41 protein-coding genes, 1 other RNA gene and 2 pseudogenes (1 of these 44 running past the window's edge) are annotated in these 51,408 nt (G+C 33.8%); 20 read left to right on the top strand and 24 right to left on the bottom strand.

Features of this window, described 5'->3' with window-relative positions:
- Window positions 1-158: 158 nt before the first annotated feature.
- Window positions 159-857: a helix-turn-helix domain-containing protein gene (locus tag B6C84_RS02030; RefSeq protein WP_086353804.1), complete on the bottom strand. Its 699-nt coding sequence runs from the start codon at window positions 855-857 to the stop codon at window positions 159-161.
- Window positions 858-1,240: 383 nt separating this feature from the next.
- Window positions 1,241-1,711, bottom strand: coding sequence for a pyridoxamine 5'-phosphate oxidase family protein (locus B6C84_RS02025; RefSeq protein ID WP_086353805.1), 471 nt, complete (start codon window positions 1,709-1,711; stop codon window positions 1,241-1,243).
- Window positions 1,712-2,589: 878 nt separating this feature from the next.
- Here B6C84_RS02025 and B6C84_RS02020 point away from each other — a divergent pair.
- Window positions 2,590-3,567, top strand: coding sequence for a glycosyltransferase family 2 protein (locus B6C84_RS02020; protein ID WP_165754930.1), 978 nt, complete (start codon window positions 2,590-2,592; stop codon window positions 3,565-3,567).
- Window positions 3,568-3,570: 3 nt separating this feature from the next.
- On the opposite strand, the gene B6C84_RS11785 is transcribed toward B6C84_RS02020, so the two are convergent.
- Complete coding sequence (locus B6C84_RS11785; RefSeq protein WP_086353806.1) at window positions 3,571-3,711, bottom strand: tail fiber assembly protein; 141 nt, start codon at window positions 3,709-3,711, stop codon at window positions 3,571-3,573.
- A gap of 775 nt (window positions 3,712-4,486) precedes the next feature.
- On the opposite strand from B6C84_RS11785, the pseudogene B6C84_RS11780 reads away from it, so the two are divergent.
- Window positions 4,487-5,620 (top strand): annotated as a pseudogene (locus tag B6C84_RS11780) (tyrosine-type recombinase/integrase).
- A 121-nt stretch (window positions 5,621-5,741) separates the two neighbouring features.
- On the opposite strand, the gene ssrA reads toward B6C84_RS11780, so the two are convergent.
- Both ssrA and B6C84_RS01995 read right to left on the bottom strand, forming a co-directional pair.
- Window positions 5,742-6,106, bottom strand: a transfer-messenger RNA (tmRNA) gene (gene ssrA / locus B6C84_RS02000).
- Between the two features lie 65 nt (window positions 6,107-6,171).
- Window positions 6,172-7,152, bottom strand: a complete 981-nt coding sequence (locus tag B6C84_RS01995; protein WP_086353807.1) for a 2-hydroxyacid dehydrogenase — start codon at window positions 7,150-7,152, stop codon at window positions 6,172-6,174.
- A 570-nt stretch (window positions 7,153-7,722) separates the two neighbouring features.
- Between B6C84_RS01995 and B6C84_RS01990 the strand changes: the two genes are divergently transcribed.
- Complete coding sequence (locus B6C84_RS01990; protein ID WP_086353808.1) at window positions 7,723-8,619, top strand: DMT family transporter; 897 nt, start codon at window positions 7,723-7,725, stop codon at window positions 8,617-8,619.
- 59 nt (window positions 8,620-8,678) lie between these two features.
- On the opposite strand, the gene B6C84_RS01985 is transcribed toward B6C84_RS01990, so the two are convergent.
- Both B6C84_RS01985 and mprF read right to left on the bottom strand, forming a co-directional pair.
- Complete coding sequence (locus B6C84_RS01985; protein WP_086353809.1) at window positions 8,679-9,962, bottom strand: virulence factor family protein; 1,284 nt, start codon at window positions 9,960-9,962, stop codon at window positions 8,679-8,681.
- A 4-nt stretch (window positions 9,963-9,966) separates the two neighbouring features.
- Complete coding sequence (gene mprF / locus B6C84_RS01980) at window positions 9,967-12,570, bottom strand: bifunctional lysylphosphatidylglycerol flippase/synthetase MprF (RefSeq protein WP_217332097.1); 2,604 nt, start codon at window positions 12,568-12,570, stop codon at window positions 9,967-9,969.
- Window positions 12,571-12,913: 343 nt separating this feature from the next.
- Between mprF and B6C84_RS01975 the strand changes: the two genes are divergently transcribed.
- Window positions 12,914-13,582 (top strand): HD domain-containing protein, encoded by a 669-nt coding sequence (locus tag B6C84_RS01975; protein ID WP_086353810.1) that lies wholly within the window; start codon window positions 12,914-12,916, stop codon window positions 13,580-13,582.
- Between the two features lie 79 nt (window positions 13,583-13,661).
- Here the strand turns inward: B6C84_RS01975 and B6C84_RS01970 are convergent, their stop codons facing one another.
- Together B6C84_RS01970 and glnD are read right to left on the bottom strand one after the other, a co-directional pair.
- Window positions 13,662-14,585: an AEC family transporter gene (locus B6C84_RS01970; RefSeq protein WP_086353811.1), complete on the bottom strand. Its 924-nt coding sequence runs from the start codon at window positions 14,583-14,585 to the stop codon at window positions 13,662-13,664.
- A 26-nt stretch (window positions 14,586-14,611) separates the two neighbouring features.
- Window positions 14,612-17,266 carry a bifunctional uridylyltransferase/uridylyl-removing protein GlnD gene (gene glnD / locus B6C84_RS01965; protein ID WP_165755133.1) on the bottom strand — a complete coding sequence of 885 codons (2,655 nt, stop codon included), beginning with the start codon at window positions 17,264-17,266 and terminating at the stop codon, window positions 14,612-14,614.
- 534 nt (window positions 17,267-17,800) lie between these two features.
- Between glnD and B6C84_RS01960 the strand changes: the two genes are divergently transcribed.
- The gene (locus tag B6C84_RS01960; RefSeq protein WP_086365776.1) at window positions 17,801-18,664 is read left to right on the top strand and encodes a pepsin/retropepsin-like aspartic protease family protein; all 864 of its coding nucleotides are present in this window, start codon (window positions 17,801-17,803) and stop codon (window positions 18,662-18,664) included.
- Window positions 18,665-18,753: 89 nt separating this feature from the next.
- Here the strand turns inward: B6C84_RS01960 and B6C84_RS11775 are convergent.
- From B6C84_RS11775 to B6C84_RS01925, 7 genes and pseudogenes are all read right to left on the bottom strand, one after another.
- Window positions 18,754-18,958 (bottom strand): annotated as a pseudogene (locus tag B6C84_RS11775) (4Fe-4S cluster-binding domain-containing protein); the annotation flags it as partial.
- A 310-nt stretch (window positions 18,959-19,268) separates the two neighbouring features.
- Window positions 19,269-19,970 (bottom strand): hypothetical protein, encoded by a 702-nt coding sequence (locus tag B6C84_RS01950; RefSeq protein ID WP_065651504.1) that lies wholly within the window; start codon window positions 19,968-19,970, stop codon window positions 19,269-19,271.
- Window positions 19,971-20,159: 189 nt separating this feature from the next.
- On the bottom strand, window positions 20,160-21,290 hold the full coding sequence (gene nrdB, locus B6C84_RS01945; protein ID WP_086353875.1) for a class Ia ribonucleoside-diphosphate reductase subunit beta: 1,131 nt from the start codon (window positions 21,288-21,290) through the stop codon (window positions 20,160-20,162).
- A gap of 126 nt (window positions 21,291-21,416) precedes the next feature.
- A complete protein-coding gene (gene nrdA / locus B6C84_RS01940; RefSeq protein WP_086353814.1) occupies window positions 21,417-23,702 on the bottom strand; it encodes a class 1a ribonucleoside-diphosphate reductase subunit alpha in 2,286 nt (761 codons plus the stop codon).
- Between the two features lie 288 nt (window positions 23,703-23,990).
- Window positions 23,991-25,370 (bottom strand): hypothetical protein, encoded by a 1,380-nt coding sequence (locus tag B6C84_RS01935; protein ID WP_086353815.1) that lies wholly within the window; start codon window positions 25,368-25,370, stop codon window positions 23,991-23,993.
- 406 nt (window positions 25,371-25,776) lie between these two features.
- Window positions 25,777-27,165: a hypothetical protein gene (locus tag B6C84_RS01930; protein WP_086353816.1), complete on the bottom strand. Its 1,389-nt coding sequence runs from the start codon at window positions 27,163-27,165 to the stop codon at window positions 25,777-25,779.
- Between the two features lie 331 nt (window positions 27,166-27,496).
- Window positions 27,497-28,831: a replication-associated recombination protein A gene (locus tag B6C84_RS01925; RefSeq protein ID WP_086353817.1), complete on the bottom strand. Its 1,335-nt coding sequence runs from the start codon at window positions 28,829-28,831 to the stop codon at window positions 27,497-27,499.
- Between the two features lie 185 nt (window positions 28,832-29,016).
- Here B6C84_RS01925 and lolA point away from each other — a divergent pair, with 185 nt between their 5' ends.
- Entirely contained in the window at window positions 29,017-29,610 is a 594-nt protein-coding gene (gene lolA, locus B6C84_RS01920; RefSeq protein WP_086353818.1) for an outer membrane lipoprotein periplasmic chaperone LolA, read from the top strand.
- Window positions 29,611-29,740: 130 nt separating this feature from the next.
- On the opposite strand, the gene exuR is transcribed toward lolA, so the two are convergent.
- The gene (gene exuR / locus B6C84_RS01915) at window positions 29,741-30,517 is read right to left on the bottom strand and encodes a transcriptional regulator ExuR (RefSeq protein ID WP_065577597.1); all 777 of its coding nucleotides are present in this window, start codon (window positions 30,515-30,517) and stop codon (window positions 29,741-29,743) included.
- A gap of 263 nt (window positions 30,518-30,780) precedes the next feature.
- Here exuR and uxaC point away from each other — a divergent pair, with 263 nt between their 5' ends.
- From uxaC to B6C84_RS01875, 8 genes are all read left to right on the top strand, one after another.
- Complete coding sequence (gene uxaC / locus B6C84_RS01910; RefSeq protein WP_086353819.1) at window positions 30,781-32,193, top strand: glucuronate isomerase; 1,413 nt, start codon at window positions 30,781-30,783, stop codon at window positions 32,191-32,193.
- A 47-nt stretch (window positions 32,194-32,240) separates the two neighbouring features.
- The gene (locus B6C84_RS01905; RefSeq protein WP_086353820.1) at window positions 32,241-33,710 is read left to right on the top strand and encodes a tagaturonate reductase; all 1,470 of its coding nucleotides are present in this window, start codon (window positions 32,241-32,243) and stop codon (window positions 33,708-33,710) included.
- An 8-nt stretch (window positions 33,711-33,718) separates the two neighbouring features.
- A complete protein-coding gene (locus B6C84_RS01900; protein WP_086353876.1) occupies window positions 33,719-35,218 on the top strand; it encodes a UxaA family hydrolase in 1,500 nt (499 codons plus the stop codon).
- A 90-nt stretch (window positions 35,219-35,308) separates the two neighbouring features.
- Complete coding sequence (locus B6C84_RS01895; RefSeq protein ID WP_065613894.1) at window positions 35,309-36,823, top strand: MFS transporter; 1,515 nt, start codon at window positions 35,309-35,311, stop codon at window positions 36,821-36,823.
- A gap of 107 nt (window positions 36,824-36,930) precedes the next feature.
- Window positions 36,931-38,253 (top strand): glycoside hydrolase family 28 protein, encoded by a 1,323-nt coding sequence (locus tag B6C84_RS01890; protein ID WP_086353821.1) that lies wholly within the window; start codon window positions 36,931-36,933, stop codon window positions 38,251-38,253.
- A 318-nt stretch (window positions 38,254-38,571) separates the two neighbouring features.
- On the top strand, window positions 38,572-39,825 hold the full coding sequence (locus B6C84_RS01885; RefSeq protein WP_217332098.1) for an oligosaccharide MFS transporter: 1,254 nt from the start codon (window positions 38,572-38,574) through the stop codon (window positions 39,823-39,825).
- Between the two features lie 56 nt (window positions 39,826-39,881).
- The gene (locus tag B6C84_RS01880; RefSeq protein ID WP_086353823.1) at window positions 39,882-41,000 is read left to right on the top strand and encodes a glycoside hydrolase family 172 protein; all 1,119 of its coding nucleotides are present in this window, start codon (window positions 39,882-39,884) and stop codon (window positions 40,998-41,000) included.
- 18 nt (window positions 41,001-41,018) lie between these two features.
- Window positions 41,019-42,017, top strand: a complete 999-nt coding sequence (locus tag B6C84_RS01875) for a substrate-binding domain-containing protein (protein ID WP_086353824.1) — start codon at window positions 41,019-41,021, stop codon at window positions 42,015-42,017.
- Window positions 42,018-42,046: 29 nt separating this feature from the next.
- Here B6C84_RS01875 and smpB read toward each other — a convergent pair whose 3' ends face one another.
- Window positions 42,047-42,529 carry an SsrA-binding protein SmpB gene (gene smpB / locus B6C84_RS01870; RefSeq protein ID WP_065577589.1) on the bottom strand — a complete coding sequence of 161 codons (483 nt, stop codon included), beginning with the start codon at window positions 42,527-42,529 and terminating at the stop codon, window positions 42,047-42,049.
- A 33-nt stretch (window positions 42,530-42,562) separates the two neighbouring features.
- Here smpB and B6C84_RS01865 point away from each other — a divergent pair, with 33 nt between their 5' ends.
- Genes B6C84_RS01865 through B6C84_RS01845 form a run of 5 tightly spaced genes read left to right on the top strand, consistent with a single transcriptional unit; the run spans window position 42,563 to window position 44,485 of the window.
- On the top strand, window positions 42,563-43,024 hold the full coding sequence (locus B6C84_RS01865) for a type II toxin-antitoxin system RatA family toxin (RefSeq protein ID WP_081298773.1): 462 nt from the start codon (window positions 42,563-42,565) through the stop codon (window positions 43,022-43,024).
- 1 nt (window position 43,025) lies between these two features.
- A complete protein-coding gene (locus B6C84_RS01860) occupies window positions 43,026-43,301 on the top strand; it encodes an RnfH family protein (protein WP_086353825.1) in 276 nt (91 codons plus the stop codon).
- A 19-nt stretch (window positions 43,302-43,320) separates the two neighbouring features.
- Window positions 43,321-43,755 carry a zinc uptake transcriptional repressor Zur gene (gene zur, locus B6C84_RS01855; RefSeq protein ID WP_065577587.1) on the top strand — a complete coding sequence of 145 codons (435 nt, stop codon included), beginning with the start codon at window positions 43,321-43,323 and terminating at the stop codon, window positions 43,753-43,755.
- A complete protein-coding gene (locus B6C84_RS01850; protein ID WP_086353826.1) occupies window positions 43,743-44,096 on the top strand; it encodes an EamA family transporter in 354 nt (117 codons plus the stop codon). The genes zur and B6C84_RS01850 overlap by 13 nt, the downstream gene beginning before the upstream one ends.
- Window positions 44,096-44,485: a DMT family transporter gene (locus B6C84_RS01845; protein WP_065651495.1), complete on the top strand. Its 390-nt coding sequence runs from the start codon at window positions 44,096-44,098 to the stop codon at window positions 44,483-44,485. Before B6C84_RS01850 ends, B6C84_RS01845 begins: the two co-directional genes overlap by 1 nt.
- Before the next feature lie 95 nt (window positions 44,486-44,580).
- On the opposite strand, the gene B6C84_RS01840 is transcribed toward B6C84_RS01845, so the two are convergent.
- The 6 genes from B6C84_RS01840 to B6C84_RS01815 all read right to left on the bottom strand — a co-directional run bounded on the left by B6C84_RS01840 (window position 44,581) and on the right by B6C84_RS01815 (window position 50,892).
- The gene (locus B6C84_RS01840) at window positions 44,581-44,796 is read right to left on the bottom strand and encodes a DUF4177 domain-containing protein (RefSeq protein ID WP_065651494.1); all 216 of its coding nucleotides are present in this window, start codon (window positions 44,794-44,796) and stop codon (window positions 44,581-44,583) included.
- A gap of 236 nt (window positions 44,797-45,032) precedes the next feature.
- Window positions 45,033-45,437, bottom strand: coding sequence for an 8-oxo-dGTP diphosphatase MutT (mutT, locus tag B6C84_RS01835; protein WP_065651493.1), 405 nt, complete (start codon window positions 45,435-45,437; stop codon window positions 45,033-45,035).
- Between the two features lie 117 nt (window positions 45,438-45,554).
- Entirely contained in the window at window positions 45,555-48,284 is a 2,730-nt protein-coding gene (gene secA, locus B6C84_RS01830; protein WP_086353827.1) for a preprotein translocase subunit SecA, read from the bottom strand.
- Between the two features lie 87 nt (window positions 48,285-48,371).
- A complete protein-coding gene (locus B6C84_RS01825) occupies window positions 48,372-48,710 on the bottom strand; it encodes a hypothetical protein (protein WP_065651491.1) in 339 nt (112 codons plus the stop codon).
- 138 nt (window positions 48,711-48,848) lie between these two features.
- Window positions 48,849-50,393 carry a multicopper oxidase family protein gene (locus tag B6C84_RS01820; protein WP_086353828.1) on the bottom strand — a complete coding sequence of 515 codons (1,545 nt, stop codon included), beginning with the start codon at window positions 50,391-50,393 and terminating at the stop codon, window positions 48,849-48,851.
- A gap of 130 nt (window positions 50,394-50,523) precedes the next feature.
- Window positions 50,524-50,892 carry a hypothetical protein gene (locus B6C84_RS01815; protein WP_065613913.1) on the bottom strand — a complete coding sequence of 123 codons (369 nt, stop codon included), beginning with the start codon at window positions 50,890-50,892 and terminating at the stop codon, window positions 50,524-50,526.
- Window positions 50,893-51,146: 254 nt separating this feature from the next.
- On the opposite strand from B6C84_RS01815, the gene B6C84_RS01810 reads away from it, so the two are divergent.
- Window positions 51,147-51,408, top strand: the beginning of a protein-coding gene (locus B6C84_RS01810) for an MJ1255/VC2487 family glycosyltransferase (RefSeq protein ID WP_165754924.1). It continues 803 nt past the right edge of the window; 262 of the gene's 1,065 nt are visible here — the first part of the coding sequence; it begins with the start codon at window positions 51,147-51,149; its stop codon lies beyond the right edge, outside the window.

Raw genomic sequence — 51,408 nt, 5'->3', positions numbered from 1 at the left:
ATAATATCCTTTTTTATACAAATAGAGTGGAGCATCAATTAACCCAATACTATTTATTGGAACAAGATGTATTTCTTGATTGATATCTAAAAATTTTATAAATTTACTTGATGTAAATTCAATGTCTATAAGGGAGTTAATTAATGCTTCAGCACTTTCTATTGTAATTGTTTCAATTGTATTATCATGAAAATAAATATAAATGTCATTGGTGAATTCATAAACGTTATTTTCATTAATTTTTTTTCATGAATTAACTCACTAACTCTTGTTTGTAATTTTTCAGAAGTATTTTGACAGAAATGTTCATAATCAGAAAAATATTCTTCTATAAGATTATAATATTCTTCTGATCCCAAACCTTGATATCCATCCCATGGTAATTCCCAATCTCTTGGGGCATCTGAAGCATCGGAAAGAAGAGAAATTTTTTTGATGATATTTTTATTTATGGTAAGTGATCTATTATTAAGTGTGTCGAGTGATAATATATTATTTTGTTCATTAAACTCACTATTTTCTAACGCCGATTCTATTCTCTCAGCAGTTGATTCAGTAATGGGAAACCATTTGAGAAAATTAGAGTTGTATAAAAGAATACCTATATGTCCCAAAAAAGGATCAATTGTTTTATCTGTATTCCATGGAGTATATCTTGATATTGTTATTGGTTCATCATTTGAAAGATCATAAATACTTGTACCAAAAAATATCGCAAGATCATGTAACACTTTTAGTTTAGGTACAGATTTTGTTGACTCCCATTCTTCTATAATTTGAGTTGTTACCCCTAACATATCAGATATATCTTTTTGTGTATAATTATACAACTTTCTTAGATTTTTAAGTTTATGCATATATTGTAGTGATTTTAATTCAATTATGTAAACCAAATAATATCTGAGCTGAAATAATAAATCATTAAAATTTAGGGAAATAAAGTAGTTAATATGGGAGAATGCAAAAGTTAATTTCACCCTTATCACAATAAATTCAAAAAACAGCCCATTATAAATGCTTACTTACAAATTTTAAGCGGTTGGGCGCTGAATGTTTTATTATCATTTGCTCACGGTTATACAATGAATGTATACCCTAAATAAAACACCTGCTTTTAACCTATTTTGTGTTATTTTCTTATTACTAATAACTGATAACTAGATGATTAAAAATTAGTTTATAAGTATCGTTATTCTAAGTTTTTTTATCATTTCTATCAAAATGATATAGCTATCATAATTCAATGTTTTTTAGCTGTATAAGCTTGTACTTCAATTTTTATGACGCTAATTGGTCTAACATCGCTTTCGGTAAAAGAGAATATTTTATTAGGAGCAAATTTATTCATCATTATTTGTAACGCTGCTATTTTTGCGGTGGGTTCTTCAATAAAGGTTGCATATCCATTGCCGATAACACTGGCATAATCGAAGGAATATTTGCAGGCTTTTTCATTAGTAATTAACTGGTGCCCTGTATCAAGCTCAAAGCTAAGTAAAGGATTTTGTCTAAGTAGTTCAACTTTAGTACCAACTTTTGCGCCATGAATATAAAAAATAAGTTGATTATTTGTTGTTAGTTCATAACAAAAATTGACTGGAACAATATAGGGATAATCACCATTATTCATGGCTAAACGAATAACATCAGTATGCTCTAAAATATCGATCACTTCATCAAGATTAGTTATTTCTCTATCTTTGCGTCTCATAAATATCCTTTTTTATATTATAGATAACTTAGATTTAAGTAATAATAGATTGATATGTTTTTATTATTAATACCAAACTGATATTAAACCTAAATTGGAATTTCTGCAAAATTTGCAACAGCCTTAAAACTTAAGTTAGATGGAAAGTAATATTATAGATGCAATTTATTTTGTACTTGGAAATATATATTTTCAAATACAGACTAGTGTTATTTTTGGTTTGATATGTTTTAAAGGATTTAAAAGGAAGTTATTAAATAGTAAATTATTAGTTTAAAATTCTACGTTTTAGTTCGAATGAAAATAACGGATGTATAATTTATGTGCATTTCTGGGTGCTAATATAGTTCGTGTGTAGTCAATTTATATATAGAAACTGCGCATTAACTTTTAATTATTTGATTTTATTTGTTTTATTTATTAGGTCTGACAGGGGTTGAACCAGCTTCCTAAATTTAATTTTTACGATCCATATTCCAACTTTTTACTTCACAACTTCACATCACCAAAAATTAATCTAATCTAGTTTTACTCAAAAAAAATTAATTAATCACATGATAGCAATTAAATATTATAAAACAATACACATACTAGTTGATCCAAACAATGATTCAGTTGATAACTGCGAGCGCTACTCATTTTTAATGTATCCATTTCTCGATAAATTTAATGACTGGTGGTGTTTCTATAAAAATGATGAATTGGAGCAAATAGGTATTTTTAATTCATATCAAGAAACAGTAAAGTATGTGGAGCAGATATTGTGAATATTATATGTAAGTTTAAATGATTATCTGATCTACCGATGTAAAATATATATTGAAAAAAAATTTTATGTTATTATTTTATAAATGCATAAAAATATCATGGATTCAGTTATGAAAATCGCTATTTGTGCAATAGCTAAAGAAGAAGGTTTGTATTTAACAGAATGGATTGCTTATCATAAATTATTAGGGTTCGATATAATAATTGCTGACAATGGTGGGGATGATAATACTTCATCTTTATTACAGAAATTTCATGCTAATAAAATAATTTATAGAATAAATTTTATTGATTACCCGACCTCACCCCAAATCCCAGCATATAGGGCCCTCGCTAGAGTAGCCAAAAAATTAAAATATGACATTATTATTTTTTTGGATATAGATGAATTCTTTTCATGCTCTTTTCCTCCAAAAGAACTTATACCTGAAAACGGTGTTGATTATGTTTCTAATTTATTCAATAAGCATAAACTTTCTCAACTAAGCCTACATTGGATATGTTATGGAAGCAAGACTGATACAGATGATACTACTAAGCCTGTTTTAAGTCGTTTTATGCATCATTCAAATGAGGAAGAATTTTGGAATGTAAACACAAAATCATTTGTTAAAATAAATGAATATTTTACTTTTTTAAATTGGTTTTACAAAGGACCACCTATTTTTGGAGTTCACTTCCAACCAACAGCAAATAAAAAATGGTTAATAGATAACACGTTATATAAAAAAATGGATTTTACAAAGAAAAACTCTTATAACAATGGATGTATTTTGCATTTTCAACTTAAAAGCTGGGCTGAATATCAAAGAAAAATAAAAAGAGGTGATGCTGCCTTTACTAACAATAAGAATAATAAAGATTATTTTAAAGTTCATGATTATAATTATGAAAAAACGGAGCTTTCTGAAGTTTTACTAAATCAGTTAACCACACAGATTCATAGATACAATGAATTAAATATAATCTATAAAAAATCAGATAATATAGATGGAATTCACTTGTCTAAAGGGTTATCTAATGTTGGAGATCAGTTTAAAATAAAATATAAATTATTAATGTTTATAAAAAATTTATTCGGTTTGTAATAATTATTTAGGTTTAATAGACCACGCAATATCTACTGAATTTGTATCAATTCGACTTAATAAAATTCGGTATTTTTTCCGAGCTTTAAGTCTTTCTTGATCTCCGACCTCTGTCACATTGTAATAAACAGCATCCTCTAAGATTTATATTTGTTGACTTGCTTCATGTATTAACTTTTTTATCGCTTCGTCATACTTAATCATGATACACCAACGACATTGCATTATGTTGATCTTCCCCCACTTGCATTCAACTCAAAAAATGCGTGATTAGGCATATTCGTTTGAAATGACGGAACAGACCATATCAATTTATTAAACGCCATAAATAACCTAAAAGGGCAGGTAGTTATATCAGGTTATGACAGTGAACTTTACAACCATTTATTAAAAGATTTGGTCAAAACATACCAAGCAAGCCCAAGTATCTGCAGGTCGAGGTATCGGATTGCGGACCAAATGTTTATGGATGAATTACTAAAGGATTGAGTATGAAATTATCAGAGATAAAATTATTTAACTACTTTAAACATAATAGAAAAATATTTTAACTTATTGACCATGATTATTTAGATCAATGGGGCGTTGGATATGACAACCAAACTGAAGAAACAATCAATATGAATATTTATACTGATGTTGAGCTAGTTAAAGTAAATGTAGTAGAAATTAATAATTGTTAAGTGCATATAACAATCATTTCAAAATTTTGTGGAGTATTTGGAGTAAAAATTATGATACGTTATTTACTTTTAAGCAAATATTGCAATGATTTTGGTGATACCGTTAATGCTGTTAATTTATAATTAAAGCGTGGAATATGGGCGTATGGAGTTCATGTATTTAAAATCGATGGCATCAAAGAACGAAAAATGGATCTTTTGGCGGTAGATGAATAGAAAGGTAATGAAAAGCAAAAATGCTGCGTGATGTAACTGTTTGTGAACATGCATTAAGTAAAACTATAACGATCATCGTTACTTATAAAGGTGTTCTTTGCCGTGAGCCATAAAAAATACTACCAGTTACTACTTCCAATATAAAATACGCTGAACGATTACGGTGTGAGATAATCAATAATATAGAGAGAAATATATTTAACTATGCTGATTATTTCCCTGCATCATCCAAATTGAAAATATTCGGTTATTCTAGCAAAGGCCTAACAGTACTTAACCCGTTAAATAATTACATTGATTTATGTTGCGAAAGACAGATGTCACCATTAACAATTAATGGGCATAAAAAATGTGTTAATGAGCTTAGTTATTTGCTTGATAATTTTGTCACTGAGTTAACTGCAGGGATTATTAAAAACTGGGTACAGGAACAAACATCATCATTGAAGACTAGGCGCAATATTTTATCTTTTTTAAATCATCGTTGGATGATGTTGTTATTGATGGCTTAATACCAGTAAATCCTGTTTCCTCTGTACCTGTGTCTCGTTATTACAACGCAGAAAACGACAAAAACAAGGATGATTATGTAGTTGCCCCGTTCTCACCGAGTGAAACCGAATTGATCTTAAACTCTTGCAATGATGAATTACATTATAATTTATTTAAATTTGCATTTGCGACAGGCTTAAGATCTTGTGAACTATGCGGGGTAAAATGGAAAGATGTCAATTTAACCAATAAAACAATTAATATAAATTCAGCTCAAGTAGTTGGTGTAGAAAAAACAAAGCCGGTACCAGAACGATAGAATTAAATGCACCGACCATGTCAGCATTATATAATCAAAAACAATATAGACTATTAGGTAATGAATATATATTTTTAGATCCTAAAACAAAATCTGGTTGGACAAGTGCTGATGCTATCCGAAAAAAGCATAGGTACCAACATTAAAAAGCTCAGTTGCTCGATACCTAAAACCATATCAAATGCGTCATACTTTTGCGACAAGTTACATTAGTCAAGGTGTAAATCTTTTTTGGTTATCTAAACAAATGGGGCATAAAAGACCCGAAAGACTATTCTGTCATTATGGTAGCTATTTGAAAGAATATAATGAGAATACTTCGATTAATAAATTTACTGGTTAATTTCATGTGCATTACACTTGCACTTTTAAGATCCCATGTAGACAATTTACAGACTTATTACAGTACTTTTAATTAGTTGGTTTTATTAGTAAATTATTGATATTACTATAGATTTTTTAAGTGGTGGAGCTGGCGGGAGTTGAACCCGCGTCCGAAATCTCTACATCCTTGGTACTACATGCGTAGTTTGTCTTTGAATTTCGCTTACCCGCTGCGGACAAACACGCCACTGATAAACTAGCTTGATTAAATTTAATGCTTCCGCCCCAAGCAAGGCTTCCACACGATCTCGTTTAGGTTTGACTCCTCTTGATCCCCGTCCTACGAGCGGAGGCTAGGGAGAGAAGGCTCTATACAGGTTATTAAGCTGCTAGTGCGTAGTTTTCGTCGTTTGCGACTATTTTTTTGCGGTTTATTTACGAGGCCTACCGCACCTCGGCATGCACCTTGGGTTTCGCAAATCCCGTCGAATCCAGAATCAGCCCCAATTGTGGTTGGTATTTATAGAAAATGTTGGGGGCATTATAGGTGAATTCAAGTAGTAATACAAGTTACCCGACTTCTGGATTAACCCAATTTTCAGTTGGTTGTTCCGGTTTTAATGCGGCAATAATATTATCAACAGCACATTTGGCCATGGCATATCGAGTTTCAGTGGTTGCTGAACCTACATGTGGTGATAATAAAACATTATCAAGTTTTAATAATGGCGAATCTTTGGCTAATGGTTCAACTTCAAAAACGTCTAAGCCAGCAGCCTTAATGGTTTTATTTTTTAATGCTTCATAGAGCGCTTGTTCATCAATTATTGCACCTCGAGCGCCATTGATAAGGATTGCTGATGATTTCATTAACGCTAATTTTTGTTTAGTAATAAGTCGTTTTGTTTGATCGGTTAGCGGTAAAATGATAACAACAAAGTCAGCTTGTTTAAGGACATCATCTAGTTCAAGACGTTTAGCATGATAGGCTTGTTCAACATAGGTATTGGCTGAACGATTATAATATATGATGTTCATATCAAAACCACAATGTGCTCGTTTAGCTATGGCTTGACCAATGCGACCCATGCCTAAAATACCAATGGTTTTACCATAAATATCTGTACCAAAGTATTCAGGTGTGATGCTTTTATTCCAGCCACCATGATGAATAAGATTAGATAATTCAACGGTTCGACGAGCGGTAGCCATGAGTAGGGTAAAAATGAGATCAGCGGTACTTTCAGTGAGAACTTTCGGAGTATTCATTAATCGGACGCCATGTTTTTTCAAAGCAAGCAAATCATAATTGTCAAAACCGACTGAAATTGTCGCCGCCGCTTTTAATTTAGGGGTTTGTTGTAAAAAATTATCATCAATCCGAGTTGGAATATTAGATCCAATCATACCGTCAGCATTGGCTAATGTTTGGATAAATTCACTAATATCGGTTTTGGGATCACCTTGAAATAGTGTTAGATTGAAAGCTTGCGCTAGTCTTTCTTGTTGATCAGCTGGAATTTTACTAAATAAAACAACATTCTTTTTCATAAATACTCCTATATCGCTATATAGACTATTTTTACCGCAGTATAGCGTTAGCTTATTTAAATTTGCAATGAAATTAAGTTTAAAGCAAATTAGTTTTTATGTACTGAAGAATGAGAAATATTTATATTTTTTTAAATATTTTTAAAAATAATTATTAATATAAATCAATTCAATAGAATATTTTTTAGAAAAATATTAAATTTTTTTCAAATTAGTTGGAACTTTTTGTGATTTAGCCTGTCTATATATTCAGATTACGTTAATTCATTTTTTTTGCCCTCCACTCATTTTTGAGTGGATTTTTTTTGCCTACAATTTTTATTAGTGCTAACTAGTCCTGCTATAGAATTATATAATCTACATAAATAATCGATATATGAAAATATATTGAACAATTATTAACAGCAAGTTAATATCTAGCGATTTTCATTATTTTAATAAATAGTGTTATTTTTATTTTTATCAAGCCTTTTATCTATTCTCAATTTATTTGGTATATTTAGTCTGGTAACTAAATAATAAGGTAATGGATGGTACTTAAATACTAATAAGTGAGCAGAGAGAATTTTTATGTTATTTTCATCAAGGACAAAAGGCCACCTAATCGCACTGATGACAGTGTTTATTTGGGGAATCACTTATATTGCCACCAAAGTTTTACTGACAGATTTTAAACCGATTGAAATTCTCTTTTTTCGATTTACATTAGGTTATGTCACGCTTTGGTTGTTAGCTCCTCGCTTTTTCGCCTGGCAAGGGATTAAACAAGAGTTGATGTTCCTGGGTGCTGGATTTTGCGGTGTCACTTGTTATTTTCTCTGTGAAAATATAGCTTTAACCTATACTACAGCATCAAATGTTGGTGTGATCACCACACTAGCTCCAGTCTTTACTGCTATATTGGCTATCTTCTTTCTTAAGGCCGAAAAACCAGCGAAAGTGTTTTATATTGGCTGTCTATTCGGCATGATAGGTATAGCCTTAATTAGCTTCAATGGGCAGTTTGTATTATCGGTTAATCCGCTTGGTGATTTATTGGCGGTGTTTGCTTGCCTATTTTGGGCGTGTTATTCAATTTTAACTAAAAAAAGTAGTAACTATGGTTACAATATTATTTTGTTGACGCGAAGATTCTTTTTTTACGGTCTAATGTTTATGTTACCTGCACTGTATTTGTTTGATTTTGAATGGAATTTGTCAAGATTTAATCAACCCGTCAATTTAATCAATATTTTATTCTTAGGTGTCGGTGCATCAGCTATCTGCTTTGCCTCTTGGAACTATGCGGTAAAATTAGTGGGTGCGGTCAAAATTAGCATCTATATCTATTTAGTACCAATTTTGACAATTATTAATGCAGTATTAATTTTAGATGAACCTTTTACCTGGATTGCGGCAATAGGTACCTTATTTACGCTTGGTGGCGTATTCTTATCAGAAGGGAAAATCAAGCTTAAAAAGCATTAATATTTTTATAATTTTTTATTAATGCTTTTATTTAAAAAATAATACCTAAAGTGCCACATTTATTGCATACGTTTGTCGATAGCTTGCATAATAATTTGCCCTAAGTGCTGATAATTTTCATCAAAATGATGGCCACCCGGTAGTTGAAATGCTTCGCCTTTCATCTCCGGTTGTAGGCAACCGCTATCGTCTTTCTCTTCTGCGCCATAGATACAGAATAATTTCTTTTCCGGAATCTGCGCAACTTCAGGTGCTGTTTTCATTTCATCGCCAGATTGCCCCAGCCAACCACTGACTTCTATTTCAAAATTAGCATCTTTGGAAAAAGCAATCATGATCAATGCTTGAACGCTTTGTTGATCTTCTTTGGATAAGCGATTATATAGCGCTGGTAAGATGTCACCGCCAAAAGAATACCCTGCTAGTACAAATTTATTCACACCCCATTTATCACGGTATTCTTGCATTAAATAAGTCAGATCTTTAGCACTACGTTCAACCGAGCGATGTTGCCAAAAAAGTTTTAACGCATCGACCCCAACCACCGAATAACCATGTGAAGCCATATATTCTGCTGAAACTTTATCTAAATCTCGCCAGCCACCATCACCAGAATAATAAAAGGTAACACTATTCGGATGTTGGGGATTAGCTTTAGCTGGTAATTCAATGACAGGTAATGGTTCATGTTCACCAAATAAAATCGAGGATAAATGTAAACTTAACAACTCAGTTGGTGATGCCTGATACTCACCAATTTTGGTGGTAACTTTGATCTGTTTTTGTTGGCGAGGAAAAATGGCAACTTGTTCATCAGGTGGATTATTCCAAATAACCTGCCATGTTCCATGGCTGGCTTGTGCAGGTAAAGGTGCGTCGCAATCTTTATGATCTAAAGTAAACTCAATGGATAAAGCTTTAGCATCATCATCATCTTGTTGTTTGCTTAACCAACGATAAGCGAAAGCTGCGCCTTCTTGCATGCCGGCAACAATAAATTTATCCTCATTTAAGATCTTCTTCGCTTGTTCAAAGCGTGTTTGTTGTTCGGCACAACTTCCTTGTGGTTGTAATTCAAATTGCACCAATTTAGCACCCATTGATTCAGATAAGGTTAATAATTGATTAGCGGTAAAGTGATTATCTCGTGTCGCAACAATTATTGCCGAAGCTTCGGCTGACTGTTTGGGGCTAGCAGATAAGATAGTAAAGTTTTGATTAATTGTAACAGTATTAACTGAAGCAGTTCGTTGGTTTTTATAACTGTACCAACCTATAACAATACAAAATGTAATGAATACTAAAATAATGAATAATAAAACATAAAGTATGATTTTTTTCATTTGATTAGTTCTTCTGGTTAGTTAATGTTGTTTTGCCACCTGAAATTAACATGGTGGTGTCAATTAAGGCGACCAAAGGATCAAGTCCTGCCGGAACTGCCATATAACGTGGTTGCCAATGGGTGGCAAATTTTTCTTTAAAGCGACGCAAACCTTGGAAGTTATAAAATCGGCCACCTCGGCGAAAAACTAACGCGCCTAAGCGTTGGATCATCGGGGCACCACGTCGCCTTTGCATGCCGGCAAGTGGCACCATGCCTAAGCTAAAGTATTGATACCCTTTTTCCTGATAATGTAAAATTAAACCAACCATTAAAAACTCCATGGTCGATTTTGGAATATCTTGTAAAACTCGCATTAGATCAATACTAGCACTATAGTTTTGCTTGGTTTCTAATAAATTCACAAAAGCAATAATGCGACCTTGGTACTCAACCGCGGCAATCGTGAAATTATCTAAATAGGATTTAGAAAAAGCCCCTAATGAGAATTTTTTCTCTTTGGTATGTTTGTTTTTTAACCATGCATCAGAAACTGCTTTCAATTCATCAATTGGTGCAGTACCCGGTGGATAAAATCTTAAACTAAGCCCATCTCGTTGCCCTCGGTTCCAAGTATATCGAAGATCTTTATATCCCTTAGAATTTAAATCAAACTCTTTTAAATTAACTAAGGCTTCTTCGCCAAGTTTGACAATACGAAGACCGATATCCATATAGAATGGTAAATTGTTTGCTTTAACTTGGTAAAAAACCGGACGTAAATGGTGTTGATCACAAAGATCTCTAAATGCCCAGATTAAATCAGCCCGAGCAGCGCTATCATTGCCAATAGGATCATATAGCGCAACCATGCTTCTACCTCGTCTTGCATACATAATGAAAGCACTATGTGATTGATTGAAGAGCAGTGACTTATCACCACTCATCGCTAATCCGCCTTCAGGTTGTTTTGAGTTGAGCATGATTTGATAGGCTTCACTTAACTCCTCTTCAGTCGGAATCGTTAAGATAGGTAATGCCGGTTTAAATGACCAAAATAACATTACGCCACTCAATAAGATAAAACTACCTAATGCTGCCCGTAATGCTCGGGGAACTCGGCTATCTAATTCAAATTGCCACCATAAATCATGGCTATAAGGAATATCTTGATAAATAAATAAGATTAGCCAAACAAATAAGGCAATTAAACCAAAACTGACAACAAAGGATTTTAGTGAAAAAGGTAAAATACTTAATCGGCTTTTACGATAAAAAGCATGTCTAAAATTGATTAATAGTATGGCTATTACTAATAATGTCGCTGCTTCGATCCAGTGTAAACCTCTTAGCAATGAGCAGATACTACCTACTATCAATAATATAACCGATATTCCCCATGCAGAGTAAAGTCTGCGGCGTAATCCTACTGCCATTAGTAGACATAAAACCCCGATTAAACTTGCGGTTAAATGAGCAAAATTGACAATTTTTTTCGGAAAAAAAGTGCTGACAAAATCATGATTAAAACCAGGAGTAACACTCGAAAACATCATGACTACTCCGGCAAAAAATACCGCGGCGGCCATAATCGTTGCTGCAATACCAGTGTCGGTTTCCTTAACTTGTGGTGCGGTTAACAAGTGTTTTCCTTCGTTAATTAGCAGTAAAATTCCGGCAGGAATCAATGGTAATATGATATAAATTAAACGGTAAATGACTAATGCAACCGTTAATGATGCGGTATTAATTTGTGATGAAAATGCCGCTAATATAACCGCCTCAAATATGCCAACTCCACCTGGGACATGACTAAGTACTCCAGCAACTAATGCCAAGATATAAATCATGATAAAGGTAATAAAGTTTGGTTGATTCGGGAGTAAAAAATAGAGAATAGCACCGGCTAAAATGGCATCGATTAAGGTAATTAAAAATTGTCCACTGGCTAATTGCCAGTTAGGTAAACGGATTTTCCAATGGAAAATTTGATATAGCCAAATATCTTTATTGGGTTTTTCTGCTAATCGGTGCGCATGTAAAAATAACAATACACCCGCATAAATGATCAATACTACACTAGCGATTAATTCGATAGTGATTGCCGAGATATGTAGCGCTAGCATGGTATTTTGTATATGTATTAATGCAGCAATTGTGGCGATTAAGGGTAATGTAAGGCCTAACGAAAGACTAACAAAAATCGACATGCGAGCAACATCTATGGTGGTTAATCCATATTTAAAATAGAGCCGACAACGAATTGCACCGCCGGATAGGGCGGATAACCCGACTGCATTACCAATGGCGGAGGCACAAATTGCACCAGTAGCTATTGTCGATGGTTTTAAATCAACACCTGCATAACGTGCAGCCGACCATTCATAACCCATCAACATAATATAACTCGCTATCGCCGATAAACATGCTAGTAAAATTGCATGGTAAGGCAGTTTATGCAGAGCTGATTGTAAATCGCTAAGATTAATTGATTGTAATAAATGCCAACACACAACCAGTGCGATACAAAAAATAGTGAGGCCAAATAGTAGAGCGATAAATTGACGATATCGAGTGAAACATTCTATAAGTTGCCAAGGCAAAACTTTGCGTGCTGATATTTTCACTTAATCAACTCCAGTTATTTGCATGGATAATAAATTGTAATTAGAGCATTCTACCTTTCGCAATTAGTGAAAACAATCGAAAGAAATTAAAAAAAATATAAAAAAAACATTAAATGCAAGGAATTTTTTGATAAATAAGTCTAAACAATCATCAATAATGATATTAAATATGATTTTTAACTCGTTTTAAATTGATTTTGGTGGTTTTATGCAAGAATAACTGTCTGATTGATAAAGTATTAACTAAAACCATCAATAGCGATTAGATTTTAACTGCGGTAATATACATAATATCTCGATAAAATATAATCTATCATTACCATTTTTAATTAAGCCTAATAAAATGACCAACCGAATAACTGCTCAACAACAACTAATTCTTAATTCGATTAAACTATTTGTTCAACAAAAGCTTTCGCATGATTTTTCCGGTCATGATATAGCGCATATTGAACGAGTTGTAAAATTAGCCGAAAAAATCCTTAATGATCAGCCACAAGCAGATGCATTTATTGTATTGATAAGCGCTTACTTACATGATGTCATTGATGAGAAAGTGGTTGAGAATGTTGATAAAGCAATAATTGAATTGCGTGATTATCTGCAATTATTAAAGGTAACCACTAACGAGATTAATTCTATTTTTGCTATTATCGAAAATATGTCTTATCGGAAAAATCTTTCACAAAAAAACGAGTTATCGTTGGAAGGACAAATAGTTCAAGATGCTGACCGTCTTGATGCTATTGGCGCAATAGGTATTGGCCGTACTTTTTATTATGGTGGTAATAAACATAATATTATGCACGATCCAAACATTCCACCGCGAACGAAACTTAATGAAGACAATTACAAACAGCCCAATACAGTAATCAATCACTTTTATGAAAAGTTATTTTTACTCAAAGAGATGATGAATACTGACATAGCTAAACAGATCGCCGAACAACGGCATAAAATTTTAGTTGAATTTGTTAATCAATTTGAGCAAGAGTGGCTGAGTAACGATTAAATCTTATCAAAACTAAATCCTGACGATTAATCAGGATTTAGCTAGCTGATTTTCAAACTCTTTGATGCATCGCTTCTATTTAAAAAGGAATTGGTGCACCAACTAAAGAGAGTACGATTGGTAATGTAATTAAACTCAATAAAGTACTGACTAAAGTAGCACTTGATACCAGTGCTGGGTTAGTATCAAATTGAACTGACATTAGTGTGGTATTGGCAGCACTTGGCATTGCCGCTAGAACAATAAGGATTTGTTTTGCCATTGGGGTAATAGGCATAAAATAGACCATCGCAAAAGCGACCAGCGGTGATATAACCATCCTCGTTACTAAAGCAAAACAAAGTTTTGGATAATCAAGTTGTTTAATTTTGATTTTGGCCAATTGCATGCCCAAAATAATCATAATTATCACAATGGAAGAATCACCGATCATACTAATCGAAGTCATAATCGATTTTGATAATGGTATTTGACACAGTTGGAAAAGAATACCAGCAAAGGCACCATAGGCAACCGGCATTCTAATTACTTTGTTAATAACATCTTTTTGACTGACAATATCACTATGAGTGCTGCCTTTGGCTGCATAATAGATGCCAACAGTGCTCATAACAAATTGTTGTAACACCATCATTATGACACCTAGATCAAAACCGATCGTGCCAAAAAAAACCAGTAATACAGGTGTACCATAATTACCATTGTTCATAAAACACGAACTTAAAATCATTGCACAGCGTTGTTTGACCGAATACTTCATTATCATTGACCAGATGCTGACAATTAGTACTAAGGAAAAACAGAGACCAATGAGATAAGCAATATAGATTAAATAATCGCTGGTTAAGGTATGCGTATAAAATGTTTTAAATGCCAAAAAGGGCGATAACACATATAGCGACATTTTTGAAAGATTAGCAATATCAAAATTAAGAATCTTTTGACCAATAAATCCAACAATAAAAATACAAAAAATAGGAAACAAAATAAGGAAAAATTGCATAATTTTAACTTTAACTTTTTGGTTAATTAATTTATTGAATCAATAGTTTCAACTATCGATTCGGTTAGTTTTTGACAGGTGTTATCATCAAGGGCTTTATTGTGTTTATCGGTTAGAATAAACAGATCTTCAATATGTTCGCCAATTGTGGCTATTTTAGCACTGCTTAGCGATAAGTCTAATTTTGCAAACACTTCACCAACACAAGCAAGTAAACCCGGTTTATCAAGCGCAATGAGTTCCATATAAGTTTGGTTTTCGTTAAATGAAGAAATAAAGTTGACTTGTGTTGGTACAGAAAACGAACGTAGTCGCTGTTTAGCGGGTTTTATTGTCACACCTTTGTAGACCGATTGATGTAGTACTTTATGCAGCGCTTGGATAATATCTTGATGTCGATTTTCTGGCACAATTTGCCCATTAGGTTCAAGCACAATAAAGGTATCTAATGCAAATCCATTTTTATTAGTAATAATCAATGCATCATGAATACTCAAATTTAACATACTTAACGCATTACATGCTGCGGCAAATAAAAAAGGTCTATCAGATGAGTAAATGATGATTTCGCTGCCACCATGATATGGATTGGGATTAATCGAAACTAATGTTTGACTCAAATCATGATTTAATAATAGTTGAGCGTGCCAAACGATCTGTTCAGCACTATAGCGCAAAAAGTAATCGACGCGATAATCTTGCCAAAGGTTTTTTATCATTTGCTCGTCGTAATTTTGTGCCAGCAATTCAGTTAGTGCTTGTTGTTTATGTTGACGAGCAACACTTCGTTGTTCTGGTATTTGATGAATGCCCGAATCAAATGATCGTTTAGCGGTTAAGTAGAGCTCACGCATTAAGCTCTGCTTCCAACTATTCCATAAGGTTTCATTAGTGGCACAAACATCGGCAACCGTTAAACAGAGTAAATATTGTAAACGGCGTTTGCTTTTTACTAATTGAATAAATTCGCGAATAACATCGGGATCTTGGAGATCTCGACTTTGCGCAGTTACCGACATCAATAAATGATAACGAACTAACCAAACAATCAAATCGGTATCTTTCGCATCGAGTTCATGTAATTGACAGAAAGATTCGACTAATTTAGCGCCTATTTCCGAATGATCACCATGTCGACCTTTGCCGATATCATGGAATAATCCGGTAATAATTAGCAATTCTGGTTTGGATAACTTGGCAAATACCGTTGAACTATTAGGATGTTTTTCTTTACCCACTTCGGTTTTTAAACGGTCGAGTTCTAGCAATAAGCGGATAGTATGTTCGTCGACCGTATAAGCATGAAACAGATCAAATTGCATCATGCCTGAGATTTGTTGCCAACCAGGGATATACACTGCCAAAATACCATATTGATGCATTGGTAAAATAGCTTTTTTAATTGCATCCGGATGTTTGATGATTTTCATAAACAATGTTCTTGCTTCTGGCGTTTCACTAAGTAAATAAGTGAGCTTTCGCCGCGCAGAACGAAGTTGCCTAATCGTATTTGAATATAATCCTGTAACTTGCGGGTTAAGCAAAATTGTATAAAACAGATTGAGGATCATAAGCGGGTTATCAGTAAACACGCTGTTATGTTTAACATCAATTAGGTTGCCTCTGACTTGAAAATGTTGATCAATATCATAGGTCTTTTGTGATGAGTAACGTTTTAATAATGTCTCATCAAATAGTTGTAAAAGCATTTGGTTGAGTTCGGTAATATTATGCGCAACACGATAATAATCATGCATCATATTTTCAACCGGTGTATTGCCTTCACCACTATAGCCCAACATTTTAGCGATACTTAGTTGACGATCGAATAATAAACGATTGTCATAGCGGTTGATCACGCAGTGAAGCGCAAAGCGCATGCGCCATAAAAATTTGCGACAAGTCTTAAATTCGGCCACTTCTTCTGGCGTTAAATAGTCAAACTGAGCAATTTTTTTTAAAAACTCTCCGCCAAAATGTCGAATTGCAACCCATTGAATGATTTGCATATCACGTAAACCACCCGGACTATTTTTTAGATCTGGCTCTAAATTATAGGTAGTGCTGTGATATTGTTGGTGCCTTTCTTGTTGCTCCTGCATTTTGGCTTGATAAAAAGCAGGAGAAGGCCAGATTTTATCGCTAAAAATTTCACTGCGGAGCTTATTAAGTAATGACTCACTTCCGGCAATTAATCTTGATTCAATTAAGTTCGTCATGATAGTGATATCATTTTTAGCTTCTTGCAAGCAGGTTTTTAACGTTCTAACGCTGTGGCCAATATCAAAATGCAGATCCCAAAGTAGACGGACTAAATCACCAATTTGTTTTTCCAGTTCTTTGGTTAGTGAGTTATCACTTAGTATCAAAATATCAATATCGGATAATGGATGAAGTTCGGTTCGACCATAACCACCAACTGCAATTAGTGCAATGCGATTTTGTTTAAACAGCGATGAAACTTGTTCAGGAATTTGATAATAATGCCATAATCGTTGAAGTAGCTGATCAATAAACTGACTGCGCAGATGAACTAAGTCATCAATATCGGCGTTATTTTTAAACTGAGTCACTGACCATTGTTGAAACGCATTTAGTTGCTGTTTTAGATAGGGAACAGTTATTTGCTCATCACTAAAATCAAGCGGAGAGATAGAATAAAACAAATGCGCATCAGTCATAGTTATCATATCAAATTAGCAAAATCGAATTGTTATATCGTCCACCGATTTTAAAGCAGTGTCAAGTTGGAATGCCAACAGTTTTCATACAATAACATTAAGCAATAACGTTTTATTCAATCCATTAGTAATTTTAAAATTGATGAGTGAATATTTTTTGTAAAAATAATTGAGGAGTCTATACCATCAAATATGATTTATTGAGGGTAAATAAGAGTATTAAATCGGTTAAGTTTGATTTTTTATTCAATTAACTCACTGAGTGGTTTAGTTAGTAGATAAAGGTCGATTATTTGGCGTTTAAATAACATTTTCAGTTCTGGCAATAATAACATCCAAGTATTGTGTGATAGGGCCGTAAAGAACATTCCATAATCAGTAGTACGAAAAAAACACGATATAGACATTATATTGTTGTATATCAATTATAAACGATTAAAATGGCTAAAAAAACAAAGGATAAATGATAAACATTTTTAGTAATTTCCAATTGAAAAGAGACATTAGGAATGAGAATACAATGAGGTAAGTTAAGTGGATAAAAAAATACTATTTCTAATCATGTTGTTTATCAGTCACTTTGCACAAAGTGCTGAAGTCACTTGGGATCTAAATTTTGATGACAAATATAATTTACCTTTAATCATGATGGATTTTCAAGGTGAAAAAATTGCCATGACATTGGATACGGGTTCGAAAATAGCTTTACATCTACCCATGGATTTAATTAATAAGATTCCTAATAAAACGGAAAACTCTGAAAAAATCAGATCGATTGATCTTTCTGGGGGTGTCACAGAACTTAAATCATTTATTGTCAACAAGTTAGAATTAAATTCTTTTACCTTTAACAAGGTGCAAGTGGTTGAATATAAGGATTGGGGATTAGTTATTTCAAGCGATCCGACTATTGATGATAGTCAGGATACAGATGAAGATAAACCTGTTATTGGGCTTGGGTTGTTTGATGGTTACGTATTAACTATCAATTATCCGGAAAGTAATATAACGATATCAGATGATACTTCAACCGACTTAAATCCAAATTGGGTTGCTATCCCCTTTGATTTAAATGGTGAAGGTTTGGTCGTTAATCTGTCCGATGGTATAAAGAATTATAAAATGATTTTAGATACAGGGGCGACGGTATCACTCATCAAAGAACAATCACTTTCACCAGAATCAATTAAAATAAGCGATCCTGAAGATAATTTTAAATCTATATCACTTGATGTGAATAATGTCGCGAATGATAGCGTTCTACCAATAATAATTGATTCATTTCCTAATGAATTTCAATCTGACGGATTATTAGGCGCTGACTTTTTAAGTAAAAACAGAGTTAAAATTGATTTTAAAAATAAGCAAATGTGGATCCAACCGGTTGCGAAAAAATGATTTTAACTTATTACTTAGTAGAACTAATAAAATCATTACAAAAAAGACCTACATTAGTAGGTCTTTTTTTTAGGAGGTTTTATGAGTTATTTTTTGATTAAATTTGGGGAAAATGCAGAACAAAGATCACAATAACTAATGCAAAGCCTTTCATCAAACAGAATTTCTTGCTTAGCCGATTGACTTTCTAGGTTTTCACACCAAAAACAGCCTAAAGAACAACCTTTCAAGAATACAACTGTTCGAATTCCTGGTCCATCATGAATGGAATATCGTTTGTAAATTAAAAATCATATACTGCTCGCTTATCTTTGTTACATAATAATGACTTTCGAACGAAAGTGTCTGTGATCTAGATAGCAAATTTAATATGAAAATTAATGTGAATTGTTATAAATAATTGTGAGGAGATAGGGTTTTTAGGGAAAATCTATTTTGATCTTAATGTGTGAAATTACTGTTTAATACAAGAAATAGTCGTCTCAACTTTTATAAATTTTCAAAATAGAGATTAGCTTTATTGCTAATTAAATTTCAAACCCAAAGGAACCCATTCAGGTTCCTTTTGATAAATAATTGATGAGGGTAGTGTGAATATTTTCTATTATTCTTGATTCGGTGTATTAAAATTACGAAGAACTTTATATTTTATATATTGATTTGTAGCCTCAATGACTTGAATGACTGCCCCCTTATATCTAATTGTTTTTGAACTAGATAAATCATATTCAGCATTATTTGAGAATGCAGGCCTAGCCATATCATTATTAAATTCTCGATAACTAATATTAATTTTGTTTCCAACTTTGCCATTATAAATTAATATTTGTTGGAAAGTGTCTTGACTAGTTAAACTAACTTTTTTAAAACTATAATTTTTATTGTTATTACAAAAATCAGTTCCAGTTATAAAAGAAATACATACCTCATTATTAGCATTATCTTTTCTTACTCGAATACCAATAGGTGCAGCCGGTGTAGTATATGTTTTAACAATTGCATTACCATTGGCACTTTTCGCTGCGAAGAATAAGTGAGTTTTATCTTCCCCTAATTTAGGATAATCACCGGCATCAATAATGTAAGAATGGTTAAGTCTTGTTACTTCTGTGGTATTGGCAAAAGAAATTGCATCCATTATTTTAACTTTATCCTGACGAACTAAATCATCACCAATATAGGTTGTTGTTACAACATTGAGTTCAGGATAGCTTTTTTCAACCACCTCGGCTGTGTAGTTATATTTGATATCACTAACACAACCAAACAAGATAAAAGGAATAGTAGTCACAATTATCTTTTTCATTTTATTTCCTTTCAATTTTGAATTCTTATGAATAGTAAATTAGAGTTTAAATATATCAAGAAAAATCTAATTTGTATCCTTATAAATGAATTGATAATTTTCTGACTTTAGCGAATTTTAAACTTAAAGGAACCGATAAGGTTCCTTTAATAAAAAAAATTTGAGGAAAGGGGTTTTTGCGATTAATAATTACAAGGTAAAATCGCTTAAATCATCTTCACTAATTTCTGAATCGATTTGCCCAACTAAATATGAGCTCATTTCTGCTTCTTGTGGCGCAACCTGTACGTTATCAGAAACAAGCCAGTTATTGATCCATGGAATTGGGTTCGATTTTACTTCAAATGGTAATTTGAGGCCGACTGCTTGCATACGAATATTGGTAATATACTCAACGTATTGGCATAGAATATCTTTGTTTAAACCAATCATTGAACCACCTTCAAATAGATATTCAGCCCATTCTTTTTCTTGATTAGCGGCTTGTAAGAAGAGGTCATAACAATCTTGTTCACACTCTTTAGCGATTTCGGCCATTTCTGGATCATCTTCACCGCTTCTTAGGGTATTAATCATGAACTGTGTGCCGGTTAGATGTAATGCTTCATCACGCGCAATCAGTTTGATTATTTTGGCATTACCTTCCATTAATTCACGTTCTGCAAAGGCAAATGAGCAAGCAAAACTCACATAAAAACGAATCGCTTCAAGCGCATTAACGCTCATTAGGCATAAGTAAAGTCGTCTTTTTAACTCTCGTAGATCAATAGTGATAGTTCGATTATTGACAGTGTGTTTACCTTCACCCAACAAGTTATAATAACTAGCATAACTAATTAATTCATCGTAGTAGCCAGCAATATCACCAGCCCGTTTTTGAATTTCTTTATTAGTCACAATATCGTCAAATACAACTGAAGGATCATTAACGATATTACGAATAATGTGGGTGTATGAACGTGAATGAATCGTTTCTGAAAATGACCAAGTTTCTACCCATGTTTCGAGTTCGGGAATAGAAATTAATGGTAATAACGCCACATTTGGACTTCGACCTTGAATAGAATCGAGCAGAGTTTGATATTTTAAGTTACTAATAAATATATGTTTTTCATGTTCGGGGAGCGCTGCATAGTCAATGCGATCTTGTGATACGTCGACCTCTTCAGGACGCCAAAAGAAAGAAAGTTGTTTTTCAATTAACTTTTCAAACATTTCATATTTTTGTTGATCGTAACGAGCAACATTTACCGGTTGACCAAGAAACATTGGCTCTTTAAGTTGATCATTATGGATGTGTGAGAAGGTGCTGTAATTCATGCTCATAATCGAACTCCTAACAGAAATTTGTTAAGCTTTTTACTGTGCAGATAAGTAAAAAGTTGGAATAGTAGGGACAACTGGCTTGTTATCCACTACTTTTATTTTTAGGGCTAAGCAGAACAATTAAATTTTGCATGCTCCGCCTTCACAACCATCATCACTTGATGAGACTTCAATATCACCTTGAATATCTTCGGCACCATCTCGTGTATTATGATAATAAAGGGTTTTTACACCATATTTATAAGCTGTTAATAAATCAGCTAATAGCTGCTTCATTGGTACTTTATCATTAGGGAATTTAGTTGGGTCATAATTAGTATTGGCTGAAATTGATTGATCAATAAACTTCTGCATAATACCGACTAAATGCAAATAACCTGTATTATTGGGTATTTGCCAAAGTAACTCATATAAATCTTTTAATTTTTTATATTCAGGTACCACTTGTTTTAAAATACCATCTTTTGACGCCTTAACACTGACATATCCGCGTGGTGGCTCAATACCATTAGTGGCATTTGATATTTGTGAGGAAGTTTCAGATGGCATCAATGCTGATAAAGTAGAATTACGTAAACCATAAGTTTTGACTGATTGACGTAAAGATTCCCAATCATAATGTAATGGTTCTTTAGTAAGTGTATCGATATCTTGTTTATAAGTATCAATAGGTAAGATACCTTGAGCATAGGTTGTTTCACTAAATAGTGGGCAGGCACCTTTTTCTTTAGCTAAATTATTTGATGCTTTTAATAAATAATATTGCATTGCTTCAAATGTGCGATGGGTTAAGTTATTGGCACTACCATCAGAATATTTAACTCCATGTTTAGCTAAATAATAGGCATAATTAATTACACCAATACCTAATGTGCGGCGGTTTATTGATGACGTTTTAGCTGCCGGAATCGGATAATCTTGATAATCAAGCAATGCGTCTAGGGCACGAACGGTTAAATCAGCTAGCTCTTCAAAATCGTCAAGAGATTCAATTTTACCTAAATTAAAAGCAGATAAAGTACAAAGTGCAATTTCACCTTTATCATCATTAACGTTATTAAGTGGTTTAGTTGGTAGGGCAATTTCCATACATAAATTGGATTGATGTACTGGCGCTAGTTGAGCATTAAATGGACTATGAGTATTACAATGATCAACATTTTGAATATAAATTCGGCCAGTTGATGCTCGTTCTTGCATTAATAATGAAAATAATTCAACTGCTTTAACTACGCGTTTACGAATATTAACATCTTGTTCATATTGATGATAAAGAGCTTCAAATTTGTCTTGGTCGGCAAAGAAAGCATCGTAAAGACCCGGTACATCAGATGGACTGAATAAAGAGATGTTTTCATTTTTAATTAGACGTTGGTACATTAATTTATTGATTTGTACACCATAATCTAAATGTCGTACTCGGTTTTCTTCAACACCACGGTTATTACGTAGGACTAATAAACTTTCAACTTCTAAATGCCAGAGTGGATAAAATACTGTAGCTGCGCCACCACGAACACCACCTTGTGAACATGATTTAACTGCAGTTTGGAAATATTTATAAAATGGGATACAACCAGTATGGAAGGCTTCACCACCACGAATTGAGCTACCTAATGCTCGTATACGACCCGCATTCACGCCAATTCCAGCTCGTTGTGAAACATATTTTACAATCGCACCAGCTGTGGCATTGATAGAATCTAAGCTGTCATCACATTCAATTAATACACACGAGCTAAACTGGCGAGTCGGTGTACGAACCCCAGCCATTATTGGTGTCGGCAATGAAATTTTAAAGGTCGAAACGGCATCATAGAAACGTTTGATATAATCTAAACGACTCTCTTTTGGATAGTTAGCAAATAAACACGCTGCAACTAAGATATATAAGAATTGAGCACTTTCATAAATTTCGCCGGTTACGCGATTTTGAACCAAATATTTGCCTTCAAGTTGTTTGACGGCTGCATAGGAAAAATTCATATCACGCCAGTGGTCGATTATTTTATCCATTTGCTCAAATTCTTCTTGAGTATAATCTTCAAGAAGGTGTTTGTCATAGCGTTTGCTAGCAACAAGTTTTTTTACATGTTCATAAAGTGATGGTGGTGTAAATTGATTATAGGCTTTTTTGCGTAAATGAAAGATAGCTAAACGGGCAGCTAAATATTGATAATCAGGTGCATCTTGAGAGATAAGATCAGCCGCTGCACGGATAATAGTTTCATGAATGTCCGAAGTACGGATACCATCATAAAATTGAATATGTGAACGTAATTCAACCTGAGAAACAGATACATTATCTAATCCTTCTGCTGCCCAAGTGATTACTTTGTGGATTTTATCAAGATCGATAGGTTCTTTTTTCCCATCACGTTTAGTTACTAGCATTGATTTGTTCATTATTCATTTATCATCCATTTTTATGTTTTAATGAAACGTATGATAATTGATATTTGTCAAAATATACAATATATAGTGCCTATTAATCATTTTATTACTATATGTAGTATGCATAATAAACAGTGATCGGGAATTTATTAACGAAAATCAATAACTACGGATAATATTTTTTGAATTTGTTTTTGATAGTAAAAACGATAATGATAGGTGGTATAAAAGAAAAACAAAAATTGCCAATGATAAGCTCTACCTATGAATCGATAGAGCTCTAAATATAGAATAATAAATTTAATTAGTATCGACCGCTATACATAAGCCATTTTTATCTTGGCTCTCTTTTTTGCAGTGATATTTACCATCATATGGATGTAAATCACAATATTTGTTCATTGTCGGATCATAGACCCAAATTCTTTTTCGTTTATTATTTTCTTTTAATGCCGGGGCCCATGAGTCTGGGTATGATTCTTGTGTTGGATAACCCCATTCACTCATTAATGAACCTATTTCACGAGTAAATATTGCATCTTTTCCTGCATTAAAATTTGCGTTACTCAGTTCATCTGCATTAGTAATACGATAATTACCTGGTAACTGCTCACATGCTTCGGCAATTTGTGATGCCTTTCCTATTGAGCTAATACCTGTTCCTATAGTAGCTAGATTCCATCCAGAATACCATTTTGTTATAGTGAATCCATAACGAATTTTGTAACCATTAGTTATATGGGTGCCTTCTAAAATGACTTCATAACCGGTATTGTTACCCATGACATAATTCCAAGCTATCAAGGTATTTTTTGCATTATCAGTACCAAATCTTAGCGTTACAAAGTCGTTATTTGCACTGATTATTGGTTTACTAACAAGTTCTTTACCTTTTATCAATTGCCAATCATATTGGTCGGCTATGCCTTTTTGGGCAAGAGTTAGGTCAAATTGTGCACCATAAAAAGCAGTAGTCGGAAAATTGCTTAATTCTGTATTAGATTGAATTAAGAAACCATAATTTTTATTCCATTGGTTTTTTTGACCACTTTGGGCTTCACTTGGTTGTAATGAAGGGCGTGCATAACAAAATCCATTATCTTCCAATAAGGTATACATTTTCGCTGGACTATCAATAATGTCTTCGTTAGGGTATTGATTTGAATTAGGTAATCCATATTGGGTATATAATAGTATGCCATTTGCTTCTAATTTAATTTTATAAGGCGCATACCACCCTTTTTCAGATAATGAGCAAAATGTATCGCTATCTTCTGGTTCAAATTCAATAAGTTGATGTTTAGCATTGGTATAATACCATTTCATGGTAATTGCACTACTGGTATCGATTGCAGACAGTTGATCGCCATCATCATCAACAAATTGGCTATTATCAGGAAGTTTTATAGGCGCAACTTTTATGCGTTCTTTAAATGGATAACTTGTTGAATATGGCATATTTTTAACTTCATCACCATAATAGTTTTTACCATCGGTATTTAGACCAAAAAGATCAAAGTCTTTTATATTATTTTCTAATTGTGCTGATAATAATGGTTTATTACCATGAATTGCTTGAACAGTTTTTGAATCGAGTGAACAATAGCTAGAAGGGGATACAAGTAATAAAGGTAGTATTGAAGATATTTTCTTTACAGACTTATTGATGATTTGATTCACTGTTAAATTCCTTTTTATTCATCCTTTATCATTTTAATTTAGTAATTTATAAATATTTGATAAAATTATATTTTTATTTATTTTTGTTTTTTTGTGGCGCCGATTATAAAGCAAACAATCGCTTTAGTCGATCTTAAAGATGATTAATCATTATTGTATTTGTAATAATGTATTAATATTTTTTTAAACTATTTGATAAATATCATTATTCTATACCTCTATCATTCAATTAATGTAATATGATATACATAAACCATTTTTATATTGCGATTCACTTTGGAAACCCTATTGATATTTATGGTAGTCAAAGCGATCAGCGATTTATATTTGTTGATGTAAGGATAGGAAAGTTAAATTAGCTATCTGAATTAGATATCCTTTAATGTTTCACTGTCCGTAAAAATTACTAGTTATTTTCATCTACTGCTGTGCATAAGCCATTTTTTAAACCATTTTCAGCGACACAGTGATAAACGGCTTGATAAGTATGCAAATCACAATATTTTTGTTTATCCGGATCATATAGCCAAATTCTTTTATATCTAGCATCTTGTTTATCATTAGCTGCCCAAGAATTTGGGTATGCTTTTTGACTAGGGTCTCCCCATTCACTAAAAAGGGTGCCTATCTCTCGAGTATATTTAGCTTTAGCTGCCTGTAAGCTGGAATTAACCACTTCATTAGTATAACTTATACGATACTTTCCACCGCCAGCTAGGGCGTTACAGCTTTCATCCACTTTGGGCCCCGTTGTAATAGAAGCTCCGGGTTCACCAATTTTATTTTCATCCCAACCGGTAAACCATTTAACGAGAGTAAATGAATATTGAATAGTGGTATTTCTTTGAGGGTTTTTTCCTTCAACAATAACCGTATATCCATCACCAGATCCCATTATATATTGCCAAGCTTTTGCTGGATCTTTAGCATCAGGCATATCAAATGATACCGTAACAGCTTGAGTATTATCGTCTTTGTTAACTTGTACTAACTCACCACCTTGTTTAATTGACCATTCATAATCTTTGGCAATTTGTTCATTAGTCAAAATTAATTGAAATTGCGCACCATAAAAACCAGTAGAAGGAAAATTTTTGCTAGGATCATTTGTCGATTGTGGTAAAAAGCCATTATCACGATCCCATTGTGATTCTGTGTTAGCACCCGATTCTTTTGGTTTTAATTCTGGTTTGGCATAACAAATTCCAACATCATCCATGATGGTATAAGTTTTTGAAGGTGATGTTATTATTTCCTCATTAGGATAGAGATAATAGTCAGGTTCACCATATTTTGATACTAGTAATAAAGCATCAGTAGTCAATTTTACTTTAAATGGTGCAGTTATATTTTTTTTAGCTAAAGAACAAAATGTATCAACAGCTGTTGGAACAAACGAAACTAATTTATTTTTTGAATTGGTATAAAACCATTCCATTTGAATGTTGCCATTATGTTCAAACCCAACTAACTCATCACCATCAACATCAACGTATTCATTTTCGTTTGGATATTTCATTGGTGCAATTGCGACTTTATCTTTAAATGGATAGTTACTGGTGAGTGGTAAATGATCAATCTCCTTTCCATAATAATTTTGATTATAAACTTTTAAACCAAATAAGTTTAAATCGTCTATATTCATCTCTAATGGTAGTGATAAATGAGGTGGTGATCCTGTTATTGAGTTAACCGTTATTTGTGAGAGGCTGGCTTCAGTTGACTGGATTGATTGGAATAATAATACTAAATAAAACCATAGTGCTAAATATCTACTGCTCGTTAGGTAACTCACGGTATATTCCCTATATTTCATTTTTCTTTAATTATTTATTAGAAAGGTTTTTTGCGTATAAGATTTCACATCTGATTATATTTTATATGATAGTTTATAGCTAACAAATAATTGTAAACGATTGTTAATTCATTAAATTGATATTAGTTTCTTTAATTAAGTTTTTGTAAAATATAGGTTTTTTGTTTTTGATTTATATCAACGCTTTTTAAGATTAGTTTATTTTTTATGTGGATAAGAACGCTGGGATTATCGATAACTTATAGTTTGCCGAGTAATAAATGAAATGTAATTTCAATTGATAAAAAATATTAAAATTACATTACTAATTTTATTTCGATTTATAGCGTTGAATACTACTCGCTTTATTTTGATCTTCTAGCCAAGCTAATTTTTCTGCGTAATTTTTTTCAGCTCCTCGTTGGTTGGGATAATAGTATTTAGTTGCCGCCATTTCTGGAGGAAAATAGTTTTCACCAGCAGCAAAGGCATTAGGTTCATCATGGGCATAACGATATTGAGCTCCATAACCTAAATTCTTCATTAATTGGGTTGGTGCATTGCGTAGATGTTCTGGTACATCATAATCTGGCTGAGATGCGGCATCTTTCATTGCTTGGTTAAATGCAAGATAAACAGCATTACTTTTTGGTGCACAAGCAAGATAAACGATTGCTTGGGCGATAGCTCGTTCGCCTTCAGCTGGCCCCACTCGAGTAAAACAGTCCCAAGCAGCTAGTGCTACTTGCATTGCTCTTGGATCGGCATTTCCAACATCTTCTGAAGCTATTGCTAATAATCGACGGGCAACATAAAGTGGATCACCACCAGCCGAAATGATTCTGGCATACCAATAAAGTGCGGCATCAGGTGCAGAGCCTCTAATTGATTTATGCACAGCTGAGATCAGATCATAAAAACGATCGCCTTGATTATCAAATCTTGCACTACGCTCGCCAATGACTTCTTTTAGTAATTCTGGTGTAAGGGCTTGACCATCAGACATATCAACCAATAATTCAAGTGTATTTAATGCCCTCCTGGCATCACCACCAACAAACTCGGCAATCTGTTGTTTAGTTTGTTCAGGTAATGTGATATTTAAGTTACCATAACCCCGATCAGTATCATTCATAGCTTGTTGTAAAATTTGCTCAATATCATTATTGGTCAGTGATTTTAGTAAATATACTCTCGCGCGAGACAAAAGTGCTGAATTTAATTCGAATGATGGGTTTTCAGTTGTTGCTCCGATAAAGGTTACCGTACCATTTTCGACATAAGGTAGAAATGCATCTTGTTGACTTTTATTAAAACGATGGACTTCATCAACAAACAAGATGGTTCTAACACCAGATTGCTGGTTTATTTTTGCCCTTTCTATTGCCTCTCGAATATCTTTTATACCAGAAGTAACTGCTGAAATACGTTCAACTTTAGCGTTGGCATGATGGGCAATAATTTCTGCTAAGGTGGTTTTACCTGTACCAGGCGGTCCCCACAGGATCATTGAATGCAGATGACCCGCCTCAATGGCTTTAGGTAGAGGTTTATCTTTACCCAGTAGCTGGCTCTGACCAATGTATTCTGATAAATTGCGTGGGCGCATCCTTGCAGCTAAAGGTTTAAATTCATCTGTACCAAATTCAAAAGAGAGACTAGGCATGGTGTACTATATACCCGTAATTACAAAATATGGTTATTATATACCGCTTCACTAATAATAGTGAAAAAGAAAAGAAAATATCTTCCACAGCTAACAGAAAAACGGTAATATTTTGAACTAAATTAGTTATTAAAATAGATGATTGTTGAATATATTTTATTACACAAAATACATAAGGATTGGTAATGAAGAAGTTTTTAATGTTAATTGGGTTACTTACAAGTCTTTCTGCATGGGCAGGCGATAAAGAGGTGTTACAAGAACGATTAGCTAAAATTGATGGATTTTATGCCCGTTTTTCACAAGATGTGAAAACTGCTGATAAGCAACCAGTTCAACAAGGAAAAGGTGATTTATGGGTGACAAGACCCTATTATTTTAATTGGACAATGACTGAACCTGATGAAACTTCGATTATTTCTGATGGAACTAATATGTGGGTCTACACTCCAGCCGTTGAACAAGTGAGTGTAATGAGTTTGAAAAAAGCGGTTGATAATCGTTTAATGTTGCTAATTACTGATAATCATAATCCAATTTGGAATGCCTATCATGTTACACGTAAACAAGATTCTTTTACCTTAAAACCGACTGATGGCTCTAATCAAGATTTTGTTATTTCAGTTTTACCAACCGGCATGATTTCTAATTTCACGATTATTGAAGAAGATGGTCAGCGCAGCTTTTATGATTTATCTCGCCAAACTTTAGGCAAAGTTACGATGGATAAGTTCAAGTTTACACCACCTGCTGGGGTAACAATTGACGATCAACGCTAATAATTTTAGTAATATCTAATTTTTTCTGATTCACGAAATTAAAACATTTTGCCTACTAATGCAAAGTGTTTTAATTTGCTTATTAGTTGTTTTTAAGCTGTGCTGCTAAATTGGCTATTTACTAACTCTCTCAATGCTCCGTTTCATTAATACTAATAACTGGATTATCAGAAAAGAGATAGTGGTCGCGTTTGGTTTCGAAATCTTCGCTAGCTGCATCAAATAACATTTTTTTGGTATTTTCTAAATGTTGCCACATAGCTAATTTAGCCGCTTTAGGATCTCGATTAATTAGTGCTTCTAAAATTTTATCATGTTCATCCCACCAACTTTCAATATCTTGTTGTTGTACATGTTCATGAAGTTTTTTCCATAAAGGATTTAATGTCCGTTGCTGCCATGCTTCTTGAACAATTGTGATCAAAGCAGTATTTCGGGTAATCATTGCAATTTGAGTATGAAATTTTAAATCCCAATCAGAATCTCGATAATGATCTTCTTTTTTGGCGTTATGCTGAATTTCTAAAAGTTTAACAATATCATCTTTAGTAATTTGAGTGGCGGCAAATTCGGCGATATTACTTTCAATAAGTTGCCGAGCTTGTAGTAACTCAAAGGGGCCTGTAGTCGAAAAATTTAAACCTTGTGAGGCGGTAATAATATTATTTTGCAAACTATTAGCAATTACATGGATGCCAGACCCTTTACGTGCATCAACATAACCTTCAACTTCAAGCATGATAATGGCTTCTCTGACTACTGCTCGGCTAACTTTTAACTCTTCACAAATTAATCTTTCGGAAGGTAATTTACTGCCAACTGGATAAATACCATTAATAATTCGATTCTTAAGTTCAGTTGCGATTACTTGATAAAGTCGTTGATATTCGTTCTGTTCTTGGGTCATGGTGAAGTTGGCATAATTCCTTTAAGTTTTCTCAGACTTTTAAAATAACATCTAATTGCGCTAAGTTAAATAATATTACTGTAATTTTTTCAAATAAACATACTTGTCAGCTAACTTTCAATAAAAAAATATCCCTTTATATATTATGGGTATGGGTTAATTATGTGATGTATGTCAACTTTTTAAGTTGTCTTATATGTTAATATAAGACAAAATATTGACATCTAAACTTACTAGTTAATCACTGCTTTTTGGAGAATAAAATGAGTTTTTTAACTGAAAACTTTTTGCTTGATACTGAATTTTCTCGTCAACTTTATCATGACTATGCGGCTGAACAGCCAATTTTTGATTATCACTGCCATTTACCACCAGAACAAATTGCCAACGATTATCAATTTAAAAATTTGTATGACATATGGCTAAAAGGTGATCATTATAAATGGCGCGCAATGCGTACCAATGGTGTTGCTGAAAAATTCTGTACTGGTACTGATGTGAGTGATTTAGACAAATTCAAGGCTTGGGCGGAAACAGTTCCTCACACCATTGGTAATCCTTTATATCATTGGACTCATTTAGAACTGCGTCGTCCTTTTGGAATTGATAATGTTTTATTATCACCAACTACAGCAGAGCAAATTTGGAATAGTTGTAATGAAATGCTTGCCACTCCAGAGTTTTCAGCTCGTAGCATTATGAAAAAAATGAATGTTAAAATGGCCGGTACCACCGATGATCCTATTGATGATTTAGCTCATCATAAAACTATTGCCGAAGATAGCTCATTTGAGGTTAAAGTTTTACCAAGCTGGCGTCCAGATAAAGCATTTAATATTGATTCTGAATTTTTTGCCCAATATATGGAAAAACTTTCTGCGGTAGCTGACGTGGAAATTTCTAACTTCCAAGCGCTTTGTCAGGCATTATCCAAACGTATGGACCATTTTGCTGCTCATGGTTGTAAGATTTCTGACCATGCATTAGATACCGTTGTTTATGAAGAAGCCTCTGAAAAAGAGTTGGATACCATTTTAACTAAACGTTTATCTGGCGAGGTTTTAACCGCTAAAGAAGTTGCTCAATTTAAAACGGCAGTACTTATTTTTTTAGGTGTTGAATACCACAAACGTCAATGGATTCAACAATATCATATTGGCGCATTGCGTAATAATAATTCCAGAATGTTTAATTTAATGGGGCCAGATGTTGGATTCGATTCTATTAATGATTCACCGATTGCCCAGCCTCTTTCTCGATTATTAGATGCCCAAGCTAAACAAGATGCGTTACCTAAAACAATTTTATACTGTTTAAATCCTTCTGATAATGAAATTCTAGGCACAATGATTGGTAACTTCCAAGGTGCAGGTATTCAAGGAAAAATGCAATTTGGTTCAGGTTGGTGGTTTAATGATCAAAAAGACGGCATGATTCGTCAAATGACACAGCTTGCCCAACTTGGTTTATTAAGTCGTTTTGTTGGTATGTTAACTGATAGCCGTAGCTTCTTATCTTATACTCGTCATGAATATTTTAGACGTATTTTATGTCGCATGATTGGACGTTGGGTTGAAGATGGTGAAGCTCCTCGTGATATCCAATTATTAGGACAAATGGTTAAAAATATTAGTTTTGATAATGCTAAAAACTATTTTGGTATTGAATTGAGTTAAGAGTATTAAGTCGTTGTAATTAGAGTAATTAAATAAGAGTTAGAGTAATGAAAACATTAAATAGAAATGATTTTCCGGGAGCAAAATATACGACGCGTGTTGTTCAGTTTGGCGAAGGTAATTTTTTACGGGCATTTTTAGATTGGCAGTTAGATATTCTTAATGAGAAAACTGATCTTGATGCGGGTGTTGTGGTGGTTCGACCGTTAAATACCGATTTTCCGCCATCATTAAGTATTCAAGATGGTTTGTATACCACACTGGTTCGTGGTTTAAATGAACAGAATCAAGCCGTGAAGGAGTTTAGATTGATTCGTTCAGTGAATAATGAAATCAATGTGTATACTCAATATGATGAATATCTTGAGTTAGCTAAAGATCCGAATATTCAGTTTATATTTTCAAATACTACCGAAGCAGGCATTAGTTATGTTGAAAGTGACCAATTAACCGATAAACCTGCAACTAGCTATCCAGCTAAATTAACCGCATTTTTATATGAAAGATTTGTTCACTTTGCGGGTAGTAAAGAAAGTGGTTTGATTATTATCCCTTGTGAATTAATTGATTATAACGGCGATGCACTTAAAAAATTAGTACTGAAATATGCCAACCAATGGAACTTGTCAGACAAATTCATAAACTGGCTTGAAAATGATAATTTATTCTGTTCGACTTTAGTTGATAGAATCGTACCAGGTTATCCGAAAGCGCAAATTGCTGAACTTGAAGCTGAATTGGGCTATAAAGATAATTTTATTGATTCAGCGGAATATTTTTATCTGTTCGTTATTCAAGGACCTCAATGGTTGGCAGACAAGTTATGCTTAGATAAATGCGATATAAATATCAAAATTGTTGATGATATTAAACCATATAAAGAGCGTAAAGTGGCGATTTTAAATGGAGCACATACCGCTTTAGTGCCAGTTGCTTATTTAGCGGGTATTGATACTGTTGGCGAATCAATGAATGATGCACAGATCTTATCTTATATTAAAGAGACTATTTTTGAGGAAATTATTCCTGTTTTAGATTTACCTCATCAAGAATTGGTTGATTTTGCTGACTCAGTGATTAGTCGTTTTAAAAATCCATTTATTGAACATCAATTGATGTCAATTGCCTTAAACAGTATGACTAAGTTTAAAACCCGTATTCTTCCTCAATTGATCAATTATCAGCAAGAGAAAGGGACATTACCTAAACACTTAGTCTTCTCTTTTGCTGCATTAATTGCATTTTATCGTGGTGTGCGTAATGGGCAAAACTATCCATTACAAGATGATGCAATTTGGTTACAACGTTTTAATAGTAGTTGGACAGCGATTGCTGAGGGTAAAAGTTCATTAGAAGATTTAGTTCAAGTTGTATTAGGTGATACAGCTCATTGGCAGCACGATCTACTAAGTATCCCGCAATTAGCGCAAACATTAACACAATATTTAACGATCATAATTGAAGGTGGTATGCGTCAAGCAATTGAAAAATGTATTGCTGGCAGCAAAATAGTATGAGTAATTCAATGATTAAATTTATAAAAATTAATAATAAAGATAATGTTGGGGTAGCATTATCTGATTTAGAAGCACATGAAAAAAATATTGTTGTTGATGGCCAGGTTATTGACCTGCAAGAGCCGATTAAACAAGGGCATAAGTTTGCCCTTAACGATATTGAGCAAAACGAGAATATTATTAAATATGGTTTACCAATAGGCCATGCTACCCGCTTAATTAAAGCGGGTGAGCATATTCATTCGCATAATTTGAAAACTAATTTAAGTGATATTAATGATTACCAATATCAACCTACTTTATCAAAAAATGAGTTGTTGCATGAGATAGCTGATAAAGAAGTACAGATCTATCGACGTAACAATGGTGAAGTTGGTATTCGTAATGAACTCTGGATCATACCAACGGTAACTTGTATTAACGGGATTGCAGAACAAATTGTTAAACAGTTTCGTGATGAGTTAAATAATCAATTAGCAATTGATGGTATTACGGTACTTGAACATCCTTATGGATGTTCTCAATTAGGACAAGATCATCAAAATACCAAAACTATTTTACAAAATTTAGTTAAACATCCTAATGCTGGTGCAGTTTTGGTGATAGGACTTGGTTGTGAAAATAATCAGGTTTCAGAATTTAAGGCTGATTTAGGAGAGTACGACGAATCTCGAGTTAGATTTTTAATCGCTCAGCAAGAAACCGATGAAGTGGAAGCAGCATTGGTTCACTTAAGAGAGCTTTATGCGATTATGAAACAAGATAAACGCCAATTAGGGCGCTTAAGTGAATTGAAATTTGGTTTGGAGTGCGGTGGTTCAGATGGTTTTTCTGGCATTACAGCCAATCCAATGCTCGGCCTTTTTTCTGACTATGTTGTTGCTCATGGTGGTACAAGTGTACTTACTGAAGTGCCAGAAATGTTTGGTGCTGAAAATATTTTAATGTCACATTGTGTTGATGAGTTTACTTTCGATAAAACCGTCGATATGATAAATGACTTCAAACAGTATTTTATTGCAAATAATCAACCTATCTATGAAAATCCTTCTCCTGGTAACAAGGCTGGTGGGATTACAACCTTAGAAGAAAAGTCTCTCGGTTGTACCCAAAAAGCGGGCGGCAGTGAAGTTATTGATGTCCTTAAATATGGTCAAATGTTAACTAAACATGGCTTGAATTTACTAAGTGCACCAGGTAATGACGCTGTAGCTACTGGGGCTTTATCGGCTGCTGGATGTCACATGGTTCTTTTCACTACGGGAAGAGGTACGCCTTATGGTGGAATTGTGCCAACAGTGAAAATTGCAACTAATACCCAATTGGCCGACAAGAAAGCCAATTGGATCGATTTTAATGCCGGTAAGCTTATACAAGGTGTGTCGATGCAATCTTTGTTGCTAGAGTTTATTGAGCATATTGCTCTGATCGCTAGTGGCGAAAAAACTCGAAATGAAATCAATAATTTCAGGAATTTAGCCATCTTAAAAAGCGGCGTAACTCTCTAGGCATAAATTCAATAGTTAATACCTATGACATTAAGTCCTTCGGGACTTAATGCGGGGACCCTTTTTTTTTAAATAATATAGGTATCTTTTATGAACGAAAAAAAAGAGAATAAAATTACATGGTTAGTAAGATTCTCATATGGTAGTGGTAATTTAATAGGTAGTGGAGCATTAGCGATTAGCGGTGCTTGGTTGCTCTATTTTTATACCACTTTTTGTGGATTAAGTGTGGTACAAGCTGCACTAATTTTTTCAATTGCCACTTATCTTGATGTCATTCTCAATCCATTGATGGGCTTTATTACTGATAATTTTTATCAAACTAAAATAGGTCAACGATTTGGACGACGTCGATTCTTTATTTTGATTGGCATCCCTCTAATGGTTATTTACCCTATGCTATGGATCGATGGTATGGGATTTTGGTATTACCTCATAACGTATATTTTATTTGAGATTATTTATACCAGCATTATGATTCCATTTAATACATTACCGGTAGAAATGACCTCTAACTTTTCGGAGCGCACTTATTTAACTGGTTCAAAAGCGATGTTTGGTAAAGTAGCGAACTTCTTAGGGGCGGCAATTCCCGGTGTATTTTTTTATTTTTATAGTAAAGAATCAGCAACCCCATTTTTATTAACCGGAATTACCTATGCAACTATTATGATGTTAGCGTTAATTTTGCTGTATTGTAATAGCTGGGAAAAACCTAAAGATGAGGTAAAAGACGAGTCAGTTCATAGCTTTTTTGAGGCTATCAAAAAGCTGTTTATTGATATTCTATCCACCTTCCGTATTAAAACATTTAGAACACATTTAGGCATGTATTTATTTGGTTTTGGTGCTGAATGGTTATTTACAGCGGTATTTACCTATTTCATTGTTTTTAGTCTCGGTGAACCACGTTCATTTGTTGCTTCAATGAATTCATTAAGTAGTATTTGCCAGTTAGTTTCCACTGCTTTTTTTATGATGTATTGTGCCAAAAAAGGCTTTAAAAAACCTTTTATTATCGCTCTATTAATTGTTGTCTCATCAATGATAGGTTATGTCGGTATCTATTACTTTAATCTACCGCATATTACTTGGCTTGTAGTGGGTATTACCATTTGGTTTGGTTTAGGAACTGGCGGTGTTTACTATATTCCTTGGAGTGTATATGTGTTCCTTGCGGATGTAGATGAAGTGGTAACCAATCGTCGTCGTGAAGGAGTATATGCAGGTGCAATGACGATGGCCGGTAAATTAGTTCGAGCTTCAATTGTTTTTGTACTTGGTGTGATATTAAGTGCTTATGGATTTGAATCGAAATCACATATTCAACCACAAAGTGCGATTGATGCAATTAATGGCATTATTTTATATGGTGTTATTGGCATGGCTTTAATTGGTGCATTCTTTGCATGGCGAATGAAACTTGATCATGCTACTCATTCTATCATTATTAATGAAGTTGCCCGTATCCGACAAGGAGGCAAAATGGAAGATGTTAGCCCTGAAACTCGCAAAGTGGTTGAGGAATTATCTGGCATCAATTATGAAAAATGTTTTGGTAATAATAATATTGGCTTCAAACAAAAAACGACTAAAACGAAATAAATTCTTAATCAGGATCAGCTGTACTGATCCTAAAGTTTAAAGTAACAAAGCAAATATTTAAGCCACATTAAAAGGGTTATATTTGCCAAAATATATAGGATAAACTTATGACGACTATATCTGTAAAAGATTTTGGCGCTATTGGTGATGGCAAATCAATAAATACTCAATCTTTTGCCAAAGCAATTGGGCATATTGAACAATTAGGTGGTGGAACGCTAATTGTTCCTGTTGGTACCTATTTTACTGGAGCAATTAAGCTGTGTAGTAACCTAACATTGGTTATTGAACAAGGAGCAACTTTACTCTTCTCTGATGATGCTAAGGATTATCCAGTGGTTAATTCTCGTTGGGAAGGGGTTAAGCAAGATGTGTATATGCCTTGTATTTACGGACATAATATCAAAAATGTGGTTATCACCGGAAATGGTAAGATCGATGGTAATGGACAAAAATGGTGGCATACATTCCGTCATGAACGAAGCAATCTTAAATACCCACGACCTTATTTAATTGGTTTTGATTTCTGTGAACGAGTGACTATTGAAAAAGTCTTTCTAACCCAATCACCGAGTTGGACCGTTCATCCAATGGAATCGAATAATATTGTTGTCGATAATATTTCGATTCTCAACCCAGCTGATTCACCCAATACCGATGGTATTAACCCTGAATCTTGTCGTAATGTAAGAATTTCCAATTGTTATATTGATGTTGGCGATGATTGTATTGCGATAAAGGCTGGCACTGAAGAAACAGCAGAAAAAAGTCCATGTGAAAACATTTTGATTACTAATTGTAATATGATTCATGGTCATGGTGCGGTGGTTCTTGGCAGTGAAATGAGTGGCTGTATTCGTAATGTTACGATTACTAATTGTGTATTCCAAAAAACCGATCGCGGAGTCAGGTTTAAAACTCGACGAGGTCGAGGTGGAACAATTTCTGATATCACATTTAGTAATATCGTCATGGACGAAGTTCTCTCTGCGTTTGTGATGAACTATTACTATTATTGTGGTCCAAAAGGGAATGAGCCTATTGTTTGGAATAAAGAGCCGATGCCAATAAATGAAGCAACTCCAGCTTGCCATAACATCAGTTTTTCAAACATTATTGCTAAAAATGTACGTGCTTATGCCGGTTTTTTATATGGCATCCCTGAATCGCCAATTTCGAATATCTCTTTTGATAATATTCGGGTTTCAATGCAATTAAATGCACAAGCTGGTGAAGTCGATATGTTTAAAGATGTAAAACCAGAAGCAGGTAAAGGATTCTTTATTGAGAATGCGCAAAGTGTTTTGTTTAATAACGTTATTATTGATAATGTAGTCAGTGAGCCACTATGTGTTAAAAATAGTCAAGATGTTTATGTTAATCAATCTTTTGTTAAGCAAGATGGTAAATTAATTAGCTTAAAGGCTTAACCATGATATTTGAAATAACCGCTAGTTTATTATTAGCGGTTATTTTTTTATTTATTGGCTAATTGCATTTTTAGCTATTTTTTAAAGTCTTAAATCGACACATTTGACTCTTTTAATTAAATTGTAATTTTTATTCATCTCTTAATAATGTTAAATAACATACTGTTTATTAAAGCTATTTTTATTTGTTGCCAATTAACCCGTTTACTAAAAATAAAATTACTTTGAAGTTGATCACATTTATCTAATAAAGCCGTTAAAGCTAAATTTTTAGCTATTCATACTCAAATTAGTGCTTAACTCTTTATAGGATAAATTATGACAAGTGCATTTTATAAAAAACCAACTTATTGGTTTGCTTCATTTTATAGCATTATGTATTACGCAGCTGGTAGTTTTGTTTTTTCTTTTTATGCAATATGGCTTAGTAAAGAGATTGGTTTAACTGCAAAGCAAACCGGTATCATCTATTCATTTAACTATTTAATTTCATTGATCATCATGATCATTTATGGTGTTTATCAAGACAAACTTGTGCTTAAAAAACACCTTATTTGGTTTCAAAGTATCATTATAACTTGTGCTGCACCGGCGTTAATTTATGTTTATGAACCACTGTTGCGACATAATTTTTATGCTGGTGTTATTTTTGGTAGTTTCTTTCTTGGCTTTGGTTGGATTGCTGGTATGGGGTTAATCGACTCATACTGTGAAAAAATAAGCCGAGCATTTGATTTTGAATTTGGCCAATGTCGTACATGGGGATGTATTGCTTACGCAGCTGGTACGTTTGTCGCTGGTATTTTAATTAGTATTAATCCTCATCTTAATTTTTGGGCTGCCTCAGTTGTAGGTATCTGTTTTATGATACTCAATCTTAATTTCAAGCCTGATTTAAGCAAATCATCCTCGGTAGTATTTCAAAAGAAAGAAAAGTTAAGTTTTAACGAAATTGTTTCAGTATTTGCATTGAAAAAGTTCTGGATATTTGTTGTTTATGTTCTCGGAACTTATAGCTTGTACAACATTTATGACCAACAATTATTCCCGGTTTATTTCACTCAGCAATTTGAAGATGTGAATGATGGTTATCGCTTATACGGTATTTTAAATTCATTTCAGGTCTTTTTAGAAGCTGCAGTTATGTTTTGTGTGCCATTTGTGGTTAACAAAGTAGGGGCAAAAAATGCGTTAATCTTTGCTGCTTTTATTTCCGCTACGCGAATCTTCTTAACTGGGCATGTCGAAAGCATTGCTATTATTTCAGTAATAAAATTGATGCACTGCTTAGAAATCTCAACCATTTTAGTGTCAGTGTTTAAATATATTGATAATAATTTTAACGCTCGTCTCTCTGCTACCGTATTTTTAATTGGTTATCAAGTTGCTGGTTCTGTCGGTGTGATCTTGTTCTCTACCTTCGTTGGTAATTTCTATGATACTCATGGTTCAGCAACCACTTTTAATAACTTAGGTTTAGTGGTTTTAGCCTTTATGATTTTTGCAGTGTTCTTCTTAAGCCGTGATAAAAAATCAGATAGTCCTAAGCTTGAAGACAACATTAAATCATAAAACAGATTTTAGTAATTTAATAAATAGTATTTGATAAAAAATATTGAGGATACAAAATGAATATATTTAATTCAGTAACACAGTTTAACTTTGAACAAACCAGAACAATTTCTCCAGAAAATATGACTGGCGAAAAAGGTAAATCGTGCATGAAAGCGAGTGCTTTAGGACCAAGTCGAAAAGGACAAGGCTATATTTCAATTGCAGCGGGTGAAAGAGTGACTATCGCTGAAATTACTGGTCCTGCTGAGATCCGTCATATGTGGTTTACTTTAACTGATAGAACGCATCGAGGTAGTTTTGTATTGCGTGATGTGGTTATTCGTATCTATTGGGATGATGAAACAGTTCCTTCAGTAGAAAGTCCAATTGGTGACTTTTTCTGTAATGGTTTTGGTGCTAGATGTGATATAAATTCAATGCCAATTGTGGTTAATCCAACCGGTGGTTTTAATAGTTATTTTAGAATGCCATTTAATAAAAAAGCGCGAATTGAGATTCATAATGAACATGAAGCTGATTTACAGCATTTCTTTTTTACCATTAATTATGCGTTAATGCCAAAACCGTTTGAAAATCCACTTTATTTCCATGCACAATGGCGTCGTCAACGTGTAACTAATTATGCACAAGATTATGTTATATTAGATAATGTTCAAGGTTACGGTTATTATGTCGGTACCTACTTAGCCCTTACGGCATTAGAGCGTTATTGGTGGGGTGAAGGTGAATTTAAATTCTATCTTGATGATGATAGTGAATATCCAACCCAACATTCAACTGGTTCAGAAGATTACTTTGGTGGTGCATGGGCATTTCATAATCGAGATAGCCAAGGACGTCCAAAAGCAAAATGTTTCCAAACGATGTTTATGGGTTACCCTTATCAAACAAACCGTGATGCGACGCGTGACTTTTTCCAAACGGGTGATTCCAATCCTGTACATGGCTTTGGTGACGATGGTTTACCAATGCATGGTTTATACCGTTGGCATCTACCAGATCCAATAGCATTCCACAAAAATATCAAACTGGCGTTTCAACAAATTGGTAATGATGATATCAGATTGTATGAACGTTGTGATGATATTGCCAGTGTTGCTTATTGGTATCAAAGTCCATCGGTGAATAACAATCCGGTATTCCCAAATAAACAACAACGCACCCCACGTTAATATTAAGGTGATTAGTATATGGCGAGTAATAAACTGAAAATTAATGATATTGCTCGTTTGGCTGGCGTGTCGGCAACGACCGTCAGTCATATATTTAATAAACGAGATAAAAAATATCGCATTTCTCCGCAAACTAGACAAAGAGTTTTATCTATTGCAGAAAAATACCGCGATCAATCACATATTCATCAATATTTAGTTAAAGCTAACAGTACCAATACTATTGGTGTTATTGTCCCTGATATGTCAAATTCTTTTTTTTCAATGTTTTTGCATCATTTAGAAGCTTGCTTTCGGCAAAAGAATATTCAATTATTGATCACTTGTAGTCATTATAATAAAGAAGTTGAACTTAAAGTTGCGCAAAATTTGGTTGAACGTAAAGTTGATGCAATGATAGTGGTAACTTCATTAGATAGTGACCAATTTTATGTCGATATTAATCAAAATACACCAGTATTACTTTTTGACCGTTATCTAAAAGATACGACATTACCTTTTATTACTAGTGAAGCATTGCAATCTGTAGCTGATTTAATCAAACCTTATGCCGAAAAGTTAGATGAATTTTATTTTATTGGCTGTGATATTCAGTTAACGTCAATTCAAGCTAGACTTAAGGGATTTAAGCAAGGTTTAGAAAGTGTTGGATTAAAAGTTGATAGAGATTGGCTGGTGAGTGATGATTATTGTCCAAATAAAGGTTACCAATTGTTGAAAAATGTTCATCAAAAATTGGGTAGGGTACCAAAAGCTATTTTTACGCCATCAGGTAATTTACTGCAAGAGGTATTGAGTTATTTGGTCGAAGCTAAAATTGATCCAAAGCAGATCTATTTATGTTCTTATGATTACAATAGTTATCTTGATTATTGTTACTATCCAATAGATGCAATTGAGCAGGATTTTGAGAAGATGGCGCTGACTTGTGTGAATGTCATTGATGATTTATTAAATTTTAAAGAATTAAAACATCAGGCATTTTTTATTCAGCCAAAAATTATACGCCATCGTTAATTTAAGATTTGCTGCTGTTGTAAGTAAGATTAGCGATTGGCATTTTTCATTATGCGAGCTTTGTCAACTTGCCACTGTCTTTCTTTTATATCGGTGCGTTTATCGTACTCTTTTTTACCTTTTGCGACACCAATTTTTACCTTTGCCCAAGCATTTTTCCAATATAAGGATAATGCCACAACGGTATAACCTTGGCGGTTAATTTGGCCAAATAGCGAGTTTAATTCACGTTCATTAAGTAATAATTTTCGAGTACGCATAGGTTCACATACGACATGTGTAGACGCAACATTTAATGGTGTTATTGTTGCACCAAATAACCATGCTTCACCATTTTTTAGTAACACATAACTGTCACTAATATTTGCTTTACCTGCTCGCAGGGACTTTACTTCCCAACCTTGTAGGGATAAACCTGCTTCAATTTCCTCTTCAATAAAGTACTCATGGCGTGCACGTTTATTTAATGCAATAGTTGCCGAACCCGGCTTATGTGATTTTTTCTTAGTCATAATGTGCGTTATTATAGAGTTACATGATACTATATGCCACTAATTTTAACTTTTAATTTTATTATTATGGCACATGTTTTTCATGAGGTGATCGAGCCTTATTCAACCGAACAAATGTTTGCATTGGTTAACGATATAGCTAAATACCCCGAATTTGTCCCTGATTGTATCGCAACTGGGATTATTAGCAAACAAGATAACATTCTAACTGCTTTTATTGAAGTTGAAAAATTAGGCTTTAAAAAATCATTTACTACCATAAATAAGATTAATGAACCTAATTCAATTGATATGGCATTGTTAGATGGTCCATTTAAACATTTAAAAGGACGATGGCAATTTACTCAACTGGATAACCAAAACAGTAAAATTAGCTTTAGTTTAGATTTTGAATTTAATAATAAATTAATGGGCGCTGTTTTTTCTCCTATTTTTAAAGAAGTGATGACCAATATGGTTAAAGCATTTTCGCAAAGAGCAAGGCAGATATATTAAAATGATAAATATTCAAGTTGTATATGCGCTACCTAATCAGCCGACTATTATTGATTGTTCAGTTGATGAACAAACGAATGTCTTGCAAGCAATTGCAAAATCCAATATCTTATCATTATGCAATATCCAATTAGATGGTCATTTTGTCGGTATTTATGGCAAACGCTGTGAGCTTACTGAACAAGTAAAAGATGGTGATCGTATTGAAATATATCGAGCTTTAATCAATGATCCGAAAGAGATTCGACGAAAGAAAGCGGCATTGAAAAAGAAATAAATAGAATGAAGGGAACTGAATGCATAACTTGCTGATTGAAAAAGTTGAAACTTTATGCAAAAAACGAGGTATTAAGCTGACCACTCAGCGTAAAACCGTTTTAAATATTATGCTTAAAGCCAATAGAGCAATGAGCGCATATGATCTTTTAGATCTTTTAAAAGTCAGTGAACCACAAGCTAAACCACCAACAATTTATCGTGCTCTGGAATTTTTACTTGAACAAGGTTTTATTCATAAGGTGGAGTCAACTAACTGTTATATTATTTGTCCGCATTTTCATGACCCGCAACATATATCCATTTTATTTATTTGTGATAATTGTCATCAGATTATCGAAAAGCACTCTGAAAATATTGAAAGTCAATTGAAGTTATTAGCAACACAAAGTGAATTTTTAATAAAACATAGTGTGCTTGAAATTCATGGAATTTGTCATTCATGTCAACCTTAATTATTTTATTATGGTTAGTTAATATTGTTTGTGACACAGTAGGGCAAGTTGCTTTTAAATATGCCGCAGTGACCTCTAATGATAAAGATGGCCGTTATTGGCAGAAATTATTCGGTAATATATGGCTGTGGTTAGGATTTGGTTCTTATTTCATTGGTTTTGTGTTTTGGTTAGCATTTTTAAGTGAGGTTCCACTATCACAAGGGATCTTATTAGGCTCTTTTAATATGATCACCGTGATGCTTGCTGGGCGCATCTTATTTAAAGAACATCTAACCCCCTTTCGATTACTAGGGATATTTTTTATAACTACCGGCGTGATATTAGTAGGATTAACTTAATGAAAAAGTTTTATATCATCGGTTTTGTCTTGTTGCTCTTTTTTGATACTTTTGGGCAAACTTTTTTTAAACTTACGGCTATTTCAGCCTTGCCTTTTGAAGCAAATATGAGTTGGTTGTTAAGAATTTTTAGTCATGGGTGGGCATATTTAGTTATGGTTGGATATGCTGGAGCATTTATCACTTGGATGGTATTGTTAAAAAAAGCGCCAGTTGGCCCAGCTTTTGCTGCATCGCATTTGCAACTTGTTACTGTGATGTTTGTATCGGTTGTTGCATTTAATGAACAAATTACGCTTACGCGCCTACTAGGGGCATTGTCTATTATTGTTGGGATTGTTTTTCTTGCTTTGGCTGAGCAGAGGTTACATCGTAAATCAGTAGAATAAATAGTATTAAGATAATCACTTTTTTAATAGGAATCAATATAGTTAATTTGCATTGATTCCTAATAGTAATATAGAAAAGGTTTTATTCTATTTTATTAGCTACGATCTCGTTCCATTACAACTAAGTAAGCTTCTCGTCGCCAGAATAAAAACAAACGGCGCATATCTTTTTGCATTGTTATAACACGCCAACCTTGTTGTGCATTATCATTTAAAAAAGCACCAAATTTTTCAGGATTTGCATTAGCTGCACCTAAGAGCATTGAAGACAAAGCGCCTTCTTGATAAATTACTACTTTATATTCTTTCATTGTTTTTATACCTTCTTAAAATAAACAAGATAATCTCTAATAATTGTCAAAATTAAGAGAAAATCGCGTTAATAATACGCATATTGGGGATATTAATCCAGTGGCAGGGAAATGAATGATTGAATTTTAATCAATTTTGGTCGAAGTATAGCAAATTAAATCACAATGAAATTTTTGGTGAGACCTTAGCTAAGAATAGCTGACAAGCCAAATTCTTAACTAATATTAGTGATAAATTAAATTTGCTTATCTAAATTTTTAAGCATTTCAATAATTAGTCTATTAGCATCAGGAAATTCATCTGCATTCAGATCTTCTTGATCAATCCAACGGCTTGGTTGCCCTTCTTTCGCAAAAGGGACGCCATCCCATTCTTCTACTAAGTAGGCATGAATTGTGATATCGCGATCATCATAACTGTGTTCAAAGGTTTTTAAAAATTGAGCCTGATGAATGTGGATATCGACTTCTTCGGCTATTTCGCGTTCTAATGTTTGATAAGGTGTTTCACCAGTTTCGATTTTTCCGCCAGGGAACTCCCAAAAACCAGCAAGATGAGAATCTTCACCGCGTTGGGTGATAAAAATTTGACAATCTTGTGAACGAATTATACCTACAGCAATTTCAGTATGTTTTTTCATGGTCCTGTCTGTTTATGATTAAAGTTAGGGAAAGACTATGCTTTCCCTTTTGATTTTTAAGTAACAAAATTCGTTGATTTAAACATCAATATTGTTTAATCATACTAAATTTTTGGCTTAATTAACAGCTCCATGACAATGTTTATATTTTTTTCCAGATCCACATGGACAAGGATCATTACGTCCTACTTTAGCTTGCGTGCGGACAATCGGTTGTGATGAATTTGATGCTTGCCCATCATTCTCACCATCAATACCGGTCACTGATTCATGGTTAGCCTGTTGTTTCGCCATTAATCTTTCAATTTCAGCTTGACGTTGACGTTCAGCTTCATCAACTTCTTCTTGTGAACGAATTTGTACGCGGCTTAAAATACCAATTACATCATATTTCAAAGATTCTAACATATTGGCAAACATATTGAATGATTCACGTTTGTATTCCTGTTTAGGATCTTTTTGTGCATATCCTCGTAAATGAATGCCTTGACGTAAATAATCCATAGCAGATAAATGCTCTTTCCATAACGTATCAAGTGTTTGTAACATAACGCTTTTTTCGAATTGTCTGAAGGCGTCAGCGCCAGCTGCAGTTTCTTTTTCAAGATATTTATCTTGTGCAAGTTGTAAGATGCGTTCACGTAAATTTTCTTCATGAAGATTTTGCTCTTCATCAAGCCATTTAGCGATAGGTAAATCTAAATCGAAATCATTTTTTAAGGCTGCTTCTAATCCAGCAACATCCCACATTTCTTCAATCGATTGTGGTGGAATATATTGATCAATAACCGTCGAAAATACATCCCCACGTATTGAATCAATTGTCTCTTTGATATCTACGTTATCTAATAAATCATTGCGTTGGCTATAAATAGCTTTACGTTGATCATTGGCAACATCATCATATTCAAGTAATTGTTTACGAATATCAAAGTTGCGACTTTCAACTTTTTTCTGAGCATTAGCGATAGCTTTAGTAATCCATGGATGTTCAATTGCTTCACCTTCTTTCATACCAAATTTACGCATCATATTACCGACACGATCTGATGCGAAGATACGCATTAGTGGGTCTTCTAATGATAGATAAAAGCGAGAAGCGCCTGGATCCCCTTGACGACCAGCACGACCACGTAATTGATTATCAATTCGGCGTGATTCATGACGTTCTGTACCAAGAATATATAATCCACCTAGTTCAATAACTTCTTCATGTTTCGCTTGCCATGCTTGTTTCGCTTTTTCGATATCTGCTTCAGTAGGATTTTCTAATTTTGCAACTTCACTTTGCCAGTTACCACCAAGCATAATATCTGTACCACGACCAGCCATATTCGTTGCGATTGTTACGGCCCCTTTACTACCTGCGTCAGCAATAATTTCGGCTTCTTGCGCATGGAATTTGGCGTTAAGAACATTATGTTTGATGCCTGCTTTTTTAAAGGCATGTGAGACAAGCTCTGATTTCTCGATAGATGCAGTACCGACTAATACCGGTTGTCCTCGTTTAACACAAGCTTGTACATCAGCCACGATAGCATCGATCTTTTCTTTTTCGGTCATATAGACAAGATCAGGCTGATCTTTTCTTACCATAGGTCGGTTGGTAGGAATTACAATAGTATCCAAACCATAAATTTGGTTAAATTCGAAAGCTTCAGTATCAGCAGTACCTGTCATACCAGCTAATTTTTCATAGAGACGGAAATAATTTTGGAAAGTGATAGAGGCTAATGTTTGATTCTCATTTTGAATTTTAACATGCTCTTTAGCTTCAACCGCTTGGTGTAAACCGTCAGACCAACGACGACCATCCATTGTACGGCCTGTATGTTCATCAACAATAACGATTTCATTGTCTCTAACAATATAATCAACATCACGATGGAATAAGTGATGGGCACGAAGCGCTGCATTAACATGGTGCATTAGTACAATATTACTAGGTGCGTAAAGTGATTCATCACCTTTCATAATGCCTTGTTTTATTAGTAATTCTTCAACCTTAATTAAACCTCGTTCGGTTAAGTTAACCTGACGAGATTTTTCATCAATTGAGAAGTCTCCATCACCTTGGAACTGATCCGAATCTTCTTTTTCTTGACGGATTAAATGTGGAATGATTTTATCGATACTAACATATCTATCTGAGCTGTCTTCTGCTTGACCAGAAATAATTAGTGGTGTTCTTGCTTCATCAATTAAAATTGAATCGACCTCATCCACTAAAGCATAATGAAGTGGGCGTTGTACTCGGGCCTCTTTACTAAAGACCATATTGTCACGCAAATAGTCAAACCCATATTCGTTGTTAGTACCATAAGTGATGTCGGCATTGTAAGCTTCACGTTTTATATGTGGTGGCATATTAGGTAAATTGATTCCCACCGTTAATCCTAAAAATTCGAATAAAGGGCGATTATTTTCAGCATCACGCTGTGCTAAATAATCATTAACTGTGACAACATGTACGCCTTTACCGGTTAACGCATTTAAATAAGCAGGCAACGTTGCGGTTAATGTTTTACCTTCACCGGTACGCATTTCAGCTATACAACGTTCATTTAGAACCATACCACCAATTAATTGCACATCAAAATGACGCATACCAAATACACGCTTACTTGCTTCACGGACTACGGCAAAAGCTTCTTCTAATATATCGTCTAATTTTGTACCGTCGGCAATTTTTTGTTTAAATTCGTTAGTTTTTGCCTTAAGTTCATCATCGCTTAATGCTTCCATTGCTGGTTCAAGGGCATTGATGGTTTCAACACGCTTACGCATAGATTTTAATACGCGTTCATTACGGCTACCGAATACTTTAGTTAATAATTTTAATAACATAACTTTTCTCTTATTGTTTTTTATAATGGGAGATATAAGGATTAAACCTTATTGAATAAATTAATTAATTTGATTATGTAAAATCTATTAAGCGGTAGCGTTTGGACCGGCTCTTATTCCATTATAGGGAGATAATCGAATAACAGTATTTGGACTAACTTCGTCATAATTTCGTACGATAATTTGCTTATCGTAATGCTGTTTTGGTGACAAAGATAAGATTTGCGAGGCTTTTTTAGTTGGAATTTGCTGATCTTGAACTATTTCGGTAATCGCAATAATACCAACTTGAGTAGTAACTGATTGAACTGGTAAAGCATTTTGTTGGTAAAAACCGAACCCAGTAGCAATTACACCTAATAATAAGTGCGATAATGCGGTTTTAATAATAAGGCGTTTACTTATATGTTGCCAGTAATTAATCATAGTCATAACCGCAGTATCTTAGCATTTTTTGCCAAAATGAAAAACTATTATTGATTAATAAACTGTCTGAATATTCGAATTTTTATGGTAATAGTAATTAAAAATACCCACCATGTTTTATAGTGGGTATATAGTTAACTAATCCTTAACCATTAATTGTCCCATCATACCGAGTGTTTCATGTTCAACAATATGGCAATGATACATGCGTAATCCTGGCATATTTTGTTGAATTTTTATGGTGATTTTTTCGTGAGGACGTAAATTGATGGTATCTTTTAATGCAATATATTCTGGTGGATATTTTTTACCATCAAATTCATGCGATACAACCGTGAATTGTGTACCATGAATATGGAAATTATGATCCATATGTGAATTATTAAATATTGTCCATTCCTCAACATCATGGATTTTGCTTTCTAGATCAATTCGTTTCATATCATGGCGTTTGCCATTAATTAAAAACAGCATGCCACCTCTTGGTTCGTTCTTGTCCATGACCTCTGTATATTCAAGCGTTTTATACGCTTTTGCTTCACCAATTTTAGGTAGAGTTCGTAATGGCGAAGGTAAAACAATCGAATTTGCTTGTTGTAACTCTAATTCAGCAAGTATTATATCTTGTTCTGGTGGTACATTTCCCATCTTACCGCGATCATAACCAATTGATTGTAAGTAAACCGTACCGGTTTGTTTGGGTAAAATTACCAATTCTGCGCGTTCGGCAGGTGATAATAATAGTGGCTTTTCAAGGGAAATTGGTTCAGGCATTAATCCACCATCACTACCCACTAAAAAGACATCACAACCTGGAATTGAAAGGTTAAGATAACGTCCAGAACAGGCATTCCAAACACGAACACGTGTTGCAGTATTAACTTTCATTTTTGGACGATAACCACCATTAATTAATACAAATTGTCCTTCTCGACCATTCATCCAATCAGTCATTGAGTTATCGGCAATTTCTCCTTTGTCTGTCAGTTTCAGATCTGAGAAAAACCAATTTAGTTCCGGTAAAGATTCTAAAGGGTCTTTTTTACTACGAACTATAAATACTCCCGCTAATCCTCTAGCGACTTGTTCAGCAACGGTGTTATGACCATGAGGATGATACCAATAGGTACCTGCACTGCCTTCGGGAATGGCAAATTCGTAAATACGTTCACTGCCTGCAGGTATTTCATCTTGTGGATTACCATCTTGATTTGATGGCACAAGTAAACCATGCCAGTGCACCGTTGTTGATTGTGACAGTCTATTTTTTACTGTCAATTTGACTTTATCACCTTCATAAACTTCAATAAGTGGCCCAGGTATTGAATCATTGTAAGCCCAAAATTCTGTAGTGATATCAGGCGTTAATACAATTTTTACAGGTTTGGCTTCAATAGTAGCTTCAAATATACCTGATTGATGACTACTATTTTTTAACAGCTGGAATTTGGGTAAATCATGACCTTTTGGTAGTGCTGAAGTAGATAATAGTTTTTGTGGTTGTTTGTTGTTCATATTCATATTCATATGATCGTGCATGTTGTCCCCCTTATCACAATTATCAGATTTAACATCACAAACCATGTCAGACATTGATGAATGATCCAATTTGGCAATGGCTTTAGTCGCAATTAAACCACCAACGGCAGCGGTAATATTCATTATAAAATTTCGGCGTTTCATAGTATTCCTATAATCATTTATTTAGTTAAATAATAACTAGTAGTTAGCTCTCCCAACTCGTCTAGTCGTTCAGCAAGCTAACGTGTTATTGATTTCCAGTATTTATTACTAATATTTAACAGAGCGTAAATTAGCTAATTTTTGGTGGTTTTAACTCAGGAATAAATTCTTTATATTCAGGAATAAAATTTGTTGGTAGATATTGTTCACGGTAAATCGGATAATCAATATTAACGCTATAATTAGCAATAGCCATGCCACAAGCAAAACAATGATTAACTGATTCACTAATAAAAGGTTTTGTTGATTTAGAAGTCGGCAAATCAATTACTGGAGAGTGATGATTTGCGTTCACCCTTAAAGATTGTAAGCTAGGTGAATGATGAACAGTACAAGGTTTGGACATAATGAGTGGAACATGCCAAATAGAATAAAAAAACAAAAAGATTGTCGATATAATTAAAATATTCACTTTCTTTTTGTTTATGGCTAATGACATTGTTTATCACGCAATTAATCTAGCAAACCTTGTATTTATTTTACTAGAGAAAACACTAAATTTATACTATTTTGACAAGTGGAAGTTTTATTCAACTTCAATTGCTAATAATCGCCAATCATTCAATCTGTAACATCAACAATAATTGATATATTAATGGTTATTTAGTACAAGATAATCATAAAAATATATAAGCTAAATATAATTGGTTCTGGTATCATATTCGCATAAAAAACATTATGAATAATAGCGATATGAAAATTCTTTTTGGAGTACAAGGAACAGGAAATGGCCATATCAGTCGTTGTCGAACATTAGCCAAAGCTTTAAAAAAGGCTGGAGCGGATGTTGACTATATTTTAAGTGGTCGTGATCCTAAAGATTATTTTGATATGCAAGCTTTTGGCAACTACCGAACATTTGCTGGTCTTTCATTTGCTACGCTTAATGGCAAAATCAATTTTCGTAAAACTATCCAAAGAATTCGGGCTTTTAGATTAATTAAAGATGTTCGTG

Origin of the sequence: Gilliamella apis (assembly GCF_002142155.1) — a bacterium.
GTDB lineage: Bacteria > Pseudomonadota > Gammaproteobacteria > Enterobacterales > Orbaceae > Gilliamella > Gilliamella apis.
This window is presented reverse-complemented; position numbering and strand designations above follow the sequence as displayed.

Coding starts and splice junctions, on each gene's coding strand:
- B6C84_RS02030 (WP_086353804.1), bottom strand. CDS start 857: ATGCATAAACTTAAAAATCTAAGAAAGTTGTATAATTATACACAAAAA.
- B6C84_RS02025 (WP_086353805.1), bottom strand. CDS start 1,711: ATGAGACGCAAAGATAGAGAAATAACTAATCTTGATGAAGTGATCGAT.
- B6C84_RS02020 (WP_165754930.1), top strand. CDS start 2,590: ATGAAAATCGCTATTTGTGCAATAGCTAAAGAAGAAGGTTTGTATTTA.
- B6C84_RS01995 (WP_086353807.1), bottom strand. CDS start 7,152: ATGAAAAAGAATGTTGTTTTATTTAGTAAAATTCCAGCTGATCAACAA.
- B6C84_RS01990 (WP_086353808.1), top strand. CDS start 7,723: ATGTTATTTTCATCAAGGACAAAAGGCCACCTAATCGCACTGATGACA.
- B6C84_RS01985 (WP_086353809.1), bottom strand. CDS start 9,962: ATGAAAAAAATCATACTTTATGTTTTATTATTCATTATTTTAGTATTC.
- B6C84_RS01975 (WP_086353810.1), top strand. CDS start 12,914: ATGACCAACCGAATAACTGCTCAACAACAACTAATTCTTAATTCGATT.
- B6C84_RS01970 (WP_086353811.1), bottom strand. CDS start 14,585: ATGCAATTTTTCCTTATTTTGTTTCCTATTTTTTGTATTTTTATTGTT.
- glnD (WP_165755133.1), bottom strand. CDS start 17,266: ATGACTGATGCGCATTTGTTTTATTCTATCTCTCCGCTTGATTTTAGT.
- B6C84_RS01950 (WP_065651504.1), bottom strand. CDS start 19,970: ATGAAAAAGATAATTGTGACTACTATTCCTTTTATCTTGTTTGGTTGT.
- nrdB (WP_086353875.1), bottom strand. CDS start 21,290: ATGAATTACAGCACCTTCTCACACATCCATAATGATCAACTTAAAGAG.
- nrdA (WP_086353814.1), bottom strand. CDS start 23,702: ATGAACAAATCAATGCTAGTAACTAAACGTGATGGGAAAAAAGAACCT.
- B6C84_RS01925 (WP_086353817.1), bottom strand. CDS start 28,831: ATGCCTAGTCTCTCTTTTGAATTTGGTACAGATGAATTTAAACCTTTA.
- lolA (WP_086353818.1), top strand. CDS start 29,017: ATGAAGAAGTTTTTAATGTTAATTGGGTTACTTACAAGTCTTTCTGCA.
- exuR (WP_065577597.1), bottom strand. CDS start 30,517: ATGACCCAAGAACAGAACGAATATCAACGACTTTATCAAGTAATCGCA.
- uxaC (WP_086353819.1), top strand. CDS start 30,781: ATGAGTTTTTTAACTGAAAACTTTTTGCTTGATACTGAATTTTCTCGT.
- B6C84_RS01905 (WP_086353820.1), top strand. CDS start 32,241: ATGAAAACATTAAATAGAAATGATTTTCCGGGAGCAAAATATACGACG.
- B6C84_RS01900 (WP_086353876.1), top strand. CDS start 33,719: ATGATTAAATTTATAAAAATTAATAATAAAGATAATGTTGGGGTAGCA.
- B6C84_RS01895 (WP_065613894.1), top strand. CDS start 35,309: ATGAACGAAAAAAAAGAGAATAAAATTACATGGTTAGTAAGATTCTCA.
- B6C84_RS01890 (WP_086353821.1), top strand. CDS start 36,931: ATGACGACTATATCTGTAAAAGATTTTGGCGCTATTGGTGATGGCAAA.
- B6C84_RS01885 (WP_217332098.1), top strand. CDS start 38,572: ATGACAAGTGCATTTTATAAAAAACCAACTTATTGGTTTGCTTCATTT.
- B6C84_RS01880 (WP_086353823.1), top strand. CDS start 39,882: ATGAATATATTTAATTCAGTAACACAGTTTAACTTTGAACAAACCAGA.
- B6C84_RS01875 (WP_086353824.1), top strand. CDS start 41,019: ATGGCGAGTAATAAACTGAAAATTAATGATATTGCTCGTTTGGCTGGC.
- smpB (WP_065577589.1), bottom strand. CDS start 42,529: ATGACTAAGAAAAAATCACATAAGCCGGGTTCGGCAACTATTGCATTA.
- B6C84_RS01865 (WP_081298773.1), top strand. CDS start 42,563: ATGCCACTAATTTTAACTTTTAATTTTATTATTATGGCACATGTTTTT.
- B6C84_RS01860 (WP_086353825.1), top strand. CDS start 43,026: ATGATAAATATTCAAGTTGTATATGCGCTACCTAATCAGCCGACTATT.
- zur (WP_065577587.1), top strand. CDS start 43,321: ATGCATAACTTGCTGATTGAAAAAGTTGAAACTTTATGCAAAAAACGA.
- B6C84_RS01850 (WP_086353826.1), top strand. CDS start 43,743: ATGTCAACCTTAATTATTTTATTATGGTTAGTTAATATTGTTTGTGAC.
- B6C84_RS01845 (WP_065651495.1), top strand. CDS start 44,096: ATGAAAAAGTTTTATATCATCGGTTTTGTCTTGTTGCTCTTTTTTGAT.
- B6C84_RS01840 (WP_065651494.1), bottom strand. CDS start 44,796: ATGAAAGAATATAAAGTAGTAATTTATCAAGAAGGCGCTTTGTCTTCA.
- mutT (WP_065651493.1), bottom strand. CDS start 45,437: ATGAAAAAACATACTGAAATTGCTGTAGGTATAATTCGTTCACAAGAT.
- secA (WP_086353827.1), bottom strand. CDS start 48,284: ATGTTATTAAAATTATTAACTAAAGTATTCGGTAGCCGTAATGAACGC.
- B6C84_RS01825 (WP_065651491.1), bottom strand. CDS start 48,710: ATGATTAATTACTGGCAACATATAAGTAAACGCCTTATTATTAAAACC.
- B6C84_RS01820 (WP_086353828.1), bottom strand. CDS start 50,393: ATGAAACGCCGAAATTTTATAATGAATATTACCGCTGCCGTTGGTGGT.
- B6C84_RS01815 (WP_065613913.1), bottom strand. CDS start 50,892: ATGTCATTAGCCATAAACAAAAAGAAAGTGAATATTTTAATTATATCG.